The sequence below is a fragment of the Halomonas sp. BN3-1 genome, assembly GCF_003056325.1.
Classification (GTDB): Bacteria; Pseudomonadota; Gammaproteobacteria; order Pseudomonadales; family Halomonadaceae; genus Halomonas; species Halomonas litopenaei.
Window position 1 is genome coordinate 398519 of the sequence record NZ_PYVV01000001.1, and the last position, 57447, is coordinate 455965.

Genomic DNA, 57447 nt, shown 5'->3' on the forward strand with positions numbered 1-57447 from the left:
CTGGTACCATTCGCGCCGCCTGTTACCGGCGAAATGCCCAGGCGCCGTCGCGTACGGCAGTCGAGGCCGTCTCGCCAGGCACCAGGCTTGGCACGAAAAGCCGGCGAGCGCAGGTGCTTTTCCGACAAGCCTTGATTGCGCAAACCCTCTCTCGAACATAAACCTGGATTCGTCTATGAACGCTGTAATCCTTGCCGTGCTGGTGATGGTGGGACTGTCGCTGGCGCGGGTCTCCGTGGTGCTGGCCCTGGTGGTAGGGGCGCTGGTGGGCGGCCTGGCCGGTGGTCTGTCCATCGAGGACACCCTGGCGGCCTTCAACGACGGTGTCGGTGGCGGTGCCAAGGTGGCGCTGGCCTACGCCACCCTCGGTGCCTTCGCCGTGGCGATCTCTCGCTCGGGCCTGCCGGACCTGCTGGCACGCCGCCTGATCACTCTGCTGGGGCAGGAGTCCAGCGCGTCCCGTCAGGCCACGGTCAAGTACCTGCTGATCGGTAGCGTGCTGCTGGTGGCGATCTCCTCCCAGAACCTGATCCCGGTCCACATCGCCTTTATTCCGATCCTGATTCCGCCGCTGCTCAAGGTGATGAATCAGCTCAGAATGGACCGCCGCGCGGTCGCCTGTACCCTGACCTTCGGCCTGACCGCGCCCTACATGTTGCTGCCGGTAGGCTTCGGGGCGATCTTCCTCAACGACATCCTGCTGGCCAACATCAACGAGGCTGGCGCCGCACTGGGCCTCGAGATCGACCGCGCCATGGTGCCCATGGCCATGGGTGTGCCGGTCGCCGGCATGTTCCTCGGGCTTCTGGTGGCGGTGTTCCTGTCCTACCGCAAGCCTCGGGTCTATGACGAGGTGGAGCTTGGCAATACGCCGGCCCACGGCCATGGCCACGACCACAGCGAGATCGAGGAGCCTCACACCCTGGGCCTGATCATGTCGGTGATAGCGATCGTCGCTGCGCTCGGTATCCAGCTCTATACCGGCTCAATGATCCTGGGTGGCCTGGTGGGCTTTTCGCTGTTGTCCATGGGCGGCATCTTCCGCTGGCGCGAAGCCGATGATCTGTTCACCAGCGGCATGCGCATGATGGCCCTGATCGGCTTCATCATGATCTCGGCCTCCGGCTTCGCGGCCGTGATGACCGCCACCGGCGAGATCGAGACCCTGGTCAGCGCCAGCGTCGAGGTCATCGGCGACAACCGTGGCCTGGCGGCGCTCTTGATGCTGCTGGTGGGTCTGTTCATCACCCTGGGCATCGGCTCGTCGTTTTCGACCATCCCGATCATCGCCGCCATCTTCGTTCCGCTGGCGGTACAGTTCGGCTTCTCCGATCTGGCGACGGTCGCCCTGGTCGGCACCGCCGCCGCCCTGGGTGACGCCGGCTCCCCGGCGTCGGACTCCACTCTCGGGCCAACCTCCGGCCTCAACGTGGATCGTCAGCATGACCACATCTGGGACAGCGTGGTGCCGACCTTCGTGCACTACAACATCCCGTTGATCGGCTTTGGCTGGCTGGCGGCGATGACGCTGTGATCGCCCGCCGGAAAGCCCAGACGCCCGCGCTATTCGCGCGGGCGTTTTTTTGTGCGCCAGGCCCGGCCCGAACATCGACGTGTGAGCCACTGCAATAGTGAGACATGAGTGCTACGGGTTGTGCAGATCCGTCGATATGGTCCACGCTGGGGGAGACTCATCGACCGGTGGGTCGTGGCGCTCCCGGGAAGATGAAGGAGTTATCGAGCCCAGGGCGCAGCAAGACACTTGTTCACAGATGGAGAGGATCGACACATGGACAGGAGCGACAAGATGTTGAAGGCACGCGTGTTTGCCGGATCGTGCTTGCTGGGGGCAGGCCTGCTGGTAACAGGCGCCGCCCACGCCGCCACGGAGGTGGAGATGCACAGCGTCAGCACCGACGGTATTGGCGACTCCCTCGGCACCATCAGTTTCGAGGATAGTGAGCATGGTCTCAGGATCACCCCCGACCTTGAGGGTCTGGATACCGGCATCCACGGCCTTCACGTTCACGTGAACCCGAGCTGCGAGCCGGCCGAGAAGGATGGCGAGACGGTTGCGGCGGCTGGCGCCGGAGGCCACTTCGACCCGGAGGACACCGGCACCCACCAGGGCCCCTACGGTGACGGCCACCTGGGTGACCTGCCGGCGCTGGCGTTGGGACAGCAGGGCGAGGCGACACTGCCGACCCTGGCGCCGCGCATCAGCGAGGAGGACCTTGCAGGTCACGCCATCATGATTCACACCGGTGGTGACAACTACTCCGACGAGCCCAAGCTCGGCGGTGGCGGAGCCCGCGTCGCTTGTGGCGTCATCGAAGGCTGATCGACACCACCCCCGACATGGCCATCCAGGCCCCGCCCAGGCGGGGCCTTTTGCTGTAGTGACGTCAGTCCTGGCGATCGTCGCTGGAAGGGGGCAGGTGTGCCTCGAGCGACGACAGCAGGCCGCGCAGCAGCGAGAGTTCCTTGCGCGTGGGTGTAGCCCTGGCGAACAGCGCCTGGAGCTGTTCCTCGGTGCGCGCGTGGGGCTGGGTAATAAAACCGCTGTCGCGCATCACCCGGCCCAGATGTGCCTGAAAGTGGGCGACCTGCTCGCGGGTGGGCTGGCGTAGCCGAGACGGAGTCCCCGAAGTGGCGACGTTGTCGGTGTCGGTATCGGTGTCGGTATCGGTGTCGGTATCCGTGTCGGCATCGCGATCGACGGCGGCATCGACATCAGGGCAGGGGAGTCGGCGCCAGGCCCGGCGCAACTCGTAGGCCAGCACCTGCACCGCCTGGGACAGGTTCAGAATGCCGTAGTCGGGATTGGCCGGAATGCTGACCTGATGCGAGCACAGGCGGATTTCGTCGTTGGTCAGGCCGAAGCGCTCGCGGCCGAAGACCAGTGCCACCGGGTCGTGTACTGCGTCCTTCACCAGCGCCTGGGCCATCTCGTCCGGTTCGTCGTAGTGAGGCAGTGGCAGGCTTCTCAGCCTGGCGCTGGCGCCGACCACCCTGACACAGTCATCGATGGCGTCCTCGAGACGTTCGACCACGCGGGCGTTTTCGACCACATCTGCCGCACCTGCGGCCAGGCGGGTGGCCTCTTCATCGGGAAAGACGCGTGGATTGACCAGCACCAGATCGGTGAGTCCCATGGTCTTCATCGCGCGAGCGGCGGAGCCGATGTTGCCGGGATGGTAGGTCTGGACGAGAACGATGCGCAGATTGGCGAAGGGCAAGGCTTGAGTCATGGAGCACGGCAACCGTCGATGGGTAAACGAGCGACACCATACCGCCACTTTCGCCCAAAGCGAAGGGGCCGCGATGGCGGCCCCTGAGACGATGGTGGAAAGATCAGGCTGTCTGTGAACGATACCGCCTTAGGCTGCGGCTGAATGCCACCAGCATCACCAGCATCACGCCCAGCATGCCCCCCAGGATGAGGGCGAGCGCCAGCACCAGGGCCTTGCCGGGGCCTTCGGGCTGCATTGGGCGATAGGCCACATTGACTACCTCGACGACGTCGATGTCGTCGGCGGTGATGCGGTTGGCCCTCAGTAGAGTGTTTTCCTGGCGCAGCTGGTTGTAGGCATCGATAAACGGCGAGTCATTCTCGCGGGCCTTGAAGGCTTCGATACGCCGCTGGTGCTGCAACTGTTCGAGCTGCTTTTCGATCTGACGGATGGCCGGCGAGGTGATGGGCTGGTCGAGACCTTGCTTCAACACCTCGCGCTCGGCCGCCAGGGCTTCGGTACCCAGGAAGTACAGTGGCAGATCGTTGCCGATGCTGACGTTGTCGTAGACGATACGCGCGGCGTCATCGGCGTCTCCCAGCGATAGCGGAGACGTCGGCTTGGAAATGCCGAGCATGCCGGCGATCTCTTCTGCCTGTTCCAGGGTGCGAATGCGCTCCTCGCGTGAAGCGCGCTCCGCGGCGCGTTCGGCGGCGAGCTGATCCTGAAGCTCGAGTCGGCGAACCGAGTGTTCCTCGTTCATCCGCGTGACGGTGGCATCCAGTTCTGCGTCGTAGGCCTCCAGGTGGGCCTCCATCTGGGCTTCGTTGCGCGAAATGGCGCTGGCCAGGCTGCGGTCGACGCGCGCAAGCAGGTCCGTGATGTACTGCTGCTGCGACCACTGGAAGTACTGGTTCAGCAATGCAGCGCCGTCGATGTCTTCGGGATAGGAGAAGCTGACCTCCCCGGGACTGCCGGCGGCGAGGTCGCCAGGCGCTACCTTCAACTCACGGAACTGCGTGCGAAGCACCGTGCCTTCGAGTTCCGGGGCACTATCCTGCATCAGCATGTCGGCGTAGTCGGGGTGCTGATCGAGGAAGACGCGGAAGCGCTCGTAACTCCCCAGACGAATCTCCAGCTCGGAAACGGCCTGCTGGGGAGTGACGGCAACCCCCGGAATGCGGTTGATGACATTGAGGCCATCACTCGTCTCGGTGTAGGTGAGTGAAGAATGGTATGACGGTGTCGATGCCACCAGATAGATCGACGCCAGTACGAGACAGGTTGCCATGCTGACGGCGATCCAGCGCCATCCGTTGATCAGCATGATGGCAATGTCCCGCAGGTCAATCTCGTCGGTGGAATGATGCTGGGATTGATCGACGGAGTGGTGGTTGAAAGAGTTCATGCGTGAGGATTCCAGACAGCAAGCCTCGCCGTCAGAGCGAGCAGGTGAACGAGCAGGACAGACACTTCCACAAGAAGGAATTGAGAGGTGTCGACCAGACCCAGATACAGCAGGAAGATGGGAGCCAGCATCGCGGCGAGCATGATGACCGCGGAGATATAGCGGCGTTCGCTGAACGCCAGAGCGCCCGGAAGCAGCAGCATCATGGGAGATGCCACCAGGTGTTTTAATGTTGACATAGCGTTTATCAGCCCTGCGTGAGCCAAAAGGTAGTGCTTATATGCACTTTTTTCGCGGCACGAATGTAGCAGGATGAAGGCGAGTTTGTAAGCCGGCAAATAGATTATTTCGTGCATTTCCTTACATAACGCCAGCAATATCTCGATGTATCTTTACATAGATGCTTATTTGGCCAGTTATTTTTTGCTAAAACGGCTGTAGCAACCATAAGCAACCGTAAGCAGCGATATGCCTTAATGTGCACAATCGACGTGGCACCAGCGCCAAGAAAGTCACGTTCAGCCTTCCGTGCAAGAGTCGGCAGGGCATAAAAGGAGAAAGGGGAGCCAGGGAGCGAAGTAGGCGAGGTCGAGAGCCGGCACGTACACAACGACCCCGAGTCAGACCCAGGTCTGACTCGAGGCGAGTGCTAAACGGCTGGTGCTATGCAATAGCGTTGGAAAGCCTGGGGGGCGCGGCTAGGGGTGCAGCGCTGGCGCTGCAGGTCTGGATGGCGACATCAAGCGCGCTGGGCCCTGTAGCGCTTGAGGCTTCGGCCGAACGATACGCACATCACCAGCATGACGCCGAGCATGCCCCCCAGTATCACGGCGAGGGCCAGCACCAGGGCCTTGCCCGGGCCTTCTGGGCGGTTCGGACGATAGGCCAGGTTGACCACCTCGACGACGTCGATATCGTCGGCGGTGACGCGGTTGGCCCGCAGCAGGGTATTTTCCTGGCGCAGCTGGTTGTAGGCCTCGATAAACGGCGAGCCGTCATCGCGCTGCTGCAGCGCTTCGATGCGACGTTCGTGCTGAAGCTGTGCAATCTTCTTTTCGATATCTCGGATAGCGGAGGTGCTGGCGTCTTCTTCCAGGCTTTGTTCGACCACCTCTCTTTCTGCGGCCAGTGCCTGGGACCCCATGAAGTAGAGCGGCAGGCTGGCGCCGATACTGATGTCATCGTAGTCGGTCTGCGTCTGTCCCTCGTCACCCAGCTCCAGGGGCGAGGTGGGCTGGGTGATACCCAGGCGCCGTGCGATGGCTTCCGCCTGGGACAGAGTGCGAATGCGCTCGAGGCGAGACTTGCGCTCGGCGTTCTTTTCGGCCTGGAGTTGGTCTTCGAGTTCGGCCAGGTGAATGTCGTGCTGCTCGTGAAGACGGGTGATCTCGGCAGTCACGCTGTCCTGGTAGGCGTTCAGGTGTGCCTGCATCTTTTCGCTGTTGCGTGTCAACGCCGTTTCCAGCGCACGCGTTGCGCGCTGGACCAGGGCCTGGGTGTACTGCGCCTCTGTCCAGGCCAGATATTCATTGAGTAGCGCTGCCCCTCTGAGCGACTCCGGATATTCGAAACTCAACTGGTGGGGGCCTGCTCCTTCCGTGTCGGGAAGGCTGATCTCCAGCTTGTCGAAGTAGTGAAGGCGTAGATGCTCATCCAGAGTCACGCCCTGCTCGTCGGCCTCTGCCTGGGTGATGGACTGCCACTCAGGGTGGATATCGATGAACTCTCGCAGATTGCCGAAGCTGCCGAGCTTCAGTTCCAGTTCTGCCTGCGTAGAGGCCTTCGAATAGTCGATGCCGGGCATCTGGTTGAGCAGGCGAAGCCCCTCCGGGGAGGGCGTGTAGCTGGTTGACGCGCGAAAGCTCTGGGTGGAGATGGCAACATACACCAGGGCCAGTACCAGGGCGGTGGCCACGCTGCCAAGGATCCATTTCCAGCCTTCAAGCAACATCAGGGCGATATCGCGCAGGTCTACCTCATCATCTCGGCGATAGGAAAGCGCGGGGAGTTGGCTGTCGATAGCGCTCATCGCTGCGGCCTCCACAGTGCCAGATGCATGCTGAGGATCAGGCCATGGCCAACAAGAACAAAGGCTTCCAGCAGGCCGGCGACGGCCAGGCTCATCAGCCCCAGTGCTGCCGCAACCAGCGGAGCCAACCAGGCAATGAAGGCGACGGAGGCGCGCAGTGCATGCCCGCGTATCAGGGTAAAGCCCCCTGGAAGCAGCAAGGCGATGGGGCCGAGAAGTAATAGCCGAGAGGGTGACATCGAAGAGTCCTGATCGAGCGTTGAGGAATTGGCGGTCGATGAGCCATCGGTGTGCCACAGGGGCAACCTTCAAGGACGGGAAACCACCGACTCATCTGCTGGCCGAACAGCCTAGCGGCGTGGACGCGGCGCGACGCTGCCGTGGATCAGGAAGGGAGAAAGTAAAGGCCGCCACGCTGCGCCGCCCTGACGAAGATCAAGGACGTCGCAGCCGATGGTCTGGGCTCTTGGGTGTCGTGTGGCTGGCGGGTGAGGAGCGAAGAAGTGAGGCGACAGAGCGCGTTCTAGCGATGGTCGGCTTGGTACCAGTCGGCGAGTGTCTCGATATGGGCCGGATGGATGCCACAGCACCCGCCGATCAGACGCGCGCCCAGGGAGTGCCAGCGTTTGGCATAGTCCAGGTAGCCTGCCGGGGTGAGCTCCCGGTCCGTCGTCAAGGTGGTGTTGGCCCGGTGGGCATCGCCGATCGGTGAGAAGCTGTTGGCGTAGGCGCCCAGCGGGCGCGATAGCTTGAGTCGTTGCATGGCGTCGCCGGCGTCGACCAGTGCCTGCGCCATGACCTCCGGAATCGAGCAGTTGAACAGGATGGCGTCGGCGCCGCCCTGACATAGCTGTTGGGTGGCCTCGGCAACGGACTCTCCGGAGCGCAGGCGTGCGATGTCGGACACCTCGTCCTGCAGGGTGAGGGCGTACCAGCGAGGCTTCTCGGAGGCCGCCAGGACCTCCTGCATGACCGAGATCTCGGCAAGACTCGACAGCGTCTCGGCGAGCCACAGATCCACGTGTGGGTCCTGTGCATGATACAGGGCAGTGGTGATCTCCCTGGCGCGGCCGGGGTCGAACAGATCGGGACGATAGCTGCCCAGGGCGGGAGGCAGGCAGCCCGCGACGCTAACCGAGGCTTCTGGGGCATTTGCCTGCGGTGGTGGCTGGACGGATGCTTCCTGCCAGCGGCTGACCGCTTGCGCTGCCAGTCGTGCCGCGAGAGAAGCGAGTGCCGGCCCCTCTTCCCGATAGCGCCGCTCGCCAAGATGGAACGGCACGCAGGCGTAGCTGTTGGCAGTAATCACTCGGGCGCCGGCCCGAATAAAGTTGAGGTGGGCCTCGATGACCCGGTCGGGAGCTTCGATCAGCGCCTGGGCGCTCCACAAGGGCTGTGAGAAGGGGGCGCCGATACGCTTGAGCTCGCGCCCCATGCCGCCGTCCAGTAGCGTCAAATCCATGATGTTGCCTGCAAGTTGATCCAGCCGATAGTGAATCATGTCCCGGGGGCGGGAATAAATTGAAAAGTCCTCAACCTCTGGATGAGGCGGCTCAATGAATGGGGACAAACAAGAAAGCCCTGCCATCAGGCAGGGCTTTGTGCGCTTGGGGTGCGCGGGTCGGGCAGCCGGAGCTGCCCGGGGCAGGCGTTACATCATGCCGCCCATGCCGCCCATTCCACCCATGCCGCCCATGTCCGGAGCAGCGTCCTTCTCGTCCGGATCGTCGGCGATCATGGCTTCGGTGGTGATCAGCAGGCCAGCAACGGAGCCAGCGGACTGCAGCGCGCTGCGAGTCACCTTGGCCGGGTCCAGCACACCCATCTCGAACAGGTCGCCGTACTCGCCGGTCTGGGCGTTGTAGCCGAAGTTGCCTTCACCGTCCTTGATGCGGTTGACGATGACGGAGGCTTCCTGGCCGGCGTTGGTGACGATCTGACGCAGCGGTGCTTCCATGGCGCGCAGGGCGATGGCGATACCGTGGGTCTGGTCTTCGTTGTCACCCTTGAGACCAGCGATCTTGGTCAGGATGCGGATCAGGGCAGTACCGCCACCAGGCACGACACCTTCCTCGACCGCAGCGCGGGTAGAGTGCAGGGCGTCCTCGACCCGGGCCTTCTTCTCCTTCATCTCGACTTCGGTAGCGGCACCGACGCGGATGACGGCAACACCGCCGGCCAGCTTGGCGACACGCTCCTGGAGCTTCTCGCGATCGTAGTCGGAGGAAGTCTCTTCGATCTGGGCGCGGATCTGGTTGACGCGTGCTTCGATGTCACCGTCGTTGCCGGCACCATCGATGATGGTGGTGTTTTCCTTGGACATGGTCACGCGCTTGGCGGTGCCCAGGTGGTCCAGGGTGGCCTGCTCGAGGTTCAGACCCACTTCCTCGGAGATCACGGTGCCGTTGGTCAGGATCGCGATGTCCTGCAGCATGGCCTTGCGACGATCACCGAAGCCAGGCGCCTTGGCGGCGGCGACCTTGACGATGCCACGCATGGTGTTGACCACCAGGGTAGCCAGCGCTTCGCCTTCGATGTCTTCGGCGATGATCACCAGCGGCTTGCCGGCCTTGGCGACAGCTTCCAGGGTCGGCAGCAGTTCGCGGATGTTGGAGATCTTCTTGTCCACCAGCAGGATGAACGGATCTTCCAGTTCCACCGCCATGGTGTCCTGGTTGGTGACGAAGTACGGGCTCAGGTAGCCGCGGTCGAACTGCATGCCCTCGACCACGTCCAGCTCGTCTTCGAAGCCACGGCCTTCATCGACAGTGATGACGCCTTCCTTGCCGACCTTCTCCATCGCTTCGGCGATGATCTCGCCGATGCGCGAGTCGCCGTTGGCGGAGATGGTGCCGACCTGGGCGATGGCCTTGGAGTCGGTGCAGGGCACGGACAGGGCCTGGATTTCCTTGACCGCAGCGATGACGGCCTGGTCGATGCCGCGCTTGAGGTCCATCGGGTTCATGCCGGCGGTCACGCCCTTCAGGCCTTCGGCGACGATGGCCTGGGCCAGCACGGTAGCGGTGGTGGTACCGTCACCGGCGACGTCGGAAGTCTTGGAAGCCACTTCCTTGACCATCTGCGCGCCCATGTTTTCGAACCGGTCCTTCAGTTCGATTTCCTTGGCGACGCTGACGCCGTCCTTGGTCACGGTCGGCGCGCCGAAGGACTTCTCCAGCACCACGTTGCGACCTTTCGGGCCCAGGGTAGCCTTGACGGCATTGGCCAGGACATCGACGCCACGCGCCATGCGCTTGCGGGCATCATCAGAGAACTTGACTTGTTTCGCTGCCATTTTCTGTACTTCCTTAAAATCTAAGCGTCAAAAGTGAACGTTGAAACGAGTGAGTCTGCGGGGCAGGGCTTAGCCCTCGACGACCGCCAGGATGTCGGACTCGCTCATGATCAGGACTTCCTCGCCGTCGATCTTCTGCTTTTCGACGCCGAAGCCATCCTTGAAGATCACGGTGTCGCCGACCTTGACGTCCAGAGGACGCACGTCGCCGCTCTCGAGAATCCGACCGTTACCGACGGCGAGAACTTCGCCACGAGTCGGTTTTTCCTGGGCGTTGCCCGGAAGCACGATGCCGCCTGCGGTCTTCTGCTCTTCCTCAACGCGACGGATGACGACGCGATCGTGCAAGGGACGGATGTTCATTGCTCACGTTCTCCTGATGGTTTTGCAAGGCCGGGGCATCCACCCCGGCGGTTCATTGTTCACTCTCGTCGTGACGCCCTGCGACTCGGCGAGAGCTGGAGGTCAGTGCCGGGCTGCCGATGAAGTGGCAGGCCCTTGTCGGCCCTCCTGTCAATGGCGGGGGAGCGTGCTCCCTCACCGAAGCTTGGTGCTGCTCTGGTAAGTGGGGCTGGAGTGGGGGCTTTCAAGGGCTTGGATGAAAATTTTTTTGTCTTCTTGCATCCAAGGCTGACGGAGCCCATGAAACGGCATCGGCACCCCTAAGGGTGCCAATGCGAGGGACAAGACGATGATGCGACAAGGGTGGGTCCGCCGCGCAAGCCTCAGGCTTGTTCCACCACCTTGAGGAACGTAAGCATTGTTCAGGCAAGTCTTAGCGGCGTCGCTCATCCTTGCTGATAAATTCGCCTTCCAGCGGTTCTTCATCGCCGGCCGAACTTTCGCGCCAGCTGGTGTCATCCCGGCGACGGCCGGAAGCCTCGTCCCATCCATCGGCATTGGCCTTCGGGCCCGCAAAGCCCCCTTCCTGAGTACCGCCGAAATGGGTGCCGCCCATCTGGAAGCCCTTCATGCGCACCCCGACCTTGGCCAGCGCCTTGCCCAGCAGGCGGCGAGCGTTGGGAATCAGGCACATGAAGCCGAGTGCGTCAGACAGAAAACCCGGCGCCATCAGCAGGGCGCCACCGAAAATCAGCGCGGCACCGGTCATCAGCTCCGAGGAGGGGATCTCGCCGCGGGACATCCGCTCCTGGGCGCGTGCGAAGGTGGCCACGCCTTCGCGACGAATCAGGTGCAGACCGATGAAGCCGGTCGCCAGCACCAGCGCCAGGGTGGAAAGCAGACCGATTTCGCTACCCACCGAAAAGAGTACAGCGAAGTCGAGCAGGGCGAAGATGGTGAAGATAAGAAGAAAGGGCATGTCAGCTCCGCGTTGTGATCTCCGTTCAAGATGGGGGTGGCCACCTCGGAGTTCAAGCGTTGCTGTGGCTTTTGCTGTCGGCGGCTTTCATTTGCTGGCAGCGCCTTTCATCTGCTGGCGGCGCCTTGCCGACTCTGGCGCGGCCACTCGCGCGGTTGTGCTTACGGTTTCCTCCGCTCGGTGTGGCAAAGATCTTCCTTCATCGCCCGATTCGGGCGCAGGTGGTAGCGCCGGCTTGCGCTAGACGAAGGAAGAGTGGCGGGGGGTGTGAAAGGTTGTCATGATGCGGTGCACCAATGGTTAGTGGGCTCATATGTGGTGCTTTGATGTATCGCGCGGCCGCTTCGCCTGGCGGCAGGTGCGGTCTGCCGCGCCTTGGCGCTATGCCTTGGGTGCCATGACAGAAAAAACCATCTGAAAACACGCGTGTACGACGCGTCTTGCAAGGGGAAACCGCATGCAACTCGACGATGCACTGATCGCCATCACCGGCGGAGCCCGTGGACTCGGCCTGGCCATGGCGCACCATCTGGGAAGCCGTGGAGCGCGGGTCGCGCTCATCGATACCGATAACGACCAGTTGGACCAGGCCGTCAATGGTCTGTTCGATGCCGGCATCACCGCCAGAGCCTTTGTCGCCAACGTGGCGGACGAGGCCTCTGTCACTGAAGCCTTTGCGGACATCCGCGAGCACATGGGGCCGCTCGACGGTCTGGTCAACAACGCCGGTATCCTGCGTGACGGCCTGCTGGTCAAGGCGCGCGACGGCAAGGTCGAAAAGACGCTGGGGCTGGACGAGTGGCAGGCGGTCATCGATGTCAATCTGACCGGAGTGTTCCTGTGCGGGCGTGCCGCCGCCGCAGCCATGATCGAGGATGACCGCCGGGGTGTCATCGTCAATATCTCGAGCATCTCGCGCGCCGGCAACATGGGCCAGAGCAACTATGCCGCGGCCAAGGCCGGCGTTGCCGCCCTGACCGTCACCTGGGGCAAGGAGCTGGCCCGTCATGGTATTCGCGTGGGCGCGGTGGCACCTGGCTTCATCGAGACCGAGATGACCGCCTCCATGCGTGACGACATGCTCGAAAAACTGACCGCAGGCGTGCCCCTGCGCCGCCTTGGCGCACCTGCCGATATCGCCGAGAGCGTTGCCTTCATCTTTGACAATGACTACTTCACCGCCCGCGTCATGGAAGTGGACGGGGGGCTGCGGCTCTAGATCCAGGTCTAGGTCTAGCCAAGGGAAGAGGCCGGCCGCCTGGCCGGGTCAGGGCGCCATGAAAAACCAGCATGATCAAAGCTACAAGTTGTTGTTCAGCGAGCCGAGGGTGATCCGAGACCTGCTGACCGGCTTTATCGGCGAAGACTGGATCGAGAAGCTGGACCTCGACTCGCTGGAGCGGGTCAGCGGCAGCTTCGTCACTGATGACCTTCGTGATCGCGAAAACGACGTCATCTGGCGCGCGCGCTTCGGTGATGAGTGGTGCTACGTCTACCTGTTGCTGGAATTTCAGAGCACGGTGGATCGTTTCATGGCGCTTCGCACCATGACCTACGTCGGGTTGCTCTACCAGGATCTGGTCAAGCAGAAACAGCTGACTCGGTCGGGCAAGCTACCGCCGGTTTTGCCTATCGTGCTCTATAATGGAGAGCGTCGCTGGAGCGCGCCTGTCAACGTTCGGGATCTCATTCAGGCAGGACCTGGCAGCCTGGCGCACTACCGACCGGATCTGTCCTTTCTGCTATTGGATGAAGGCGCCCTCGTTGCCGACCAGCAGTTCTCCAGCGAAGCGCGCAATGTGGTGTCGGCCATCTTCCAGCTGGAGCATCACCGGAGTCCCGCAGATGCGGTTGAGCTGATCGGATTGCTGGTGAAATGGTTGCAGACACCAGAGCAGACAGATTTGCGTCGACACTTCGTCATCTGGATCAAGCGAGTACTATTGCCGAACTGGGTGTCAAATGAGGAACAGGGCGGATGGCAGGCCCTGAATGAATTGAGCGAGGTGCACAACATGCTGGCAGAACGAGCCAAGCGGTGGCCTGAGCAGTGGAAGCAGCAGGGGCTGGCGGAGGGGCGTCGGGAAGGGCGCGAGGAAGGACGCGAGGAAGGTCGCGAGGAAGGTCGCGAGGAAGGTCGCGAGGAAGGTCGCGAGGAAGGTCGTCAGGAAGGTCGTCAGGAAGGTCGCGAGGAAGGTCGTCAGGAAGGCAAGCAAGACGTAGCCCGCAATATGATTCAGCGGACCTCACTGGATGACCTGACGATCGCGCAAGTGGCCGAGATTTCGGTAGAGCTGGTCACCAAGCTGCGAGAGGAAATGGAGCGTTCCAACTGATGGTCTATCATGGCCTTTTGGTTGCCTGGAGAGCCCGTTGTCTGAGGTGTTCAGTTGTCCTCACGCCCACAAGCCCTCCGCCGCACAGCGCGGCGGAGGGCTAGGTTGCAGCCGGTGTCTAGCGCAGGCTGATTTCATCCTTCAGCCGAGCGACGGTGGCGTCACCGATGCCCTTTACTCGAGTCAGGTCCTCGATGGTGGTGAAGGGGCCGTTGGCCTGGCGGTCTTCGACGATGGCCTGGGCCTTGCCGGGGCCGATGCCGGGGAGTTCCGCCAGCAGCTCGACGCTGGCCTCGTTGACGTTGATCGGCTCGATACTCAGCCGCTCCTCGGCCATGACTGGCTGTGCCAGCAACATCCAGGTCAGTGCCAGTAGTGCGATGGTCCATAACCTGGACCGCTTGCTTGCGGAAAGGGTACTCGAGTTGTCGTTCATCGATGGATGGCGAACAGCCTGTTGTGCGTTGTGGGTCTGCATCGGACATCTCCTTGCTGTTGAAAGTCGTCTTCATGACGTAGGGGGCTTGCCCCTTCGAGTCCGTTCGACGTGATGCCGTTGGTCTCGTCTTTCACCTTAGGCGCCGAGCGACGGATCCAGTTATAAGAAATTACTTATAAAAATATCAGTGGAATTAGATATTCAGATGAAGCCAGAGGGCCGCGCGGAAGTCGCTTGGGCTGATATACTGCGGCGTTTTGGCGCTCCGGGTCCTGAGTCTCGCGACCGGGCCGGCTTGGCTCACGTCATTCAGGCCGCAGGTGCGCCCTTCGATTCCACTGTGCCGGAGGCCTCCGTGACTACCTCATCGCCCTTGATCATCGCACTCGACTATCCCTCCATGGACGCCGCGCTGTGCATGGCGGACCGACTGGACCCCGAGCGCTGTCGTCTCAAGGTTGGCAAGGAGCTGTTCACCCGCAGCGGCCCCAATGTGCTGGAAGCGCTGCATGGCCGGGGTTTCGAGGTCTTTCTCGACCTCAAGTTTCACGATATTCCGAATACAGTGGCGGCTGCCGTTCAGGCGGCGGCAGAGCAAGGCGTGTGGATGGTCAATGTTCATGCCAGCGGCGGCGCCCGCATGATGGAAGCGGCGCGAGAGCGGCTCGACAGGGAGGGCCTTGCGACCCACCTGATCGCGGTGACGGTGCTGACCAGCATGACCGCCGAGGAACTTGCAGCTACTAATGTTTCGGTTGGCCTGGACGAGCAGGTGGAGCACCTGGCACGACTGGCCAAGGCCAGCGGGATGGACGGCGTGGTGTGCTCGGCGCAGGAATCGGCGCGTCTCAAGGCCGCCTGTGGCGAAGACTTCCTCAAGGTTACCCCGGGCATTCGACCGAGCTTTGCCCAGGCCGGAGATCAGCGGCGGATCATGACCCCGCGCCAGGCCATGGACGCCGGTAGCACGCACCTGGTGGTGGGAAGACCTGTCACTCAGGCAGAAGACCCCATGGCCGCACTCGAGGCGATCGAGAAGGAGCTGAAAGAGGCGTAACCCAGTCGGAGTCGGCTGACCACGATCCTGATCAAGTCAGGCATAAGACCCGATGGCAGCGCTCGAGGCGATCGAGAAGGAGTTAGAGGCCAAGTGACCGCTACTCCCCCTCTATACCGGTGATGGGTTTGGTGGTGCCCCAATTCCTGCATCTTGGGCACTGCCAGTGCAGGTGTTCACCGGAGAAGCCGCAGCGTCGGCAGCGGTGGCGGGGTAGCGCCTTGATCAGCGGCTGGGTGTGCTGGCGCAGCAGGTCAAAACGGGGGTCGCCTTCGCTTGCCTCGCTGCGCTGGTACAGCCCCATCAGATAGTCCACCCCACCCAGGCTCGGCTCCTTCCTGAGCTGTTCGGTGATCAGCGCTATCGCCTCCTCATCACTCCCTCGCACCCGACGTAGCGTCTGCGCCAGCAGCAGCATTACGCTGGTACAGGGATTCAGCTCCAGCAGCCGGTGCAGGTGCGCGATCAGTCCCTCGGCGTCGTCAAGAAGCTGATAGGTGCGTTCCAGCGGCTCAAGCAGCGTCGGGATAAAGTCGGCGTCCTGCTGGGGAATGCGATCCAGATGCTTGAGCGCCTGGCGGTACTGGCCGGTGTCGTGGCACAGCTCGGCCTGGATCAGGTTGGCGCGGATGCAGCGTTCGTCGATGGAAAGCGCCTGCTTCAGGTGCTTTCTGGCGATGCCGTGGCTATTGGATGCTCGCGCCTCTTCGGCCAGTTCGCAGTGCCAGTGGGCAGCGGCCCGACGCAGGTCATCATGGCGTCGGGTCAACTGGGGAACGGCCTCGTCGATCGCCTGCCGCCATTCACCCTCGCGCTCGAACAGGTCCACCAGCAGCCGCTTGGCATGGTGGCGTACTTCGGCGTGGGTTTCTTCCTTGACCAGCCCCTTCAGCAGCCGTTCGGCGCGATCGTGCAGACCCAGTTGCAGAAAGTCCCGGGACAGCTCGAGCTGAACCCAGGCTCCCTGGTGGCCGTCCAGGAAAGGACGTGCGAGCAGGTTCTGGTGAATCTTGACGGCGCGGTCGGCCTCACCGCGAGAGCGAAACAGGTTCCCCAGGGTGACGTGAGTCTCGATGGTATCGCTGTTGACCTCCAACGCAGAGATGAAGGTCTCGATGGCCCGGTCCTGCTGATCGTTGAGCAGGTAGTTCAGACCGACAAAGTAGTCGCGGTGGAGACTTGGGGCGGGGCGTTCTTGCTGTCGACTCTCCCGCCGGCCGAGCGCCCAGCCAATGGCGAGGGCGACGACCAGCAGGCCCAGCAGCAGAAGATCGGGCATTCAGGGAAGTTCCTTCATCTCCTGCACGCGAAGACGATCAAGTTCCTTGCGCTGCTGCTGGTTGTGGCGTTGGGCGCGAGTCAGCAGGGCGCGCAGCCGAATGTAGACGCCGCTCATCGCCAGCATGCCAAGCAGCACGCCGACAGCCAGGGAGGCCAGCAGCCACACCGACAGGGAGGCCTCGGGTAATTCGAACCAGATGAGGTTCAGCGGCAGGGCCTGTTGGTTGTTGGTCGCGAACAGGATACCGATGACCAGTACCGCCAGCAGAATGATGGCCATGATCAGGCCTTTTAGCCAACGCATGTGTGACTTCCCATAGTGAGACAAAGAGAACGGAGAGAGCGGTTGTCAGCGAACTCAGTAGCCCAGCGCACGGCTGGCGTCGACTTGTTCGCGCAACTCCTTTCCGGGCTTGAAGTGTGGCACGAACTTGCCTTCCAGCTCCACCGCTTCACCTGTCTTGGGGTTGCGGCCGACCCGGGGCTCCCGATAGTGCAGAGAGAAACTGCCAAAACCCCGTATCTCGACCCGCCCACCATCGGCGAGGGTATCGGTGATGTCATCCAGAATGAGGCGCACCGCGGCCTCGACGTCCTTGATCGACAGCTCCGGCTGCCGCATGGAGATCTGCTCTATCAGTTCGGACTTTGTCATCGGTTGTCTCCGTGAGTCCCACCTGGGTGTTGAGCGCTGGCCAAGCCAGTGGCGAAGGCCGTATCCGTCACAGCCTCTTGTTTTTAGATAGCATACTTTTCAAGTCTTGAGAAAACAACGCACTACATTCGTGGCAATGATCTTGCGCCGGGTCACCTTCGGGATACGCCCGCGGCTGCCTGGCGGATCGTGCTGCGGTATACTGAGGCCACACATTCCATCCCTGACGAGGTTCCCCTTGGATCAACCGTCTTCCGTGGCCTCCCGCCTCGAGGCCGAGCGCAAACGTCTGCACTGGCACTCCCGCCGTGGCATGTGGGAGCTGGACCTCTTGCTGCTGCCGTTTCTCGAGCATTGCTACGATGAACTCGACGAGGCCGACCAGGCCGCCTATCGCCAGCTGATCACCGAAGAGGACCAGGATCTGTTCATGTGGTTGATGCGCCGCGAGTGGCCAGAAGAGCCCATCCGTCGCCGTATCGTGCAGATGATCGTGGACTATGCCGAGACCAGCGGTCACGGTCACAATCGGGGCCTCTGAGCAGCAGCATCTCTTCCAGGGGGCGCTGGTGGCGACCATCGCGCTGGTCGTCGCCGGCGCCACTCCCTCGCCGGTAGGAGCTGTGCTCACCGCAGCTCTCTGCAGCAGACTGATTCACGCCTACCGCCATCCGCTTCAGGGTCAGCTAAGGTGCCTGGTCGAGAATGAGCCAGCGGCGACAGCTGGGGCAACGCTGGTCGCCGTGGATGACGAGCAGACCGAAGAGGCGGGGCTTTCCGTATGGCAGCGTCGGCAGCGACGCCTTCTGCGCACCCTGAGTCAGACGCTCGTGCGCTGGTGGGGCAAGCCCAGGGCCCCGGTGCCTGGGCGTTGGCAGTGGTGTCCGTTGGCGTCATCTGCGGACAAATCCGTGAGGCTTTATTTGGATGACGCTGACTGGCGCGAGATCGAGCTGACCTGCGAAAGCGTCGGCGCCAGGCTGATCTCCCTGCGCTGGCAGGGGCATACCCACTGGCTGTGGCCCGACTCGATCACATCCGAAGAGCACCGCGTGCTGAGACGCTACCTGCTTGGCATGCCAGTGGCGTTGGGTTCTCAGACGTCAAAACGGCAATGACAGCTGTTGCCTGGCTTCCTGTGGCACCAGGCGCACGCCGACGCCGAGCAGGCGCACCGGGCGGTGGGCGCGTTGCCAGGCCTGGTCGAGCAGCTGGCGGTAGCTGGCGAGATCCGGCTCCAGGCCCTTCGACTCCAGGGTGGTGGTAGTGAAGTCGTCAAAGCGCACCTTGACGAACACACCGGCCAGGGGTGGTCGGCCATTGCGGTCGATGCGCGCCTTCAACTTCTCGCAGAGGGTGACCAGCGCCTGCTGGGCCGCGGCCAGATCCGGCAGGTCCCGGCCGTAGGTGCTTTCGACGCTGATCGACTTGCGTTCGCGCTCCACCTTGACCGGACGCTCGTCGATGCCGCGGGCGAGTTCATAGAGGCGTCGCCCGAATTTGCCGAACTCGTCCAGCAGCTTGTCGATGGGCTGTTCGCGCAGCTCCTCGCAGGTGGTGATGCCCAGTGCGTCCAGGCGGGCGGCGGTGGCGGGCCCCACGCCGTGAAGCTTGCGCACCGGCAGGGCCAGCACGAAGCTTTCTACCTGGTCGGGTGGTATCACCGTCAGCCCATCCGGCTTGTCCCAGTCGCTGGCGATCTTGGCCAGGAACTTGGACGGTGCCGCCCCCACCGACACCGTGATGCCGGTGCGCGCCAGACACTCCTCCTTCAGCCAGCGGGCCATCCAGGTGGCGCTGCCCTTGAACCCCTCGACATCGCTGACGTCCAGATAGGCCTCGTCCAGCGACAGCGGTTCGACCAGTGGCGTCAGCTCATGGAAGATCGCCTGAATCTGCCTCGACACCTCGCGATACTTGTCGAAGTCCGGCGGAACCAGCGTCAGTTCGGGGCACAGGCGAAGCGCGCGGGCTGTCGGCATCGCCGAATGGATGCCGAACTTGCGCGCCGGATAGTTGCAGGTGGTGATGACGCCACGGCCCTCGCGCGCGCCGCCCACCGCCAGTGGAATGTCCCGCAGGGCGGGGTTGTCGCGCATCTCGACCGCGGCGTAGAAACAGTCGCAGTCGGCATGCAGAATCTTGCGTACGGGTGCAGGCATGGGCGGGCAGGTGCTGGCACGACGTCGGTGAAAACGGCGACTAGCCCAGGGCTTGGCCGTTGCCACCGCGAATGACCCCAACCCCGACGCCCTCGATATCCAGGCTGTCGCGACGCAGGTCCAGGGTGATGGGCGCGAAGTCGGGGTTCTCGGCCTCCAGGGTGACCTGATGGCCGTCACGCTGGAAGCGCTTGACTGTCACCTCATCCTCCAGGCGTGCTACCACGATCTGGCCGTTGCGGATGCGCTCGGTGCGATGCACCGCCAGCAGGTCACCCTCCAGGATGCCGACGTCCTTCATCGACAGCCCGCGCACGCGCAGCAGATAGTCTGCGCGCGGGGTGAAGTAGTCCGGCGGCAGCGGGCAGTAGCGGTCGATATGCTCGGCGGCGAGGATCGGGCTGCCGGCGGCGACCTCACCGATGATCGGCAGGCCCTGCGAGGGACTGGCTTCCTGGGGCGACTCGTTGGCGGCGCCGGAGTCTGCCTCCTGGGCCGGCAGGCGGATGCCGCGAGAGGTGCCGCGAATCACGCGAATCGCACCCTTGCGCTCGAGCGCCCGCAGGTGCTCTTCGGCAGCATTGGGGGAGCGAAAGCCCAGGGCGCGTGAAATCTCCGCGCGGGTGGGCGGGTACCCCAGCTCGTTCATGGTCTTGACGATAAAGTCATAGACGTTTTGCTGGCGAGGGGTCAGGGGACGTGTCATGCGGCCTCCCACGGGCGGCGATGGAACAGGGTGGCTTGGCGGCGGCTTGCTGCCGACGCTTGCCAGTGCTGAGGGCGTCAATGCTCGCCCTTGGGGAAGTGTACAGTATGGATGTACATCCAGTAAAACCGCGAAAGCCCAGGAATAGTGTGCCAGGGCACTGGTGTAGTGGGCCGCCGCCTGATGCATTCGTTTGAAACAGGGTGGAGCCAGGGTTGATTGTGCGAGAAGGGCGGCTCCCTTACACTCAAGCCAGTATTCAAACAATTGTTTCCAACTGCCCTTGACAAGACTGGACGGAGCCCGCGAATGGCCCAGACCGATACCGTGACGCGCATCCTGGACACCGCCGAGGTGCTTTTCGCCGAACGCGGCTTCGCGGAAACGTCGCTGCGCAACATTACCGGCAAGGCCAAGGTCAACCTGGCCGCCGTCAACTACCACTTCGGCTCCAAGAAGGCGCTGATCCAGGCGGTGTTCTCCCGCTACCTTGATCCCTTCTCCGATCGCTTTCATGCCGCCATCGATGAGCTCGAGCGCGGCTACGGCGATCGCGTGATTCCGCTGGAGGTGCTGCTCGAGACCATGGCCCGCACCGTGCTCGAGGTACCGGCCGAGCGGCACAGCCTCAAGGTGTTCATGCGCCTGCTGGGGCTGGCCTACAGTCAGGCCCAGGGGCATCTGCGTCGCTATATCCAGGACCAGTACGGCACCGTGTTCACCCGTTTCGTGGCGCTGGTGCGCAAGGCCACGCCGGAGCTGCCGGACTCCGAGCGCTTCTGGCGTCTGCACTTTGCGCTGGGCACCGTGATCTTTACCCTGTCGGGGCTCGATGCCCTGCGCGACATCGCCGAGAAGGACTACGACGAGCACGTCTCGGTGCGCGATCTGGTGCGCCGCATGATGCCGGTGGTGGTATCGGCGCTGAAGGCGCCACTGCCGGAGCCGGCGCCGACGATGCCAGCGGCGACGCGCGAGCCAACTGCATAAGCCGAAAAGGGAGTCAGGGTCATGCGAACCCCGCAACTGGCAGCGCTTCCCCCCAGCGAGGGCGTGTGGGTGGAGGTCGACACCGCCCGTCAGCAGCTGACGCTGTGGCAGGGCGAAGCCCCCGCCTGGCAATGCCTGGTGTCCACCGGTGCTGCCGGTACGGGCCAGCAAGAGGGCAGCGGCCAGACCCCGCTGGGCTGGCACCAGATCCGTGCCGCTATCGGTGAGGGGCAGCCCGCGGGCTGCGTCTTTCGTGGCCGTCGGCCCACCGGTGAGGTCTACAGCGAGGCGCTAGGCCAGGCCCAGCCAGAGCGCGACTGGATCCTGACCAGAATCCTCTGGCTCAGCGGACTGGAGCCGGGCTTCAATCGAGGCGGCGACGTCGATTCCCTGCGCCGCTATATCTATTTTCACGGCACTCCGCCGGACAAGCCCATGGGGGTGGCCGACTCCCATGGCTGTATTCGGCTGCGTGACGACGACCTGTTGCGGCTGTTCGACGAAGCCACGCCCGGTACCCCGGTGTGGCTGCATGACTGATCACGTCCACTGATCAAGCCAATGCAGACGTCAGTAAAGGCGTCACTGAGCGAAGTCCTCGTCGGCTCAGGCTTCGTCGAGCCTGGACTCCTCAGGTCAGGATTCGTCATGCCTGGATTCATCAGTCCGGGGCTTGGTCAGATGACGTTGCCCAATTGGAAGATCGGTAGATACATCGCCAGCACCAGGCCACCCACCACCACGCCCAGCACCACGATGATCAGCGGCTCCAGGAGGCTTGTCAGGGTGTCGACGCGATCGTCCACCTCGCGCTCGAAGTGGTCTGCTACCCGCGTCAACATGCTGTCCAGTGCGCCGGCTTCCTCGCCGATGGCCACCATCTGCAGCGCCAGTGGCGGGAAGCGCCTGGTCGCCCGCATCGCCAGGTGGAGTCGCTGGCCACTGGCGACTTCGGTCTGCACTGCCGCCACCGCCTGGCGGTAGACGTCATTGCCGCAAGCACCGGCGGCGGTCTTCAGCGCTTCCACCAAGGGCACGCCCGCGGCGAAGGCGGTGGCCAGGGTGCGACAGAAGCGTGCCACCGAGGCCTGTTCCAGGATCGTCCCCACCACCGGTAGCCTGAGCGCCAGGCCGTGAGCGGCGAAGCGCGCCCTGGCCGAGCGCTTGATCCACCATCTCGTCGCACCGGCCATCACGCCTGCACTTCCCAGCAGCACCAGCCACCATTGCTGGGCGAACTCCGAAAGCTCGATGGTCAGGCGAGTCAGCGGGGGCAGGCTTGCCCCGACGCCCTCGAACATCTGTTCGAACTGGGGCACCACCTTGATCAGCAGGATGGCGCTGACCGCGATGCCCACCGCCACCACCGTTGAGGGATACCACAGCGCCTTGCGAACCCGCGCCTTCAATCGCTCGCGCTTTTCCAGGTGGCCGGCCAGACGCTCGAGCATGCGGTCCAGCGTACCCGACTGCTCACCGGCGGCGACCAGATTGACGTACAGCGCATCGAAGGTGAGCGGGTGGCGGGACAGTGCCTGGGCCATGCTGGCCCCGGCGCTGACGTCCATGCCCAATGCCTGAACGACTAGCCGCATGGCTGGCTTTGAAAGGCTTTCGCCCAGCACGTGAAAGGCCTGCAACAACGGCACGCCGGCGGTCAGCAGGGTCGCCAGCTGGCGCGAGAACAGGGTGAGATCCCGGGGCGATATCTGGCGCTCGAAGCGCGCAAGCGTGCCGCCCTGGCGCAGCTTGCGCGGGATCACACCAAGCTGATGCAACTGGCGTTGGGCCTCGGGACGGCCGGTTGCCAGCAGCACCCCGCTGCGCCGCTGGCCCTGGCGATCCTCGCCTTTCCAGTGCCAGCACCTCTGGCTCGGATGCTGGGGGGCGGAACGGCGTGCACTGCGCAGGTGGTCGCGTGACCCGCTTGACCCGTTTGACCCGGCTGAAAGGTGGCTGTGGCCAGCGTGGGAACCCGATCCGCCGGAGGCAGAAGAGGTTGGCTCCCCCGTCGTTGCATCAGGGGTGTAGCCACCTACCTGCCCGGGGGGCCCAGGAGGAGGGGCTGGCGAAGAAGACGACAGGGACGAAGAGGCAGGCGGAGCCGTCGAAGGCGAACGATGACGAAAGGGCACGTGTCGGTGGACTCAAATGGTGGAGGGAAGGGCGGCGGTCTCATGCGGCGGTGATGCGGCAGACCTCGGCCAGGCTGGTCACGCCTTCGAGCACCCGATCAAGGCCGCTGCGACGAAGGTTCGGATAGCCCTGGGCGCGGGCCAGGGCGTCGAAGTCATCGGCGCTGCCCCCTTCCAGTATCAGCCGGCGCATGCGTTGGTCCACGGGCACCACCTCAAATAGCCCGACCCGCCCCTTGTAGCCCTGGGTGCAGTGACGACAGCCCACGGCCTCGTACAGCTGGGCGCTATCGGTCTCGGCCTGGGTCAGTCCACGTTGCACCAGCACCTCGGCAGGCAGGGTGACCGGGGACCGACACTGGCTGCACAGGCGCCTCGCCAGGCGTTGGGCCACGATCAAGCTGACCGCGCTGGCGATATTGAAGGCTTCGATGCCCATGTTCGACAGTCGCGACAGGGTATCGGCGGCGGAATTGGTGTGCAGCGTGGACAGCACCAGGTGGCCGGTCTGGGCGGCCTTGATCGCGATCTCGGCGGTTTCCCGGTCGCGCACCTCGCCGACCATCACCACGTCCGGGTCCTGGCGCAGAAAGGCGCGCAGTGCGTTGGCGAAGTCCAGGCCAATGCGGGGCGCCACATTGACCTGATTGATCCCGGACAGCTTGATCTCCACCGGGTCCTCGGCGGTACAGATATTGCGCTCGACGGCGTTGAGCTGGTGGATGCCGGTGTACAGCGTCACTGTCTTGCCGCTGCCGGTGGGACCGGTGACCAGAATCATCCCCTGGGGACTTGCCAGGGCAGCCTCGAACAGCCGGCGCTGGTCCGGTGAAAAGCCGAGCTGCTCGATACCCAGGCGTGCCGACCTGGAGCCCAGCAGTCTAAGCACGATCTTCTCGCCATAGACGGTAGGCAGCGAGTTGACCCTGAAGTCGATGTCCTCGCCATCGTCGAGCTGGACCTTGATGGTGCCATCCTGGGGCAGGCGGCGTTCCGAGATGTCCATCCGCGCCATCACCTTGAGGCGCGAGGCGATGCGCCCGCGAAGGTTAAGCGGCGGCTGGGCCACTTCGTGGAGCAGGCCATCGATGCGAAAGCGCACCCGAAAGGACTCCTCGAAGGGCTCGAAGTGGATGTCCGAGGCACGCTTTCTCACCGCGTCACGCAGGATGGTGTTGACGAACTTCACCACCGGCGCGTCATCGGCCTGGTCGTTCAGGCTGGAGCTGAGCCCGGAACCCAGCCCGGCATGGAGCTCCTCGTCCAGATCGGCATCCTGTTCAGTGTCGAAAGCCACGCCCTGGCCAGAAGCCAGATCCGACTGCAGACCCGGCTGCCGCGACTGAGACATCTTGCCCCTACGCTCGTCGACGCCCGTACTGTTCCCGCTTGAGGCGCCTAGCGCCCCCAGGGCGACGGCGATGGCGCCATCATCGGGGCGATCGGCGCCCAGGTAGGCGTCAAGCAGCGCGCGGATCTGATCCAGCGGTGCCAGCGCCGGCTTCAAGCTCTTGCCGGTGACGAACTGAAGCTCACCGAGGCGAGCAAGAGTAGAAGGGTAGGGCACCGCGACGTGCAATTGATGATCATCGAGGCTAAGCGGCAGTACCGAATGCTCGCGCAACAGGGCTTCGGGGAAGTGAGAGAGCGCCGGCAGTTCGCTCGGCTCCAGCTCCTGTAGATCGACAAATGGCAGGTCGTATTCTTCTGCCGCAGCTCGGGTCGCTGGCCCTATGCTCACCAGTTCATGCTCCACCAGGTAGCGCAACAGCGTGCTGTGGCTGTCCTGGGCCTCCCGCTCGGCCCGCAGCGCCGCCGGAGGACTCAGTAACCCCTGTGACACCAGCCGTTGGGCCAATCCACTGTTTGGCCCCTGCGGCGAGCCGTTGCCGAACCCCTGGTCAAATGGCACTGCACCCTCCCTGGAAGTGGACCCACGATGGGCCCGATAGCTCCCGTCGGCGACATCCTGAATCTAGCCGTCAGTCTACCCCGCTACAGAGCGCCCATAGAGGCCGCACAAGCGGTTTTGTTATCCGGACCCGAATCAGCGTCAAGGTTTGGTCGTATAGCCCTCAGAGGCGCCCGCAGCGCCAAGTAAGATGCTCCGAACCCGGTAGGGCGGCGTTATGGAGCTTGATGGCCTGGCTCAGCGCCATTTTCTCCAAGCCGCACCACCGGTCAGGAAGTGCACCACCGTGAAACGGCAAAAAGCCAACAGGGAGCATCAGACATGGAAGACAGTAAAAGCAGTACCAGTACCAATATCAGTAATTCTGAGCAGAGCGGAACCGTGATACCGGCAGGGCAGGGCGGCTTTACCCTGATAGAGCTGTTGGTGGTGGTGGCCATCATCGGGCTGCTATCAGCCATCGCCATACCGCAGTACACCAATTTCCAGAAGCGCGCCGCGGTAAATGCCTGCAAGGAAGAGCTGGCAGCTGCGAGGACGGCGTTGTCGGTCAGTGGAACGCTAGGAACGGCGGACAAGACAGCGCCAGCGCTGGATGCTGAATATGCCTGGAGTGCATGCGACGGTACTAAGGTCTCGTACACTGCACCGACAACTGACGCAGAGGGTTCGCTAGAAGCGGCGCCGGCCAATGCGGACTATGCCGATGCTGATGACCCAATTTCGCTCGATATTCCGGAGCTTGTCGATGCCTCGACATTGTAGTCAGTCAAGCCTCTTGGACTTGACACGCGCTATTGGGTCGAGTCGATCTCGAGACTGAAAAGTTGGTACCTGCCGAGTAAAGGGGGATATCACTTTGAATGGCCCTAGTATTATCCACCATGGTGGCGCCGATGGCGTCACCGGAAGCTGTCACCGTCTCCAGATATCACCTGACCACGCCATCTTGATCGATTGCGGCCTGTTTCAGGGAGAAGACCTCAATGGCCAGTCTAGCTTTGAACGTCACCAGATCGAATTTTCGGTGGACGACGTCATCGCTCTGGTGGTGACCCATGTCCATATCGATCACATCGGCCGCCTGCCCTACCTGATGGCAGCAGGGTTCAAAGGCCCCATCATCTGCACCCCGCCGAGTGCGCGGCTGCTGCCGCTGGTGATCGAGGATGCCCTCAAGATTGGCTTTACCCGTGACCGCAGGCTAATCGAGCGTTTTCTTGATACCGTTGAGATGCATCTTGATCCAAGTCCCTATGGCGCTTGGAAAACCCTGTTAAACGATGAGCGTTACAAGGTCAAGGTGCGTCTACAGAACGCGGGGCATATACTCGGTTCAGCATACGTCGAAATTGATGTTGAGGACGAGCGCGCGAGTCTGGATAATCGCTACGTCTTCTCGGGGGACCTCGGGCCACCCGACACCCCGCTGTTGCCGGATCCCACACCGCTGGAGCGGGCGGACGTCCTGGTGCTTGAGAGCACCTATGGCGATAGAAGGCATGAAGGCCGCAGGACGCGGCGCGCACAGCTCAAGGAAATGATTTATCGTGCACAGCGCGAGGGCGGTAGCGTGGTCATTCCAGCCTTCAGCATAGGCCGCACCCAGGAGCTGCTCTACGAAATCGAGACCCTTCTGCACGAGCGACAGACAGAAGAGAAAGGCGATCGCCCCCTGATCATCGTCGACTCACCACTGGCCGCACGCTTCACCGAAGTATACCGAGACCTCAAGCCCTGGTGGGACAGCGAAGCCAAGGAGCGACTCGACCAGGGCCGCCACCCCCTCAGCTTCGATGGCCTCGTCACCGTAGATAGCCACGACGACCACCTCGCCATGGTCGAGCACCTCGCCATGGTCGAGCACCTCGCCACCACCAACACCTGGGCCATCGTCATTGCCGCTAGCGGCATGGTCACCGGGGGCAGGGTCGTCAACTATTTGAAGCGACTCCTTCCTGACTTTCGCCACACCGTATTGTTTGTTGGATATCAGGCTGAGGGGACGCCTGGCAGGCAGATTCAGCGAGCGAAACGTGGGAGCGAAGTTGTTCTTGACCGAGAGAGCGTGCCGGTGAATGCTCACATCAAGAGTATTTCGGGCTTTTCAGCGCATGCGGATCAAAAGAACTTGATCGATTTTGTCTCAGAGCATGGTAGGAAAGTCGACAACGTTCGACTAGTTCATGGAACTTGTAAAAGCCAGCGTAAGTTGGCGGGTGCTCTTAAAACGCATGCTGCAGCTGTAAATGTAGTGTCTCGGATGTTCAATTGACCAAAAGGAGCTATCCTTTGATAGCCGCCCGAGGGCTTCTCCGTCAATTCATCCAGGAGCATTGCCGTGGACATCAAGCTTCATAAGCAAGCCACTACAACCCCGAAGATCCGCGCTGAGATCCAGGCGGCTCCCGCTCACGTTACCGATACGGCGCTGGCGGAGCGCTTTGGTGTCAGTGACATGACGATACGTCGGTGGCGGCACCGCGATGATGTCTATGATCGTCCCCACACCCGTCACAACCTCAAGGCAACGCTCTACCACGAGCAGGAAGAGGTGCTGATTGCGGCACGCGAATTCCTTCGTCTCGGGCTCGACGACCTGCTCGTCGTCGCCCGGGAGTTCTTGCACCCCACGTTATCCAGAGCGGCGCTCCACCGGATGTTGAAACGTCGCCAGGTGCCCACCTTGGCCCAATTGGCTAAGAGGGACCAGGAGGGCAAGAAGGAAGCGCCCAAGCCCTTTCGAGACTACGAACCGGGCTACCTCCATATCGATATCAAGTATCTGCCGCAGATGCCTGATGAGACGCAGCGCCGCTATCTGTACGTTGCCATCGACCGAGCTACGCGCTGGGTCTATCTGGAGGTGCGCTCCAGCCAGGCGGCAAGCGATGCTGAAGCGTTTTTCCATCGGGTCGTTGAGAAGGCCCCGTTCAAGATCCAAAAGGTGCTGACGGACAATGGCAAGAGCTTCACGGATCGCTTCACCTCTGGTGGAGAGCGCAAGCCCACCGGACAGCATCCGTTTGACCAGGCATGTGCAGAGCACCACGTGGAGCACCGCCTGATTCGACCGGGCCACCCTCAAACCAACGGAATAGTCGAACGCTTCAATGGCCGTATCAGTGACGTCTTGGCGACGCGTCGCTATGTCTCCGGAGAAGACCTGGAGCAAACGCTAAAACGATACTGCTGGCTGTACAATCATCACATCCCGCAGAAGGCATTGAAGCACCAGGCCCCCATTTCTGCGATGAAAGACTGGCAGAATAGGCGTCCTGAACTATTCACCAAGCGTGTAATTAATCATCCGGGACCTGACACCTAGGCCAAGGTCTCATGATCAGTAAATTCCGAGTTGTTGTGTCGACGCCTGAGCCATGAGTCAGACCAGATTTAAAGATAAGGTTATATTTATGTGTGGTGTTTTCTTTGCATATGATAAAAATTTGGACATCGAGAAAGCAAAAAAGAGTCTTGATTTGATGTATCATCGCGGGCCTGACGGATACCGATCTATACAAGGGAGTAATTATTTTTTAGGACATCGTCGACTGTCTATCATAGATACTAGTGATAGAGGTTTTCAGCCGTTTGTGTCAGAAGATGAGAAAACGGAAGTTGCCGTTAATGGCGAGATTTATAACTACAAAGAAATCCGAGGGGAGCTGGAAGAATGTGGTGCAAAATTCTCAAGTCAATCTGATAGCGAGGTGATTCTTCACGCCTATTGTCATTGGGGTGTGGATAGAATGCTAGAGAAAATAGATGGTATGTATGGTGTCGTGATTCATGACAGAGAGTCAGGAAAAATTGTATTCTTTATTGATAGGTATGGGGTTAAGCCATTATTTTATCAAGTGGATGGTGCCTGTAGTAAGGTTATTGTATCTAGTGAGATCGCGAGTTTAAAAAACTACAGCTCGGATCTGGTTGTTGATGAGACAGCTATATTCGATTATCTAGTGTATCGGTATGTACCGTATCCAAAGTCAATCTATGTTAATGTTTTCAAGGCGTCACCAGGACAAGTGGTTGAGATTAATCTGAGTACCTTTGATGTTAATAAAAGATTTTACTGGGAAATGAGCAATGAGAAAGCTAGTATCAACGTAGATGAGAATAAAAGTACGATTGAAAGACTTATTAGAGATTCAATGGAGTTGCAGGTGGTCTCTGATGTGCCACTGGGATTCTATCTAAGCGGAGGTGTTGATTCTTCTTGTTTGTTATGCAGTGCAAGAGAATTAAATTTGGATCCTCGAGCAATTTCGTTAGACTTCGTAGGGTCCGAAAAATCAGAGAGAGACTTTGTTGATGAGTTCTGTGATAAGTTAGATCACAATAATCTTGATATTATGACAATTGAACCACAAGATACGAATCATGTCCTTGGGGAAATTGTCAAAAAAATGGGCGAGCCAATAGGTGATGATTCTGTAATTCCGACCTACTTGTTGAATAAAAAAGCGAAAGATAAAGTTACAGTGGCTATCGGTGGTGATGGAGGCGACGAGTTGTTCTGTGGTTATTCTAGATATAAAATTTTGGCGCCTGGAGTGACTGCGGGTAAATTGCTTTTTTTAGCCAAGCATTATATTAAACACTTTAGAAGTAAGTTTTTATGCGCGTTTAGGTACGACGAAAGATGGGAAAGGTATACTCACTTGTTGGGGGGCATGCCTGCTTCCAAAGTTTATAGGGACTACCGCAATTTATTTCCAAATCTTGAAAGTAATTATGATCCTTATTGGCATTACAAGAGGCACTATGAAAAAAGTGATGGTGTGAAAGACTATATGAGGTTGGATTTTAAAACCTTTCTACCAGGGTTGATATTTTGTAAAGTAGACTTTGCATCTATGTTGAACTCAGTAGAGGTGAGGGTGCCGTTCATGGATAGAACTATCGTAGAGTACGCCTTTTCTCGATATGACGAAAAATCAAAGCGAGATTACGGGACGAAGACCCTATTAGTAGAGTATCTTTATAGAAAGACCGGTTTAGACTTTACAAAGAGAAAGAAACGAGGATTTGGGTTGCCTGGGCCCAAATATTATCAAGATGGAAATAGCGAGAATGTTTTTCACGTAAGGGTGCTGAAAGATTGGCTGGAATACAACGTTTAAAATGCTGAAGTACAAACGGTTTCTTTTAAATTCTGCCAACTTTCTAGCAGGTAGCACTGTCTCCTCTGGCGCTACCTTTGCATCCGTATTGATCTTGGCATCAATATTAACCCTTGCTGATTTTGGTGAATTCTCGCTGGTTCTGGCAATAGTTGCCGTAATAGAAGGCTTATGTTGTTCACAGAGTTGGCAAGCTGTCGTAAAGTTCTACCCTAGAAAAAATAGTGATTTTAAAGAATGTTATCTTAGGATTGTCAGAGCAAGTCTTAGTACTGATGTTTTAAATGCTTTTTTAGGCATAGTGGTATTGGTAGTAGTTTTATTGAACTCTAGTTGGTTTGGCATATCAGATCCACAAGCTCTAGCAGCGTATGGGATCGTCATTCCATTTAGAATGATCGGGACGTGGCAAGGAGTTGCTAGAGCGGAAGAGAAACTAAAATATATTAATGCGCAGTTGCTAGTTGTAGGGATGGGAAAACTTGGTTTAGCGCTATACGTAACGCAAAAACCAGAGATGGATATTGTTTTTATTCTTCTGGGTTTTGCCTTTTTCGAGATAGTTGGATCTCTTCTTCTAGTGATTTTAACAGTTGGCATAGTGAATAAAAACTGTAGAGAATGGCTTTTTACTAAAATCAGTAATCAACATGAAGGTCATGAGCTTGCAGATATAAAGAGGTTTATAACAGTCAATCATTTCAACGTTACCACGGTGCTTTCTATTCGAAATGTTGATGAAGTCATTGTGGGAAAGATTATCAGTCTTGAAGCTGTAGGGGTCTATAAATTAATTAAATTATTTGCAGCTATTTTGTCAAAGCTTATCGAGCCGATGTATATTGTGATATACCCAGAAATAAATAAAATTCTTTTTGAAAAAGGAAAGGGTGAGGTGCTTTTCTTCCTTAAAAAGATAACCTTTATTTCGTTTGCTGGTGCTCTGTTTTTTGTCTTGGTGAGTGTTGGTTTTGGTGGGCTAGTGTTGGACGAGTTTTCTGATGGGAGTGTGCAGAACGCATACTATGCATTACAAATTTATGTTGCGGGGGTGGCAATAAATATGTTGTTCTTTTACGCTCACCCATTGTCGATCTCATTAAGGCTGGAAAAATATGTCCTAAAGATTAATATAGTAACAGGTATTGTGTATTTGGTTTGTTTATATGCACTTAGTACGTACGTAGGTGTTCTTGGCGTAGCACTTTCAAACTTTCTGTATAATGTTGCTTCCGCTTTTCTGCGTCTACTTCCGTCTTTGAAAAAATTGAGAATCGAAGGTGAATAAATTTTATTATATTTCAAATTCAGTAATCCCTAGTAAAACGGCAAATTCAGTTCATGCAATGAAAATGTGTGCCGCGTTAGCAAGGAATGGAGTCCGGGTGGAGCTGTTAGGGAAGAAAATGCGGAGGACCGCCTATGGGGGTGAGGACATTTTGTTGCGTTATGGTGTGAAAGATAAATTTAAACTTAATCTATATAGTTTATACGGCAAATCATTTTTATCTCCTATAATTAATTTTATTTTTTTTCCCTTTTTTATTTTTTTTAAAGCTAAGGACGCCTTGATATATTCGAGAAATGTACATTGCTCTTTTGTGCTTTCATTTATATTGAGAGTACCGCACGTCTACGAATCACACGGAGTGTCCTCGAAACTAATTAACTCGTGGGTGGAAAAAAGAGTATTAAGGTCTTCGAGCATAACAAAAGTAGTTGCTATTTCAGAAGTTTTAAAGCAAGATTTGTTGGTGCGATACAAAGTTGCGAAGGAAAAAGTTGTAGTTGTGCATGATGCAGCTGACGAGGTTGATGACTTACCATCTATACCAGAGTTTAAACTTTGTGGGGAATACGACTTCAATGTCGGCTATGCAGGGAGTCTTTTGCAGGGGAAAGGAGTGGAGTTGCTTTGCGAGGCTGCCCTTCGTCTTCCTCGTTACGCATTTCATATTGCAGGGGGAGATGGCGATACTTTAAATAAGCTAAAAAAAAGATATAAAAACGCTAGCAATTTGTTTTTTTACGGCCATCTCTCGCAACCAGACGTTATGGGTTTTTTGAATGAAATTGATGTTGCTGTTTTGCCAAATATGGCGAAGGTATTGACTGCAGATGGGGAGGATATTGGTAAATATACTTCGCCCCTAAAGCTTTTTGAATATATGTCGTTTAGAAAGAAGATTGTTATATCCGATATTGCGGTGTTCAGGGAAATAGTTTCTCCGGCTCAGGTATATTTTTTTAAAAATAGTGATGTTGCTTCTTTGGCACAAACAATCGATGAGTCGGTTAATGTGGAAAAAGATATTGATTCGCTTTTTGATCTTTTTGTCGATAAGTATACATGGAGTAAAAGGGCAAGAAGAGTTATTAGGATATGCGAAAGATGCCGTAAAGAGTAGCCCTCCGACGTTAGGTATCCTTTCTACCTCCTGAATCCGTGAGACCGACTCCCTGAAATGCTTCTAACCTACTAATCTGCATGGCAATATAGCGAATATCGCCATTCACCCAGACAGTCTCATGCCCAACGTCAAGTTCCGCGCCTGTCGCCGCACCCTCACCAGCCACGCCGGGCTGTCCATCATCGGGCAGTGCTTCGAGATCGCTGGCGTCGACAGCATCGACAGCCGCTTCCCCACCACGCTGGGCATGCGCACCAGCGACGTGATCAAGAGCTACCTGGGCCTGCTGTGTCTGGGCATGAGCGACTATGACGCCATCGAGAACTTCCGCCGCGACAAGCCCTTCCAACAACTGCTGACACTGCAGAATGATCTTACCCAGTAGCGGTGGACACCCCGTTAAGGAACTACGCTGAACGAGGTGACCCATGACAAAGCCAGCTACCCCCATGAAGAAACAGCAACGTGCCCACTACACCGATGCCTACCGCGAGGAAGCTCTATTGCTCGCTGAACGGGTAGGTGTCACCACTGCCGCCCGTGACCTCGGCCTCCAGCCTAGTCAGATCTATCAATGGCGCACCAAAGCCCAGCAGCGCAAAACGGTGACGGAACGCGAACAGGCTCTTGCTGACGAGAATGCCCGGCTCAAGCGCCAGATGGCTGATATGGCGGAGGATCTGGCCATCGCAAAAAAGGCAGCGGTGTACTTCGCAAAAAGCCTGAAGTGAAGTACGCCTTCATCCAGCAACACCACAAGGTCCACCGCATCCGGCGGATGTGCGCGTTTCTCTGCGTCGCCCGAGGCTACTACGTTTGGCGCAAACGTGTCGATGAGGCGTCTCCACGGCGACGCCAGCAGGCCGAGACGGACCAGCGTGCGGCAGAGTGCCATCAATACCGATCTGACAGCACGGGTGAAGCTGGCCGGGGAACGGTTCCCTACCAATTCTTTCGTCGACTGGCATGCGTCCTGGGGGAGAAGCGCAAGCCAATTCAGCGCATTAAAGGCTGGCAAGTGCGCAAGCGGCCTCAGCGCTTCCGCCATCGTGCCATGAGTCTGCCGTTCGTCGCATCGAGGCCTGATGAATGCTGGGCAACAGACCTCGTTTGTGTGTGGTGCGGTAAGGATCGGCGGGCTAGCTTAGCGATCCTCATTGACTGCGGCACGCGTGAGATCCTTGGCTGGCGGTTAACGGGCAATGGCAGCAACAAGACCGTGGAGGCGGCGTTGGAAGAAGCGCTGATCTATCTGCTCGGTGCGCTGGGGCGCGTGCAGCCGTCATGGGCCTTTCGCTCCGATAACGGGCTTATTTTCCGCAGCCGCCAGTACACGGGCCCGGTGAAGGCCTATGGCATGACTCAAGAGTTCGCAACGCCTCATATACTTCGGAACAGAGCGGGCTCAAGGAGCGCTTCTTTCGGTCCTTGAAGGACGATTGCATCTGGCTCCATCGCTTTGAATGGCTGAGTCAGGCCAAGGTCGTCATCAATCGATGGATTAGCTACTACAACGAATAGCGGCTACATCAATCCTCGGCTACGTGGCACGCCGAGTACACCCGGATTTAGCCGCGGAGGGTGGGCAAAATCCAAAGGGGTGTTACAAGGGAGTGTTTGCATGCTGGGGAGCTTTGTTGGGCTTTGGCTCGCCATTTGTAGAACTGGCTGGGCTGGAGGTCAAACTCTCGGCAGGCTTAGAGCCAAGGCCTGATCCTTGTACGCTTGAGAACAAACGGGTATGGGACTTATCCATCAAAGTTGCTTGCCTTTATATGGGGCCACCTCGTTCAAAGTAGCTCCTTAAAGGGGGGGCGACTGGTCATGGGTAAGATTATGTCTAGACCGTCGATTACGAGTGGACTTTTTCTCAAAATCTAGCGATGACGAACGCGATGTTATTCGGGAAGTGAAATGAAATTAATAAAGCAAACGACAATTTTATGCATCGTGTTCTTTTCCATAGTAGGGATTAAGTTTGATAGTGGGTTTGACACTGTATATTTTTTATCATTGTTTTTTTCTTTTTATTTGATAGCCAGGGGGGGGCAACACGGAGTTTTACTCATATTATTTACAGCAATATTTTTGCTTTTTTTGTCGCTTATTAATTATGTCGTATACGGATACGTTGGTTCTATCGAGTTTTCGCTAAGATACCTTCTTTTAGTTATGCTTGGTGGAGGTCTTTGTAGTTTTCTTATCCAGCATCGAATAAAATTAGAAGATTTTAGAAAAATTTTCGTTGTTTGTGTTTTCATAAATTCGATCTTTGTTATTCTGCAAAAAATGGTACCCGGGTTTGCAGATTTTATATATGGTTTTTCATCAGTATCGAGCCAGACAACTGGTTATTTCTATGGGGTCCGATTCCCGGGGTTGTTGTATGCGGGAAATGCAGTTAACGGAACTTTGCATGGAATAGGTTTAGTATGGGCTAGCTACTATTACTTTAACAATTATAAATTGAATTTAATGTGGCTGGTTGTGTCTTTGGTTATATTCGTAAGTCTTTTTTTGATGGCTAGGACTGGTGTGTTTATATTTTTGATATGTTTGATGCTATCCTTTGTTTTTTACTCTAGAAAAAGAAGGATAGTCTTCTTGCTGCCATTTTTCGTGATTTCTATTATTGTTTTGTCTCCTTATATTAAAGAGTCCTTAATTTGGTTTTTAAGCGATTTCTCTTCAGGTGACTCAGAAACATTTTCGAGACTATCAAAAATGGTTGTTGTAAGCCAAGCTGAAGATACGTTCGCATCTTATCTTTTTGGAAGTGGTAGTAGTGGAAGAGATTCTTTTTATCTAGAGTCTGATATTGGATATACACGATATTCGCTAATGTTTGGCTTTGTGGGAACGTGTGTGCTATTGTTTCCATACTTTGTTTTTTTGATCACTTTACTAAAAGCATTTTTGAGATCTTGCGATCCTGCTTTTTTAGTTGTTTTATGTTTGACATTTTTTGTGGTGTTTGTCGGTGCCGGAAAGGAAATTTTTATAGGGTTAAAAGGTATTACGATCTATTTTACAATAGAGTATGGATACCACTTCTGTTCGAGGAATAAAAATTGGCTTTTGATCAATCAGCGTGAAGTCAGTTTGAGTAGATTCAGGAAATAGGTGAATTGATCATGCCTTATTTATAAGTCATGTTTAGTGTGTGGGATTTCCAGTTTACTAGAAGGAGCTTTTATTTTTTAGAAGCCCGAGGATTTCTTAGTCAGTTCATCCATGAACATGTAAAGAGCCCCCCCGAGTTCGACACTTTCAGCCCGATTTTGGCCTGAAACCGGCCCCTGTGGTCTGAGAATTCAGTGACTTATCGAATCGTGGCCAACATTCTTGTAGTGACACGTTTTTCTCGTGGCACCTTGCCAATAGCTGAGTAGGCTGTCTATGGTGGTGACATGTTCGTCAAAGTCACCAAATCCGGGCCGCGCCGCTACGTGAAGCTCGTCGAGTCTTACCGCGACGAAGCTGGCAAGTCGCGGCAACGCGTGATCGCGACGCTGGGACGCCTGGAAGCCGTCACGGCGGGGGAATCCAGCGCGCTGATCAATGGCCTGCTGCGCGTCTCCGGCCAGCCGACGCTTGAAGAAGGCACCGGCGAGACCGACTTTGCGCCGGCGCGATCCGTTGGCGATACCTGGCTGCTGACGTCGCTCTGGAAAGAGCTTGGATTGGATGACGCCTTCCGGCGGGTGCTACGCACCAAGCGGCAGTTCGATGCCGAGCGGCTACTGCGGGTCATGGTATTCAATCGGCTATGCGATCCCGAATCGAAGCTCGGTGTGCTGCGCTGGCTGGAAGATGTGCTGGTGCCCGATGTCGACACAGCCTCGATCAGCCATCAGCACCTGCTGCGCACCATGGACACGCTGTCGAACTGCAGCGAAGCCCTCAATGACGTGCTGGCACAGCAGCTCAAGCCGCTGATCGATCAAGAGCTGTCGATCGTCTTCTATGACCTCACCACGATCCGGGCAGAAGGCAGTACCTCACTCGATGGTGATGTTCGCCATTATGGTCCCTCGAAGGAGGGCGGGATCGCCCGACAGTTCATGCTGGGCGTCGTGCAGACGGCGGAAGGCCTGCCCATCCACCATGAGGTATTCGATGGCAACGTCGCGGAAACCAAGACGCTGCTGCCGACCATCGAGACCGTGGTCAAGCGCTTCAACGTCCGCCGTGTCGTGCTGGTGGCCGACCGTGGGCTGCTCTCCCTCGATAACCTGGAGGCCTTGTCAGCCGTGCGTGTCGAGGGACGCCCCCTCGAGTTCATCCTGGCGGTTCCGGGTCGCCGCTACAGCGAGTTTGATGATCTGCTGAAGGTGTTTCATCAGACCCACTGCCAGGACGCCGACACCGAAGCCTATGGCGAGATGGCATGGCAGGATCACCGGTTGATCGTGGCGCACCGGCCGGAAGTCGCCAAGGTGCAGACGGCGGCGCGCGATCAAAAGCTCGAGGCACTGCAAGCTGATGCTCGCCAGTGGTTCGAGAAGCTGGATAACCAGGATGCCGGGCGTCGCTATCGCGGCAGAAAGCTCTCTGATGCCGGCGTGACGGCCAGGTTCTACAAGGCCGTCACTGATGCTCACCTCGGGCATATCCTGAAGGTCGACCTGACGGCCGAGACGTTTAACTACGTGCTGGATCAGCGAGCGCTCGATCGCGCCAGGATGCTGGATGGCAAGCTGCTGCTGGTCACCAATATGGCTGATCATGAGCCACAACAGATCGTGGAGCGCTACCGGGCGCTGGCTGACATCGAGCGCGGCTTCCGAGTGCTGAAGAGCGACATCGAGATCGCGCCGGTCTACCACCGGCTACCGGATCGCATCCGCGCTCATGCGCTGATCTGCTTCCTCGCCTTGGTGCTCTACCGGGTGCTCAGGATGCGACTGAAGGCGAGCAGTCATCCGCTGTCGCCGACGCGGGCACTGGAGATTGCCCGCAAGATCCAGTTCCACCAGGTCCTGCTCCACCGTCGCGAGACGGCGAGCGGCCTGACCAAATTGAAGCCTGAACAGCGCGACCTTTTCGAGGCGATTGGCCTGCCGGCACCTGCTGCATCACGCTTGTAGTGCCAATTTTGAAAACGCGTTTCCAGGCTAATCAGTAGTTTACGCTTCTAACTGTCGAACTCGGGGGCGGCTATCAAAGGATAGCTCCTTTTGGGCAATTGAACATCCGAGACACTACACTTAGACCGGTTTATATATTTTTTTGGTCAAGATCGTTCGTCACTATGCGACAGAAATAAACTGGTAAAAGCCCTAAGATGGCTATTGTACGTTGAATAGTTTTTGAGACGGACATGCCGGTAAGTTTTAGCAAATATAACAGATCCATTGATAGTATAAAAATAGAGTTTCATCCTCTCAAGTTATTTAGGTCAAAAATGATTAGGAAAAAATCCGAAGTTGAAGGAGAGGGGTTATGAAAGTGCTGCTAGTAGCAAGAAGCTTTAAAAAAGGAGGCGCCGCTAGCGGAGCAAAAAATCTAAAGCTGGCTTTGGAGAGTGCGGGCGCTGAAGTTGTTGAAATAGAGGCTTCCAAAGAGCAGGTGGGTAAGGTAAAAACGGCGGCGAGAGTGGTTGAACGTTGCTTTGAAAGAGTTTTGTTTGATGCAGAGACGCATTTCTTTAAGTTCTATCCTGCATCTCTAAATATATTGAGGTTGATTGAAAATCATAAACCAGATGTAGTTCAGCTATGTGATGTTTCCGCTAATACAATTTCTTTCAAGGATATTCGAAAAGCGCCATGTCCGGTAATACATCGGATGAGTGACTTTTGGCCTTATCATGGGGCAAAACACTATGCAGAAAAGAATAGTCAGAATTTGCTATCAAATTCAATTTTTAAGTTAATTATTTTTAATGAAAATAATGTTCCTTGCTGCCGTGTGGCGCCATCGATTTGGCTCGCCGGAAAAATAAATGAAAATAAAGAAGTTAGATCCAAAGTTAGACATATTAAAAATGCCGTTGTATGTTCTTCTCAGAAACGTAAATCTCTCTCAGGAAAAAGAGTGTTAAGGTTTGGTTTTATATCAGGAAATATCGATGATCCAAGAAAAGGGTTTTCTGATATATTTAAAGGTCTAGAGTATTTGCAAGCGCAAGGTCAAAAAGTCGAGTTGCATGCTTTTGGTAATCCTAGTAATGTTAAAGCAGTTAGATCAACAAACGTATATGTGAAATTTCATGGCCCTTTTAGCAAAGATTCATTGCATTGGGTTTTTGATGAATTTGACATTTTGCTTTGTCCATCCAAACTGGATAATTCTCCAAATGTAGTGTGTGAGTCGTTTTCATATGGCTGTCCTGTGATAGCTCAATCTGGCACGGGGATCGACACATATGTTAACGGGCAAAATGGGAAACTTTTTGATTTTCAGAATGCCTCTGATGCTAATTTAGAAAGATTTCGGATTCTGAGTTTGGAAATAACTGAATGCTATGAAGATTATTCTGAATGTGCTTTCCTATTTGCGAAGAATGAGCTTTCTCCTGAAAAAATAGGAAGTGAATACATGTCTTTGTACCGCGAATTATTGAAGTAAATGGATAGAAATATTTAAAGTTAAAGAAAGATATATTCTTTGTTTCAGATGTTAAAAGGGTTGCCATGAAAGCTCTAATTACGGGTGTTACTGGGCAAGATGGTTCGTATCTTGCTGAATTTTTGCTGGAAAAAGGATATGAAGTTCACGGTATTAAACGCCGTGCCTCTTCGTTTAATACTCAGAGGGTAGATCATATCTATCAGGATCCTCATGTTGAGAACCAAAGCTTTGTTCTGCATTATGGGGATTTATCAGATTCAACTAATTTGACGCGCATTATACAGGAAGTTCAACCAGACGAGATTTACAATTTGGCGGCACAGTCGCATGTGGCAGTGAGTTTCGAGTCCCCCGAGTACACCGCCGATGTAGATGCACTGGGTACATTGCGTATTCTTGAGGCAATTCGATTGCTTGGTCTCGAGAAGAAGACCAAATTCTATCAAGCATCGACCTCTGAATTGTTCGGCGACGTACAGGAGACACCTCAGCGCGAGACTACACCTTTTTATCCTCGCTCACCATATGCAGCTGCTAAATTGTATGCTTACTGGATTACAGTAAACTACCGCGAGTCATACGGTATGTATGCCTGCAACGGCATTCTATTTAATCACGAGTCGCCGCGCCGTGGTGAGACTTTTGTAACGCGTAAGATAACTCGAGGTTTGTCCAATATCGCCCAAGGGCTGGAGGAATGTCTTTATATGGGCAATATGGCTGCGCTACGCGACTGGGGGCACGCGAAGGACTACGTGCGAATGCAGTGGTTAATGCTGCAGCAGGATGAGGCCGAAGATTTTGTCATCGCTACCGGCAAGCAGATTTCTGTCCGCGACTTCATTTGTATGAGTGCTAAGGAGTTGGGTATTGCATTGCGTTTCGAAGGCGAGGGGCTGGCTGAGGTTGCCATCATTGATCGTATCGAAGGCGACAACGCGCCAGCGCGAAAAGTTGGGGATGTAGTCGTGCGAGTCGATCCGCGCTATTTCCGCCCAGCAGAAGTCGAGACACTGCTGGGTGACCCCGCCAAGGCCAAGACAAAACTGGGCTGGGAGCCAGAGATCACCGTGCAAGAGATGTGTGCGGAGATGATTGCCGAGGATCTCAAAGTGGCTAAGCGCCATGCGTTGCTCAAGGACCACGGATACGAGATTCCTGTCTCGGTGGAGGGTTAAGTATGACACGCGACCTCGACCAGGCGATATTTGTGGCCGGGCACCGTGGCATGGTGGGGTCAGCCATCGTGCGTCGGCTAGAAGCGCTTGGCTACCGTAACATCCTTACCGCCAGCCGGGATGAGCTGGATCTCACCAATCAGAACCAAGTGCAAGCCTTTTTCGAACATCATTCTGTCGATCAGGTCTATCTGGCGGCGGCAAAGGTAGGGGGAATACAGGCTAACAGCATCTATCCGGCCGAGTTTATCTATCAGAACCTGATGATCGAAGCGAATCTCATCCATAGTGCTCATCAGGCGGGGGTTAACAAACTGTTATTCTTGGGATCGTCGTGCATCTACCCCAAACTGGCCAAACAACCTATGCAGGAGGAGGCTCTCCTTACCGGCTCTTTAGAACCAACTAACGAACCCTATGCCGTTGCCAAGATCGCCGGAATCAAGCTCTGTGAGAGCTACAATCGCCAATATGGCCGTGACTATCGTAGCGTGATGCCAACTAACTTGTATGGACCTAACGACAACTTCCATCCAGAGAACTCTCATGTAATCCCGGCGCTGCTGCGCCGCTTTCACGAAGCCAAGCTGAATGGGGCCAGTGAGGTAAGCGTGTGGGGGAGTGGAGAGCCGATGCGTGAGTTTCTGCACGTTGATGACATGGCTGCTGCTAGCGTACATGTGATGGAACTCGACAGCGCTATCTATGAAGCTAATACCTCATCAATGCTCTCGCATATCAACGTTGGCTCCGGAAAAGATTGCACGATCCGCGAGCTGGCCGAGACAGTTAAGCGAGTCACCGGGTTTGAAGGGAACGTGACTTTCGACGCCAGCAAGCCCGATGGAGCTCCGCGAAAGCTTATGGATGTCTCTCGACTCAGGGCGCTGGGTTGGCAGTCCAGCATAACCCTGGAGGATGGTCTGGCGGATGCCTTCCGCTGGTTCCTTGAAAACCAAGATCGTTCTCGCGGCTGATTGAGATGAAGGAGTCACGGCAGAACGGCGATGGATGGCTAAGTGATGATGCTTTCCATCAAACGGTGGCGAATACCCCGTTGGTTTCTCTGGACTTCGTAGTGACCAATACCCAGGGTGAGTGGCTGTTGGGTCGGCGTGTAAATCGGCCGGCTCAGGGCAGTTGGTTCGTGCCTGGTGGGCGAGTGCGCAAGGGCGAGACCCTAGAAAATGCCGCCCACAGGTTGACCCAAGAGGAGTTGGGACACCCAGGTGACTTGAAGGACATGGATTTCTTAGGTGTCTACCAGCACTTCTATGCCGACAGCATGCTTGCTCCTGACCTGTCGACTCACTACGTGGTGCTGGCCTACCAGTTCGTAGCGGAGCTAGATATCGAGACGCTGCCAAGACAGCAGCACAGGTGTTATCGATGGTGGATGCCACAGGCCGTCGCTTGCGATGAGGCCGTGCACGTAAATACTCGAGCCTACCTACCGGCGGTTGCCTTTCAAAAAACCGAATAAGGAGATTTTCATGATCACGCCTGTCATCATGGCCGGGGGCAGTGGCTCGCGGCTTTGGCCGCTGTCGCGTCAGTTGCGGCCCAAGCAGTTTTTGCCCCTGACGGGTGAAGGCAGCATGCTGCAGGAGACTCTCAAGCGTATCGCGTCCCTCGAGCATCGGTCACCAATACTTATTTGCAACGAAGAACATCGTTTCTTGGTTGCGGAGCAGGTGCGGCAGTTGGGCATCGCTGACGCGCGCATTCTGCTCGAGCCAGAGGGACGCAATACCGCTCCGGCAATTGCTTTGGCGGCATTGCAGGTGTCAGAGAATGATCCCGACGCGTTGCTTTTGGTTCTGGCCGCCGATCATTTGATTCGAGACGTGGCCCAGTTTCACGAGAGCGTGGATAGTGCCCGAGAGCTTGCCGAGCAGGGGCAATTAGTTACCTTTGGGGTAGTGCCTACCCATGCTGAGACCGGGTACGGCTACATCCAGCGAGGCGCAGTGATGGGTGACTGCGGCTTCCAAGTCCAGCGTTTCTTCGAAAAACCTGACAAGGCCACTGCTGAGGATTACCTAGCGACCGGAGGCTTCTATTGGAATAGTGGGATGTTCCTTTTCTCGGCCAAGCGCTACCTTGAGGAACTGGAACGCTTCGAGCCAGATATAGTCGGGGCCTGCCGGGCTGCGCTGGCCGGCGCCAGTGAGGATTTAGATTTCACACGACTGGATGCCGAAGCGTTCAAGGCTTGCCCGGCCGATTCCATCGACTTCGCCGTCATGGAGCGAACTAACTGTGCCAGTGTAGTACCCTTGGATGCCGGTTGGAGTGATATCGGCTCGTGGTCAGCACTATGGGAGGTCAGCCATCGTGACGTGCAGGGCAATGCCTGCAGTGGTGACGTTATGCTACACGATAGCCACAACTTGCTGGTGCATGCCGATCATCGATTGGTGGCAACGGTGGGTGTAAAGGACTTGGTGGTAGTTGAAACTAAAGATGCGGTGCTGGTGGCTCATAAGGATCGAGTGCAGGAGGTCAAGCAGATCGTTGAGCGCCTCAAGGCAGAGGGGCGCAACGAACAGATAAGCCATCGTGAGGTCTATCGTCCTTGGGGGGTCTACGATAGCATCGATAGTGGTAGCCGATATCAGGTCAAGTGCATCACCGTGAAGCCAGGTGCCAAGCTCTCGGTGCAGATGCATCACCACCGCGCCGAACATTGGGTGGTGGTTTCTGGCACAGCTAAGGTTACCATTGGCGAGACAACTCACATTGTTAGCGAGAATGAATCAACCTACATCCCTATTGGTCAGGTTCATGCCTTGGAAAATCCTGGAAAGATCCCGCTTGAGTTGATCGAGGTCCAGTCGGGTTCTTACCTTGGAGAAGACGATATCGTACGTTTCAACGACCGCTATGGGCGCTGCTGATGGGAGAGCCGCTGACGATTTCTGTGATCACCGCCTGCTTCAATAGCCAGGCGACCATAGGCGAGGCCATTGCAACGCTCAAGTGTCAGGGCTGGCCACACATCGAGCATGTGGTGATTGATGGAGCCTCAACGGATGCCACTGTAGCCGTTGCCAAGCAGACTCTGGGGCAGGGAGATGTGTTAATCTCAGAGCCGGATCGGGGCATCTACGATGCTTTGAATAAAGGCATTGACCGCGCTAGTGGGAGCGTGGTGGGGTTCCTGCACTCCGATGACCTCTATGCCCATGAAAATGTACTGGCCAATGTAGCCGCCTGTTTTAAGGACCCTTCGGTGGGAGCCGTCTATGGAGATCTGCAATATGTGGATGCGGCAGATACCGAACGAGTGATTCGGCATTGGACGTCTGGCAACTTCAGCCAAAAAAAGCTCAGGCGTGGCTGGATGCCGCCGCATCCCACTTTTTTTATGCGGCGTGAGCTCTATCGAGAGTTGGGTGGCTTCAATCTCGGCTATCGGATTGCCGGTGACTACGAAGCGCTGCTACGTTATCTCGCCAGCGGGAAGGTCAAGGTTGTGTATCTCCATGAGGTACTAGTCAAGATGCGCGTGGGTGGGGCTAGCAACGGTAGCGTGAAGCAGATCCTGCGTAAGTCCCGGGAAGATTACACTGCAATGCGGAACAACGGCATTAATCCTCTGGTCGCGCTGCCTTACAAGAACCTCTCGAAGTTGCCGCAGTTTCTGAACAAGAGGAAACGTAAAATCAATGAGGTCGGATAAATAGTTTGGCCACAGGTCTTGCTCGCTATACGACATGATATACACAGTAAGATTTAGCCCCTTGGAATTGTGATGTTTGACGCCCCGAATGATTCTTGGCTGGACAGGAGGAGTCAAGGCGATTTTCTTGTTTTCCGGTCATCATTGAAGCATCGTTCTGTACTAGCGTCACAAAATCGACGTTGCTAGGAAACTGGAGAAACAGGTTAGATCAGAAACTGCTCCAGAGTGTATACGACAAAGTCACTTCGCCTAGCTGGACAGGACCACAGCGGTAATCAGATCACAGACAGTGCCGTGTCTAGGGAGCATCGGTCTCATCTGGCTCTTAGCTGATTGGTGACAAAGGTATCTCTTTATCCTTGCGCTGCCGCTGCGGATACAGTAATCATGACAGTAGTGCCATCGTGCACTCAGTTCTGGCAGGGCGCTATAACCAGAAATCTTCGTTTGGTCCTTCTTCGTTAACTAGTAGGGCTGAGAATAAGCTCAAAATACAACTTGGGTCGTGTTTGTGAATTATACTTATGAGCGTCGCCACTCGAGGTGGTATGAAAAGTTCCTTTTAGGAGTTTATTTTCAACTTTTAGTTGGACTTCCTTTAGTGATATTCGTTCCTTCATTGGAAAGGTGGGGGTGGGGGTTTTGGAACGCGCTAACTGATAATCGCATAAACAGTATTTTAGCTATCGGTCTGGCATTTTGCGCTATAGTTTTTTTTCTGCGTCGGTTTACGCGCTTTCCTGGTGTGCGAGTGGCAGCCTATGTTGCACCAACGGTAACCCTGGCATTTCTTGTTGTCGTTGCTGTTTTGCTGTTCACTAGAGAGGCCTACACTCGCCAAGTCATATTTATGGGTTATCTAACATGCCTAGCCTGGTTTTTTTCTGGTTATTTTGTAGGGCGGCGTTATAGGCAGCTAAAAATAGGTGTTGTTCCTGTTGGTAATGCCGTGGAAATGAAGTCACACTCAAGAATAGAGTTGCGTAAGTTGAGCTCTCCTGAGCCCGACGGTGTGCGCTACGATGCGATAGTTGCGGATTTGAGAAGCGATAACTTGGGTGCAAAGTGGGAAAGGTTTTTGGCTGAATGCACCCTTTGTAGAATCCCTGTATATCATGTAAGGCAAATTCAAGAGTCAATGACTGGCAAGGTTAGGGTCGACCATCTTTCCGAAAATGAATTTGGTTCTTTGATGCCGTCTGCCATTTATTCAAATGTAAAGCGTGTCATTGATTTGGTTGCTGCTTTATTGCTGCTTCCTCTTTTTCTTCCTATTATGCTGATAACAGCTGTATTGATCCGAAAAGAAAGTGAAGGTCCTGCTATTTTTCGGCAGAAAAGGATGGGGTACAGAGGGGAGGCGTTCGAGGTTTACAAGTTTCGTAGTATGTATGTGGGTAAGGCGGGGAAGGGATTTACTGACGGGGAACACGATCCACGTATAACACGAGTCGGAAAAGTGATTAGGAAGTTCAGGATAGACGAACTGCCCCAGATTTTTAATGTAATTAAGGGTGAGATGAGTTTTATTGGACCTCGTCCGGAGTCGATGGAACTCTCCGAATGGTATGAAAGAGATGTGCCTTTTTTTAGGTATCGCCATGTCGTCCGTCCAGGTATTTCAGGGTGGGCACAAGTAGAGCAGGGGTATGCTGCAGAAGTTGAAGGCATGATTGAAAAGCTTCAATATGACTTTTATTACATAAAGCATTTCTCCCTTTGGTTGGATGTCCTTGTGTTGTTCAAGACCGTGAAGACGGTGTTTACCGGTGACGGCGCAAGATAAAGTTAATTTGGTCGATAATAAATGTTTCAAGAAAAAAATTGTGCTGTTGCTTTCTCCTCCATTTTTACACCGAAGTGGATGTATGTTTTTTGTCTTGGGCTGACGTTCATCTATGGGGGGCTACGTATATGGTTTCCTGATGTTGGCCAAAAGGCAGGAACCGTAATAGCCTTGCTGGCATTGGTTCTGATTCTATGGAAGGGGAAGACGCTTCGAACCAGTATGGTTTTCTGGTGTCTGCTAGGAGTCCTGATTGCCCAACTGTTAAGCTGGGGGGCAGGGTATTATCACCATCCGGACTGGTTACCAGACAACCCCGAGTTGGATCGGCTTGGTAAGTGGTTTTTGTTCGTAGGTGTCGCATTCTGGCTTGGTGGTATGCGTAAGCATGTGTGGACAGTTTTGCTGCTTTCATTAATCGGCTTTATGGCAACATGCTTTCTTTTTGAAGGTTCGATTGAACAGTGGTTGCGAGGCCTCCAGGGGAAGAGAATTGACCTTGATATAAGAAATGCCCAACATACCGCCATGTTTTTTGGCGTGGCTGTTATTGGCTTATTGTGCTTTTCTCGCCGTTGTTTTTCACCTGGCCGATTATCAGCGTTGACGGTTCCTTTTTGGGTCATTTCATTCGCTGTTTGCCTGCTCGGCGTCTTCGTGACTCAGACTCGTGCGGTGTGGCTTTCGCTGACGGTAACCACATTTCTCGCGATTCTTGTGTTTTTAATAGTGATCTTCAAAGGGACTGTCTCCAGAAGTATCAAAAGGCAGGGAGTCGTAGCACTCGTGTGTATTCTGGCCCTTCTTGGAACAGGAGGTTTTGTCTTCAAGGATACGCTCGAAAAACGTCTTTCGGCCGAAAATTCGGTTATGGTCAATGCCTGGCAAGGTAACTGGGAAGAAGTACCTTATAGTAGTATCGGCAACCGTCTTCACACTTGGCGCGCTGGCCTCGAGTGGTTTGCGGAACGTCCAATCGTAGGCTGGGGTGGTGAAGGCCGAGGGCTGGTAATCGACCACACGGATTGGCTGCCCCAATCGGTCAAGGAAAGGTATGGTCATCTGCACAATACGTTATTGGATTTTCTCGTAAGCTATGGATTGCTGGGGCTGACCGTCATTATTGTTCTTGTTATATGGACTGGCTTAGGAAGTTGGAAGGCTTGGCGAGCAGGAGTGATGCCGACAGAAGTCTTTGCGTTTGGTTGGGCATTTTTTGTCTACTACTTTATCGTCAGCCTATTTGAATCCTATAGCTTCTTTTGGACGGGGTCCTACATCCAAAATGTCGTGATGGGAGTAGTCGTCACCTTTATCTGGCGGTGGCAGCTGGAGACCGGGAAATCGGTTTTCTCATGTCGAAAGAGACTGACTTCTTCATAGTGACTCTGGACTGTTAGCGCTGGCCCAGGCGCTGTCGCACGAAGTTTTCATGTGTCTTGATATGGGTCTGGAAGAAATCGTGACCGCTGTAGTCACTCCAGTCTGCGGAGGGGATTCCGCTCAGTAACCTCTTAAGCTTTCGTTTCAGTTGTCGCTCAAGCCCTGGCGTGCCTCCAAGATCGTGCATGGAGTGCAGTGCCAGGGCTTTTAGTTTCTGGACTTCGATGCTTAGCGGGAAGCTGGCGATTCTATCGTTTCGAGGTGATGGTGTGGTGACGTGAGTTGGCCATACGCCCGCAGCGGCGTGAGCGGGCCCCCTAGGGAAGCCGCGTGTGCTCTTCAAATGGTTGGCGTATAGCAAAAGGTGGTCAGGGACATGTCCGCTTTGCTCGATGGCTGCCTGCAGGTGTCGGGTGCTGGCGATATGGTCGGCGTGAGGGTCGATGTCGGGGTGGGGCGTAATGATGGATGTCGGTTTGATTTTGTTCAGTAGCGATGCGAGGTCGCGCTGGAGATTATCCCCAGTATTTTGCGCCAGCCCGTCAGTTGGGAGAGACAGTTTGTTCCACTGGCGATAGGTGTCGGGCGTGAGCGTTGGTGCAGACTGTGAGGGCACGACAGTGTCTGGCTTCTCAAACAGCTCTGCAAGGGTGTCGTTGAAGTAGCCTAGCATGATCAGTTGCTCTGCCGGCACACCGGCGAGCAGGGGGGTGGTGGCGCTATTCCAGGCGCGAATAAAACCCTTTCGCTGTGAGGCCTCATCTAGTGAATCATCGAGTCCTGGCCAATATTGCTTGTTGAGGCGTTTGAGGCGCTCGCCCGCGGTGATGGTGACGATCCAGGTGTTTTTGGGGTGCTGGCTATAGATACCGAAGGCAGCGAGTTCCGCGTCATCAGGGTGGGGCGCGATGATAAGGATTGGTCCGTTCGCCAGGTCCGGATTGCGAAAACCCAGAAGGGTGGCATCGCGCTCTAGCGTCAGATGTTTCAGCGTTAGCTGGAGTTGGTCGAGGGTCTCTATGCCTGTGAGGTTGATTAGGCGCTTGCCGGTCTCGTTGGGCTCGAGATACTGGGTAAAGAGTTCCGTAGCTTGGCTTTTACTTCGGTCCAAGGTTGTGACGGCTGGCAACTTCAAGTGTGACGTCGCCCGGTAGCGTACCTCCAGCATCCAGGTGTTGGGTCGAACGTCGCCCGCGCTCAGTGCGGCAATGGCTGGGTCAGCCAACTGAATGATGCCATTGTCGTTGATGGTGGCCTTGCACTCCCAATCGGGTGCAAGGGGTAAGTGGTGGTCACGCTGGATGGGCATAGAGGCGTTCCGAAGGGGCTTCTGTCAGTGCCATAAGTTGCGCGATAACGCTTTGCGGTTCAAATACTTTGATCATTTTCTCGTCGATGCTGACAGGTTCTTGAACGGCTTCCAGAAGCTTTTCGGCAAGGCCTGCATCGCTGGGCTCGGCCAGCAGCCTGCCTTGTGGGCCCGCCAACACCTCGCTGATGCCGCCTGGTACCTTGCAGGCGACGCACTGGGTGCCGAGGGCCAGGGCTTCGACCAAGACGATACCGAGCCCTTCGAAGTTGGAGCTGAGCACCAGGGCGGTTGCGTCTTTCATCCAGGGGTAGGGGTTGTCCCGTTGGCCCAGAAAGTGGACACGGGCGGCAAGGCCGAGCTCCAGGGTCATCTCTTCCAGATGGCGACGTTCGGAGCCATCGCCAATGATCACCAGATCGTGGTCCAGACCTTGATTCACCGCCAAATGGTAGGCCTTGAGCAGCCGCTGCTGGTTCTTTACTGGAACCAGTCGTGCAACGTGTACCAGGTAGGGGCAGGTGATGGCCGGTTCTGCCGGTTCTGTTGCCTTACAGCGTATGTCTTCGATCGGTACCGCGTTGTAGAGAAGTTCGCTTCTGCTGGGCTCGACCCCTTGGCGCTCCAGATAGTCGCCGACTTCCTGCTGTACCCCTCTGGAGACGTGAAGTAGTTTCTTGCCCTGGTACAAAGTTCTCGTCAGCCAGCGGCCTTTGGCGGTGTTTGGAAATCGCCCTGTCACGGCTTCGACGACGCGCCAGGTGCGTTCGTCATCGAACGCCCAGAGGTTCTCGAAGGCGCCCTGGCCTCGAATCAGGATAAGGTCGAAACGCCCATGCTGAGCTTCCAGTGTTGCCACATAGTGCTTGAAGGCATTTGAGCAGCGCCTGCCGCGCCAGACGAACCCCGACTGCTTGATAAGAGGAGACAACAGCGCCTTGTCGGCAAGATGGGTGAAGCGACCTATGCCCTGGCGGCTCTCACGATCAACATCGTATTGGTGGAGCCAGCAGGTTTCTCTATCGGCTGATGGGGCTGTGCCCTTGAGGACCAGCAGGTGAGCCTCGTGGCCGGCGCTTTGCAGCTCCCTTGCCAGGTTTCGTGTGGCCTGCTCTATCCCGCCCATGCCCATTCTTCTCAGTACGAGCAGAACGCGCTTTTTGTCCTTCATATTCCCAGTCCCAGCTTTTTCTTCGATTTTTCGTTAGTTTAGCAGGTGATTGGTCGGTGCGAATGGGCGAAATAGCGCAGTTTATGATCCAGCACAGTCGTCTTACAGGGCACGGATGGCCCGTGGTGAGGAGGGTAGAGGAAGTGAGGAAGCATCGTCGTTGATGCTTCGCGAGTAGCCGGCTCGAACCTGCATAGCATTGTATGGTCTCATTGAGCACTTTTGCGATGCCAGGATACAAGGGCGCCTATCATGAGAACGCTAGTGGTGGTGAGATCCCTCAAGATGGGCGGGATGGAGCGGGTGGCGGTGAATCTTGCAGATGCCTTTCATGAGGCGGGCTATGAAAGCCATCTGGTGTATTTTCGTAAGGTGAAGCGTCCCCTAAGGCCAGAGCATTCAGGAGTCAAGGTGCATCACTTGCCGCTTCAACAGCGCAATCGACTGACGCTGGTCGGCTATGGCCTTGAGGTGTTGGCCCGCCTGTTACTCAACCCGCTAATGGGCAGGGCGCTGTTCCTGGGGCTTGGCGTGATGGGCGGTGTCGTGTTTCGGCACTGGTTGAAGGGCTTCGAGCAAGAGCATGGCAAGGTAGACCGCATGGTTTTCCGGGGTATCGGCACCTTCGAACTGGTCTGGAGCTTTCGCGACAAGCGTGCCCGCTACGTGCTCGAAAATATCTTCCACGTCAATGGCGCCAGCCGCCGCAAGGCGCTGTTTGCTCGCTGCCTCTATCATCGCAGGGATCTGGTGGCAGTGTCTCAGGGGGTGGCCGAGAGCTTGCGCAAGGCGCAGACACTCTGGAAGTTTCGCCCACGCTCTCTCACTGTGATTCCCAACCCTTGCCCGCTGCGCTCGATCCGCGAGGCGATGCTGGAGGCCAATGACGCCATACCGTCCCAGCCATACCTTTTGAACGTGGCGCGTCTGGTGCCGGCCAAGGGGCACGACCTGCTGCTGCGTGCCTACGCGCGATCCGGTACTAGCTTGCCGCTTGTCCTGGTGGGGGATGGTCAGGAAAGAGACAGCTTGGAGGCCTTGGCGAATGAATTAGGCATCGCTGACAAGGTCATCTTCGTCGGCAATCAACACAATCCGTACCCCTGGATGCGCCACGCTCGGCTGTTTGTGCTCAGCTCGCGTTTTGAGGGCATGGGCATTGTGCTGTTCGAGGCGCTCGCCTGCGGAACGCCGGTCTTGTCGGTGGACTGCCTGGGGGGAGTACGCGAGATTCTCAAGGGTGAACTTGAAACCTGCCTGGTCGAGCGTAGCGAGGAAGCCCTCGCTGCCGGAATCACTGCTGCGCTCAAAGTGCCCAAGCCTGAGGTGCGAGAGCGATGGCTAGACGACTTCAGACCTGAGCGGGTGGCACAGGCCTTCATCGCCCGTTAATAAAGGCCCGTTGATAAAGGGCCGTGGATTTAGGCTGACTGATGTAGGCATCGTGCGCCCATGTTTGTGGGTCTGTCGATGCGGTGCCAGGCTCTCTTGAGGAGACAGATGTCATGAAGGTATTGGTCACCGGTGGAGCCGGCTATATCGGGACCCACACCCAGGTCGAGCTGATCTCCGCCGGGCACGAGGTCGTTGTTTACGATAACTTCCGCAACAGCTCACCCAGGGCTATCGCTAGAGTCGAAGAGTTGGTCGGGCAGGAGGTGCCGGTGGTGCGTGGTGACATTCGTGATCGTGCCTGTCTGGACAGGGCCTTTGCCGAGTACTCGGTGGAAGCGGTGATCCATTTTGCGGGCCTGAAGGCGGTCGGCGAAAGCTATCGGCAGCCGCTTTCCTACTATGACAATAACGTCACCGGCACCCAGCGCTTGCTCGAGTCCATGGAGGCGGCTGGGGTCCGATCGATCGTGTTCAGTTCCTCCGCCACGGTCTACGGTGAGGACGCACCGGTACCTTACGCCGAAGCCATGGGACGAGGCCGACCTTCCAACCCCTATGGCGCAACCAAGGCCGTGGTGGAGCAGATGATCGAGGATCTGGCCCGGGCCGACGATCGCTGGTCTGCGTCCTTACTTCGCTACTTCAATCCCATCGGCGCGCATCCCTCCGGGCGCATCGGTGAGGATCCCCAGGGTATCCCCAACAACTTGCTGCCGTTTATCTCCCAGGTGGCGGTGGGGCGTCTGCCGGAGCTGTCCATCTTCGGGGATGACTATCCGACCCGAGACGGCACCTGTGAGCGCGACTATCTGCACGTGGTGGATCTGGCCGTGGGCCACGTCAAGGCGCTGGAGGCGATGAAGGAAATGACGTCATCAGGTGTAGCAACCTATAACTTGGGCACCGGCAGGGGTACGACGGTCCTTGAGATGGTCCGATCCTTCGAGCAGGTGACGGGGCAAGGTGTGCCGTATCGCATTGCTTCGCGCCGTGAAGGGGATCTTCCGGCCTTCTGGGCAGATGCTTCTAAGGCGAGGTCTGAGCTTGGCTGGAGCGCCGAGAAAACGCTGGAAGACATGATGCGTGATAGCTGGCGTTGGCAGTCGGCTAACCCCGAAGGATATTCGGGGGCTTGAGGTCGGTGGTAAGAGTATGGCCTGGACAATGGGTTTGGATTGGCTGTCCCGGTGCTATGATAGCGCCTGGTTTTTTCAGGGATGGCGATGACGTGAGTAGCAGGACACAGGGGCAAAACGCAAGGTGGGAGGGTAGTGGAAGCACAAGGCGTGTGCTTTTTGTTATCGACCATCTGGACTCGGGGGGCGCACCTGTCGTGGCACGAGACCTGATCGTCGGTATGGTCGATGCCGGTGTCGAGGTTACCCTGGTGATACTGAGTGATCGTCAGCGTCATGTCCTTCCGTCCAGTGCCGAGGTCGTCAAGCTGCCCTATGTCGCCAAAGGCGTACTGGCGAGGCAGTGCCGCTATCGCCGCCATGCGCAGCTGCTTGATCGCTGGCTGGTACAGCACGGTAGGCGCTTTGATCTGGTCTATGCTCACCTTCACCACGCCCACCAAGTAGTATCGCGGTCGCGTCTTGCGGCGAGCGCCTGGTACTGCCTGCACGCCGATCCGGTCACTGGCTTTCTCGGCAACAAGCGTGGTCTGGGGCGCTGGATGAAGCGGCGCAAGGTACGCGCACTCTATCAAGGGCGGCGGATTGTCACCGTCTCCCACGGAATGCTGGAACGACTCAAGACGCACTTCAGTATTGAACCCGAGCGTGGCGTGGGCATTCACAATCCGCTGGATATTGAACGGATACAAAAGCTGGCTTCGGATGAGGTTATCGACGTACCCGACAATTTTCTGCTCTATGTGGGCCGTATGGATCTACGCCAAAAGCGTTTCGATCGTTTGCTGGATGCCTATCATCAAAGTGGTGTGGCACTGCCGCTATTGCTAGTCGGCGGCGGTGACGGAGCGCAGAAGGTAAGCGCGATGATTCGCGAGCGTAAGCTTGACGATAGGGTATGGCTGCTGGGGCCCCGTGATAATCCTTACGCCTACATGGCCAGGGCGAGGGCGTTGTTGCTTAGCTCCGACTATGAAGGCTTCCCACTGGTGTTGCCGGAAACCCTGGCGTGTGGCACGCCTGTGGTCAGTGTGGACTGCCCGACAGGGCCCGCCGAGTTGCTCGTCGGGGAACTGGCGCCCTATCTGGCTCCACTCGATGACATGTGCGCTTTCGCTGACGCCATCAGCAGGGTGGTGGAAGCGCCTCCGGTGATTGGTCCGGCGCTCACTGAGTCTTTCCGGCTGGATCACGTGGTCAAACGTTACCTGGCGCTTGAGGATGGCTGAAGCGCTTGTCTGGGGAGGCGTTGGTGGGCTAGGCGCCGGCCTCCCAGCGCCGTGTCAGGTAGTCGGCGAGCCAAGTTCGGTACCGTTCACCCTGCAGCTTGCGTGAGGACAGGGTGCTCAGCAGGGCACCGAGGTGACGTCTGGGGTTGCTGGGCATGGGGCGCAGGTGCGCATCGATCCAGATCAGTGCCCCTGTGGGTGTCACCAGTAGGTTGTTGAGGTGAAGGTCTCGGTGAAGGTAGCCCGCCCGGGCGAGCCTTAGTACATCCTTGCCGATGGTCTCCAGCAGGGCGATGCGCGCGGCTTCGTCTTGCTCCAGAAATAGCGCTTCACCCGCGGTGGCGTTGTCGACCCGCTCCATCAATAAAAGTGATGCGTTTCTGTTCAGCGGATTCAGGCTCAAACCCCAGCCGTGGAAACGTGGCGTGCGTAGCCCCGCCCGCTTGAGGATGCGCATGCTGAGGTATTCCTTGCGCGCATCCGACTGGCCCAGACAGCGTTTTTCGAGGTAGTCCCGGGTCAGCCACTTGAAGGGATCAAGCGTCTTCGAGAATTTGTCCGGCACCACCTTGGCCAGAATCCTGCCGTCCTGGGAGACAAAAAAGCGGCTGGAGCCCACCGCCTCGAAGGCGGCAGTGGTCGTGGTCTGAGACAGCGCAAGGCGCTCCGGCAGCTCCCGGGTGTGGAACATCAGGTAGCGCCGGCGCCGGTCGTTGAAGGGAATATCCAGAAGCTGCATAGTTCAGGCTGACCCTGACTGCAGGGCTTCGAACTTCGGCAGCACGTTCTGTGTGAGAAACTGCTGATAGTGGCGCGGTTCGATGATTACGGGCGCCTCGGCCATATGCGCCATGGCGCTGGCAAGCCCTGCCTCGTCGTCGCGTGCGACCAGGAAGTCCTTAAGCTCCTGGGTCAGGATCTCCTTCGGGCCACTGGGGCAGTCGACGCTAATCACCGGGGTGTGCAGAAGTAATGACTCGATCAGCACCCGTGGGAGGCCTTCGGCGTCCGAGGTCAGTACCATGGCCAGGGCGTTTTGAATGTAGGGGTAGGGGTTGGCGGTATAGCCTAACCAGTGGACGTGGTCATCGAGCCCCAGCTCGCCGATCATGGCCTTCAGTCGTTGTTCATTCTCTGGCTTGCCTTTGCCCAGCAGCACCAGGGGGGCATCGAGGCCATGCTCGTCTCGGGTCTGGCGATAGGCCCGCAGCAGGCGGTCCTGGCGTTTGCGCGGCTCGATGGCGGCAACCGACAACAGGTAGCGGCCTTTTTCGATCCCTGGAGGCAGGCTCAGGGGCTCGTCTGCCATTGCGACGAAGGGCTCCCGCTCGTAGGGGTTGTAGATCGGGATGATCGTCTCGGCCTTGAGTCCTACCACCTGCTCGAGGTTCTCCTTGACGCCCTCGGACACCGCGATCACCTTGCGCCCGCCGTAGAAGCGACGCACCTTGGCAAAGGCCTTGTCCCGGGCGGCCGGGTCACTGAACTTGGCGCTGACGTCCGACTTGATCCAGAAGTAGAGATTGGGCCAGTGCAGGTGCCGGGTGATCTTGTCGCAGGAGCAGGAGATCACCACCTCCGGCCGCCAGGCCTCAAGGGCCTTCTGGACCTTGCGGGCCTGCCACTTTTCGGTCAGCACCGTGGAGGTCGCCTTGGTCAGGCGCGTGACCACCGCCAGGTTCTCGATATCGAGGCCGTCAGGAAGGCGGTGCTCCACCTTGTCGCGCAGGGTGAAGACCTTGACGGCGTGACCACGCTGGCGCAACTGGTCCGCCGTGTACAAAAGCGACTTCTGGGCGCCGCCTCCGTAGAGGTCTTCGATGACAAAGGCGATTCGCTGATGGTTCACGGCGGCTCCGGTTGAGTTTCAGTGGCGGCTGCGGACGCCAGAGTTTACCACAGAGCCTTGGTTGGTCTCGTTGCACCTAGAACCTGTTTATTGCTCAAGAGGGCGGCGCTTACGCTGCGAAGGTTCGTTACGTGGGCTTTCCTAATTTCAGTGGTATCGCGTTACAATTGGCCCAGGTTTGGAACAGGTGTACATATGAAGATTCTGATTACCGGGATGGCGGGTTTTATCGGTCACGCGGTTGCCAAGCGGTTGAGTGGTCAGGGACACGAACTGGTCGGTGTCGACAACTTGAACGACTACTACGATGTATCCTTGAAGGAGGCGCGCCTTGCCGATCTCAAGGGGTGTGAGGATGTCCGCTTCGAGCGTCTGGATATCGCTGATCGAGAGAATGTAGAACGCCTGTTCGAAGAGGAAGGTTTTGACAGGGTTATCCATCTGGCGGCGCAGGCTGGTGTGCGTTATTCGCTCGAGAATCCTCACGCCTACGCGGACGCCAATCTGGTGGGGCACCTCAATATTCTTGAGGGCTGCCGTCACGGTCGGGTGGAGCACCTGGTCTATGCCTCATCGAGTTCGGTCTACGGGGCCAATGACAAGGTGCCCTTTGCCACCGACGACGATGTCGACCACCCCATCAGCCTCTATGCGGCCACCAAGAAGGCCAACGAGCTGATGGCCCACACCTACTCCCACCTGTATGACCTGCCCACCACCGGGCTCAGGTTCTTTACCGTCTATGGCCCCTGGGGGCGTCCTGACATGGCGCTGTTCAAGTTTACCCGAGCAGTGCTGGAAGGCCGGCCCATGGACGTCTACAACCATGGCGACATGTCCCGGGACTTCACCTACATCGACGATATCGTCGAGGGCGTCGTGCGCGTGCTGGACGTAGTACCGACCCCTCGGGGCAGTACCGAGGTCACCACCGATACTGCCTCTGCCCCTTACGCGCTCTACAACATTGGCTGTGGTAGCCCGGTGTCGCTGATGGACTTCGTTCGCGCCATTGAGAAGGCGGTAGGACGAGAGGCGATCTGCCACTACAAGGACATGCAGCCGGGAGATGTGCCGCGCACCTGGGCAGACACCGAGGCGCTGTATCAGGCAACCGGGTATCGCCCGCAGATGCCGGTGGAAGAAGGCGTCAAGCGCTTTGTCGACTGGTATCGCCGGTTCTACGCGGTGTAAGCCATGTGCCAGCCAAGGGGCGACAAAAGGCGAAAGGTTGTGCCTGCGGGCTTCTCTCGCTATCCCATTTGACCCAGGTGGAGAAACGGCTGTGCCATTTGTAGGGCGGGATTGCTATCCTTTGCCGATCAAAAATTTCAGTGAGTGAGTGACAAGGGATGAAGATCACCATTTTTGGCACCGGCTACGTGGGGCTGGTCACCGGGACCTGTCTGGCGGACGTCGGTCACGACGTCATCTGCATGGACGTGGATGAGAACAAGATTGCACGCCTCGAGGCCGGGGAGATCCCCATCTTCGAGCCGGGCCTTGAGCCCATGGTCAAGGCCAATGTGTCGGCGGGGCGGCTCAAGTTCACCACCGATGCCGCCAAGGCGGTTAACCATGGTGTGCTGCAGTTTATCGCCGTGGGCACCCCGCCGGATGAAGACGGCAGCGCGGATCTGCAGTACGTGCTGGCGGTGGCCAAGGCCATCGGTGAGCACATGCAGGACGACAAGGTGGTGGTCGACAAGTCCACCGTGCCGGTGGGCACGGCCGATCGGGTCAAGGCGATGGTGGAGTCCCAGCTCGAGCAGCGCGGTGTCAGCCTGAACGTTGACGTCTGCTCCAACCCTGAGTTTCTCAAGGAAGGCGCGGCCATCGAGGACTTTGCCCATGGTGCGCGCATCGTCGTCGGCACCGACTCCGACAAGGTCAAGCAACTGATGCGGGAGTGCTACGCGCCCTACATCCGTCTGCAGGAAAAGCTGATGTTCATGGACGTGCGGGCGGCGGAGCTGACCAAGTACGCCGCCAACGCCATGCTGGCCACCAAGATCAGCTTCATGAACGAGATCGCTAACCTGGCCGAGCGCCTCGGCGCCGACGTGGAGCAGGTGCGTCGCGGCATCGGCAGTGACCCGCGTATCGGTTACCACTTCATCTACCCGGGCTGTGGCTACGGCGGTTCCTGCTTCCCCAAGGATGTCCAGGCGCTGGCGCGCACCGCCCGAGAGGTGGACTACGAGGCCGAATTGCTGGGGGCGGTGGAAGCGGTAAACCAGCGCCAGAA

At 57.1% G+C, this 57447-nt stretch carries 54 protein-coding genes (1 of these 54 running past the window's edge); 33 read left to right on the top strand and 21 right to left on the bottom strand.

What is annotated here, in order from left to right; translation table 11 throughout:
* The first annotated feature begins 175 nt into the window (after positions 1–175).
* Both C9F12_RS01720 and sodC read left to right on the top strand, forming a co-directional pair.
* Positions 176–1534 carry a Na+/H+ antiporter family protein gene (locus C9F12_RS01720; protein WP_045994850.1) on the top strand — a complete coding sequence of 453 codons (1359 nt, stop codon included), beginning with the start codon at positions 176–178 and terminating at the stop codon, positions 1532–1534.
* A gap of 273 nt (positions 1535–1807) precedes the next feature.
* On the top strand, positions 1808–2341 hold the full coding sequence (gene sodC / locus C9F12_RS01725) for a superoxide dismutase family protein (protein ID WP_108447974.1): 534 nt from the start codon (positions 1808–1810) through the stop codon (positions 2339–2341).
* Positions 2342–2405: 64 nt separating this feature from the next.
* Here the strand turns inward: sodC and C9F12_RS01730 are convergent, their stop codons facing one another.
* From C9F12_RS01730 to C9F12_RS01770, 9 genes are all read right to left on the bottom strand, one after another.
* Positions 2406–3251, bottom strand: a complete 846-nt coding sequence (locus tag C9F12_RS01730) for an RNA methyltransferase (protein WP_108447757.1) — start codon at positions 3249–3251, stop codon at positions 2406–2408.
* Between the two features lie 103 nt (positions 3252–3354).
* The gene (locus C9F12_RS01735) at positions 3355–4641 is read right to left on the bottom strand and encodes a GNVR domain-containing protein (RefSeq protein ID WP_108447758.1); all 1287 of its coding nucleotides are present in this window, start codon (positions 4639–4641) and stop codon (positions 3355–3357) included.
* A complete protein-coding gene (locus C9F12_RS22435) occupies positions 4638–4847 on the bottom strand; it encodes a hypothetical protein (RefSeq protein WP_162816361.1) in 210 nt (69 codons plus the stop codon). Before C9F12_RS22435 ends, C9F12_RS01735 begins: the two co-directional genes overlap by 4 nt.
* Before the next feature lie 533 nt (positions 4848–5380).
* Entirely contained in the window at positions 5381–6670 is a 1290-nt protein-coding gene (locus tag C9F12_RS01745) for a GNVR domain-containing protein (protein ID WP_108447760.1), read from the bottom strand.
* On the bottom strand, positions 6667–6909 hold the full coding sequence (locus tag C9F12_RS01750; RefSeq protein ID WP_108447761.1) for a hypothetical protein: 243 nt from the start codon (positions 6907–6909) through the stop codon (positions 6667–6669). Before C9F12_RS01750 ends, C9F12_RS01745 begins: the two co-directional genes overlap by 4 nt.
* 284 nt (positions 6910–7193) lie before the next feature.
* Positions 7194–8132, bottom strand: a complete 939-nt coding sequence (locus C9F12_RS01755) for a homocysteine S-methyltransferase family protein (protein WP_240184130.1) — start codon at positions 8130–8132, stop codon at positions 7194–7196.
* Between the two features lie 189 nt (positions 8133–8321).
* The gene (gene groL, locus C9F12_RS01760) at positions 8322–9965 is read right to left on the bottom strand and encodes a chaperonin GroEL (RefSeq protein ID WP_045994578.1); all 1644 of its coding nucleotides are present in this window, start codon (positions 9963–9965) and stop codon (positions 8322–8324) included.
* 69 nt (positions 9966–10034) lie between these two features.
* Positions 10035–10328, bottom strand: a complete 294-nt coding sequence (locus tag C9F12_RS01765) for a co-chaperone GroES (protein WP_045994577.1) — start codon at positions 10326–10328, stop codon at positions 10035–10037.
* Positions 10329–10740: 412 nt separating this feature from the next.
* On the bottom strand, positions 10741–11286 hold the full coding sequence (locus C9F12_RS01770; RefSeq protein WP_108447762.1) for an FxsA family protein: 546 nt from the start codon (positions 11284–11286) through the stop codon (positions 10741–10743).
* A gap of 457 nt (positions 11287–11743) precedes the next feature.
* On the opposite strand from C9F12_RS01770, the gene C9F12_RS01775 reads away from it, so the two are divergent.
* Both C9F12_RS01775 and C9F12_RS01780 read left to right on the top strand, forming a co-directional pair.
* Positions 11744–12505 carry an SDR family NAD(P)-dependent oxidoreductase gene (locus tag C9F12_RS01775; protein WP_108447763.1) on the top strand — a complete coding sequence of 254 codons (762 nt, stop codon included), beginning with the start codon at positions 11744–11746 and terminating at the stop codon, positions 12503–12505.
* A 58-nt stretch (positions 12506–12563) separates the two neighbouring features.
* A complete protein-coding gene (locus C9F12_RS01780) occupies positions 12564–13622 on the top strand; it encodes an Rpn family recombination-promoting nuclease/putative transposase (RefSeq protein WP_108447764.1) in 1059 nt (352 codons plus the stop codon).
* A gap of 118 nt (positions 13623–13740) precedes the next feature.
* On the opposite strand, the gene C9F12_RS01785 is transcribed toward C9F12_RS01780, so the two are convergent.
* Positions 13741–14100, bottom strand: a complete 360-nt coding sequence (locus C9F12_RS01785) for a ComEA family DNA-binding protein (RefSeq protein ID WP_345840253.1) — start codon at positions 14098–14100, stop codon at positions 13741–13743.
* A 316-nt stretch (positions 14101–14416) separates the two neighbouring features.
* On the opposite strand from C9F12_RS01785, the gene pyrF reads away from it, so the two are divergent.
* Positions 14417–15118 carry an orotidine-5'-phosphate decarboxylase gene (gene pyrF / locus C9F12_RS01790; RefSeq protein WP_114447129.1) on the top strand — a complete coding sequence of 234 codons (702 nt, stop codon included), beginning with the start codon at positions 14417–14419 and terminating at the stop codon, positions 15116–15118.
* Between the two features lie 100 nt (positions 15119–15218).
* Here the strand turns inward: pyrF and lapB are convergent, their stop codons facing one another.
* Genes lapB through C9F12_RS01805 form a run of 3 tightly spaced genes read right to left on the bottom strand, consistent with a single transcriptional unit; the run spans position 15219 to position 17054 of the window.
* The gene (lapB, locus tag C9F12_RS01795; protein WP_108447766.1) at positions 15219–16397 is read right to left on the bottom strand and encodes a lipopolysaccharide assembly protein LapB; all 1179 of its coding nucleotides are present in this window, start codon (positions 16395–16397) and stop codon (positions 15219–15221) included.
* Positions 16398–16703 carry a LapA family protein gene (locus C9F12_RS01800; RefSeq protein ID WP_045994572.1) on the bottom strand — a complete coding sequence of 102 codons (306 nt, stop codon included), beginning with the start codon at positions 16701–16703 and terminating at the stop codon, positions 16398–16400.
* A gap of 54 nt (positions 16704–16757) precedes the next feature.
* Positions 16758–17054 (bottom strand): integration host factor subunit beta, encoded by a 297-nt coding sequence (locus C9F12_RS01805; protein WP_045994571.1) that lies wholly within the window; start codon positions 17052–17054, stop codon positions 16758–16760.
* A gap of 238 nt (positions 17055–17292) precedes the next feature.
* On the opposite strand from C9F12_RS01805, the gene C9F12_RS01810 reads away from it, so the two are divergent.
* Entirely contained in the window at positions 17293–17595 is a 303-nt protein-coding gene (locus tag C9F12_RS01810; protein ID WP_108447767.1) for a succinate dehydrogenase assembly factor 2, read from the top strand.
* A 28-nt stretch (positions 17596–17623) separates the two neighbouring features.
* Entirely contained in the window at positions 17624–18172 is a 549-nt protein-coding gene (locus tag C9F12_RS01815; protein ID WP_162816362.1) for a hypothetical protein, read from the top strand.
* On the opposite strand, the gene dinB is transcribed toward C9F12_RS01815, so the two are convergent.
* Positions 18158–19216: a DNA polymerase IV gene (gene dinB, locus C9F12_RS01820; RefSeq protein WP_108447769.1), complete on the bottom strand. Its 1059-nt coding sequence runs from the start codon at positions 19214–19216 to the stop codon at positions 18158–18160. The two genes, C9F12_RS01815 and dinB, sit on opposite strands and share 15 nt — an antisense overlap.
* 40 nt (positions 19217–19256) lie before the next feature.
* On the bottom strand, positions 19257–19922 hold the full coding sequence (lexA, locus tag C9F12_RS01825; RefSeq protein ID WP_108132779.1) for a transcriptional repressor LexA: 666 nt from the start codon (positions 19920–19922) through the stop codon (positions 19257–19259).
* 309 nt (positions 19923–20231) lie between these two features.
* Here lexA and C9F12_RS01830 point away from each other — a divergent pair, with 309 nt between their 5' ends.
* Positions 20232–20912, top strand: coding sequence for a TetR/AcrR family transcriptional regulator (locus C9F12_RS01830; protein WP_108447770.1), 681 nt, complete (start codon positions 20232–20234; stop codon positions 20910–20912).
* Positions 20913–20933: 21 nt separating this feature from the next.
* Complete coding sequence (locus C9F12_RS01835; RefSeq protein ID WP_108447771.1) at positions 20934–21452, top strand: L,D-transpeptidase; 519 nt, start codon at positions 20934–20936, stop codon at positions 21450–21452.
* 137 nt (positions 21453–21589) lie between these two features.
* Here C9F12_RS01835 and C9F12_RS01840 read toward each other — a convergent pair whose 3' ends face one another.
* Together C9F12_RS01840 and pilB are read right to left on the bottom strand one after the other, a co-directional pair.
* Positions 21590–22729, bottom strand: a complete 1140-nt coding sequence (locus C9F12_RS01840) for a type II secretion system F family protein (RefSeq protein WP_240184131.1) — start codon at positions 22727–22729, stop codon at positions 21590–21592.
* Between the two features lie 358 nt (positions 22730–23087).
* Positions 23088–24959 (bottom strand): type IV-A pilus assembly ATPase PilB, encoded by a 1872-nt coding sequence (gene pilB / locus C9F12_RS01845; protein WP_240184132.1) that lies wholly within the window; start codon positions 24957–24959, stop codon positions 23088–23090.
* A 321-nt stretch (positions 24960–25280) separates the two neighbouring features.
* Between pilB and C9F12_RS23010 the strand changes: the two genes are divergently transcribed.
* The 19 genes from C9F12_RS23010 (at position 25281) to C9F12_RS01935 (ending at position 47110) form a co-directional block, all read left to right on the top strand.
* Positions 25281–25724: a prepilin-type N-terminal cleavage/methylation domain-containing protein gene (locus C9F12_RS23010; protein WP_108447772.1), complete on the top strand. Its 444-nt coding sequence runs from the start codon at positions 25281–25283 to the stop codon at positions 25722–25724.
* 94 nt (positions 25725–25818) lie between these two features.
* Complete coding sequence (locus C9F12_RS01855) at positions 25819–27234, top strand: MBL fold metallo-hydrolase (RefSeq protein ID WP_108447773.1); 1416 nt, start codon at positions 25819–25821, stop codon at positions 27232–27234.
* Between the two features lie 66 nt (positions 27235–27300).
* Entirely contained in the window at positions 27301–28287 is a 987-nt protein-coding gene (locus tag C9F12_RS01860) for an IS481 family transposase (RefSeq protein ID WP_108447774.1), read from the top strand.
* A gap of 52 nt (positions 28288–28339) precedes the next feature.
* Positions 28340–30088, top strand: coding sequence for an asparagine synthase (glutamine-hydrolyzing) (gene asnB / locus C9F12_RS01865; RefSeq protein WP_108447775.1), 1749 nt, complete (start codon positions 28340–28342; stop codon positions 30086–30088).
* Between the two features lies 1 nt (position 30089).
* A complete protein-coding gene (locus C9F12_RS22440; RefSeq protein WP_162816363.1) occupies positions 30090–31376 on the top strand; it encodes a hypothetical protein in 1287 nt (428 codons plus the stop codon).
* Entirely contained in the window at positions 31369–32496 is a 1128-nt protein-coding gene (locus C9F12_RS01870) for a glycosyltransferase family 4 protein (protein ID WP_162816364.1), read from the top strand. The genes C9F12_RS22440 and C9F12_RS01870 overlap by 8 nt, the downstream gene beginning before the upstream one ends.
* Positions 32497–32617: 121 nt before the next feature.
* The gene (locus C9F12_RS01875; RefSeq protein WP_240184133.1) at positions 32618–32884 is read left to right on the top strand and encodes a hypothetical protein; all 267 of its coding nucleotides are present in this window, start codon (positions 32618–32620) and stop codon (positions 32882–32884) included.
* Positions 32885–32927: 43 nt separating this feature from the next.
* Entirely contained in the window at positions 32928–33230 is a 303-nt protein-coding gene (locus C9F12_RS01880; protein WP_108447777.1) for a transposase, read from the top strand.
* Positions 33227–33931, top strand: coding sequence for a DDE-type integrase/transposase/recombinase (locus C9F12_RS01885; protein WP_108447778.1), 705 nt, complete (start codon positions 33227–33229; stop codon positions 33929–33931). The genes C9F12_RS01880 and C9F12_RS01885 overlap by 4 nt, the downstream gene beginning before the upstream one ends.
* 482 nt (positions 33932–34413) lie before the next feature.
* Positions 34414–35622 carry a hypothetical protein gene (locus C9F12_RS22445; RefSeq protein ID WP_162816365.1) on the top strand — a complete coding sequence of 403 codons (1209 nt, stop codon included), beginning with the start codon at positions 34414–34416 and terminating at the stop codon, positions 35620–35622.
* A 287-nt stretch (positions 35623–35909) separates the two neighbouring features.
* Positions 35910–37589 (top strand): IS1634 family transposase, encoded by a 1680-nt coding sequence (locus C9F12_RS01895; protein WP_108447780.1) that lies wholly within the window; start codon positions 35910–35912, stop codon positions 37587–37589.
* Positions 37590–37944: 355 nt separating this feature from the next.
* Positions 37945–39072 carry a glycosyltransferase gene (locus C9F12_RS01900; protein ID WP_108447781.1) on the top strand — a complete coding sequence of 376 codons (1128 nt, stop codon included), beginning with the start codon at positions 37945–37947 and terminating at the stop codon, positions 39070–39072.
* A 65-nt stretch (positions 39073–39137) separates the two neighbouring features.
* A complete protein-coding gene (gmd, locus tag C9F12_RS01905; protein ID WP_108447782.1) occupies positions 39138–40253 on the top strand; it encodes a GDP-mannose 4,6-dehydratase in 1116 nt (371 codons plus the stop codon).
* 2 nt (positions 40254–40255) lie between these two features.
* Positions 40256–41230 (top strand): GDP-L-fucose synthase, encoded by a 975-nt coding sequence (locus tag C9F12_RS01910; protein ID WP_108447783.1) that lies wholly within the window; start codon positions 40256–40258, stop codon positions 41228–41230.
* Positions 41231–41235: 5 nt separating this feature from the next.
* Entirely contained in the window at positions 41236–41736 is a 501-nt protein-coding gene (locus C9F12_RS01915; RefSeq protein WP_108447784.1) for a GDP-mannose mannosyl hydrolase, read from the top strand.
* A 10-nt stretch (positions 41737–41746) separates the two neighbouring features.
* Positions 41747–43153, top strand: coding sequence for a mannose-1-phosphate guanylyltransferase/mannose-6-phosphate isomerase (locus C9F12_RS01920; protein ID WP_108447785.1), 1407 nt, complete (start codon positions 41747–41749; stop codon positions 43151–43153).
* Positions 43153–43938, top strand: a complete 786-nt coding sequence (locus C9F12_RS01925) for a glycosyltransferase family 2 protein (protein ID WP_205254608.1) — start codon at positions 43153–43155, stop codon at positions 43936–43938. Before C9F12_RS01920 ends, C9F12_RS01925 begins: the two co-directional genes overlap by 1 nt.
* Before the next feature lie 514 nt (positions 43939–44452).
* Complete coding sequence (locus C9F12_RS01930) at positions 44453–45727, top strand: exopolysaccharide biosynthesis polyprenyl glycosylphosphotransferase (protein WP_108447980.1); 1275 nt, start codon at positions 44453–44455, stop codon at positions 45725–45727.
* 21 nt (positions 45728–45748) lie between these two features.
* Positions 45749–47110 carry an O-antigen ligase family protein gene (locus C9F12_RS01935; RefSeq protein ID WP_108447786.1) on the top strand — a complete coding sequence of 454 codons (1362 nt, stop codon included), beginning with the start codon at positions 45749–45751 and terminating at the stop codon, positions 47108–47110.
* A 13-nt stretch (positions 47111–47123) separates the two neighbouring features.
* On the opposite strand, the gene C9F12_RS01940 is transcribed toward C9F12_RS01935, so the two are convergent.
* The gene (locus tag C9F12_RS01940) at positions 47124–48419 is read right to left on the bottom strand and encodes a PIG-L family deacetylase (protein WP_108447787.1); all 1296 of its coding nucleotides are present in this window, start codon (positions 48417–48419) and stop codon (positions 47124–47126) included.
* Positions 48403–49590: a glycosyltransferase gene (locus C9F12_RS01945; protein WP_108447788.1), complete on the bottom strand. Its 1188-nt coding sequence runs from the start codon at positions 49588–49590 to the stop codon at positions 48403–48405. The genes C9F12_RS01940 and C9F12_RS01945 overlap by 17 nt, the downstream gene beginning before the upstream one ends.
* A 264-nt stretch (positions 49591–49854) precedes the next feature.
* Between C9F12_RS01945 and C9F12_RS01950 the strand changes: the two genes are divergently transcribed.
* The 3 genes from C9F12_RS01950 to C9F12_RS01960 all read left to right on the top strand — a co-directional run bounded on the left by C9F12_RS01950 (position 49855) and on the right by C9F12_RS01960 (position 53350).
* On the top strand, positions 49855–50982 hold the full coding sequence (locus C9F12_RS01950; RefSeq protein WP_240184134.1) for a glycosyltransferase: 1128 nt from the start codon (positions 49855–49857) through the stop codon (positions 50980–50982).
* Positions 50983–51095: 113 nt separating this feature from the next.
* Positions 51096–52121 (top strand): UDP-glucose 4-epimerase GalE, encoded by a 1026-nt coding sequence (gene galE, locus C9F12_RS01955; protein ID WP_108447789.1) that lies wholly within the window; start codon positions 51096–51098, stop codon positions 52119–52121.
* 56 nt (positions 52122–52177) lie between these two features.
* Entirely contained in the window at positions 52178–53350 is a 1173-nt protein-coding gene (locus C9F12_RS01960; protein WP_108447790.1) for a glycosyltransferase, read from the top strand.
* Between the two features lie 28 nt (positions 53351–53378).
* Here C9F12_RS01960 and C9F12_RS01965 read toward each other — a convergent pair whose 3' ends face one another.
* Complete coding sequence (locus C9F12_RS01965; RefSeq protein ID WP_108447791.1) at positions 53379–54089, bottom strand: lipopolysaccharide kinase InaA family protein; 711 nt, start codon at positions 54087–54089, stop codon at positions 53379–53381.
* 3 nt (positions 54090–54092) lie between these two features.
* Positions 54093–55199 (bottom strand): glycosyltransferase, encoded by a 1107-nt coding sequence (locus C9F12_RS01970; protein WP_108447792.1) that lies wholly within the window; start codon positions 55197–55199, stop codon positions 54093–54095.
* A 195-nt stretch (positions 55200–55394) separates the two neighbouring features.
* On the opposite strand from C9F12_RS01970, the gene C9F12_RS01975 reads away from it, so the two are divergent.
* Entirely contained in the window at positions 55395–56393 is a 999-nt protein-coding gene (locus C9F12_RS01975) for an NAD-dependent epimerase (RefSeq protein WP_108447793.1), read from the top strand.
* 158 nt (positions 56394–56551) lie between these two features.
* Positions 56552–57447, top strand: the 5' portion of a protein-coding gene (locus C9F12_RS01980; protein ID WP_108447794.1) for a UDP-glucose/GDP-mannose dehydrogenase family protein. It continues 448 nt past the right edge of the window; only the first 896 of its 1344 coding nucleotides appear in the window; its start codon is at positions 56552–56554; its stop codon lies off the right edge, out of view.

Excerpts from the sequence above, each read along its gene's own strand:
- C9F12_RS22435 (WP_162816361.1), bottom strand. The coding sequence starts at position 4,847 with ATGATGCTGCTGCTTCCGGGCGCTCTGGCGTTCAGCGAACGCCGCTAT.
- C9F12_RS01900 (WP_108447781.1), top strand. The coding sequence starts at position 37,945 with ATGAAAGTGCTGCTAGTAGCAAGAAGCTTTAAAAAAGGAGGCGCCGCT.
- C9F12_RS01750 (WP_108447761.1), bottom strand. The coding sequence starts at position 6,909 with ATGTCACCCTCTCGGCTATTACTTCTCGGCCCCATCGCCTTGCTGCTT.
- C9F12_RS01785 (WP_345840253.1), bottom strand. The coding sequence starts at position 14,100 with ATGCAGACCCACAACGCACAACAGGCTGTTCGCCATCCATCGATGAAC.
- C9F12_RS01755 (WP_240184130.1), bottom strand. The coding sequence starts at position 8,132 with ATGGATTTGACGCTACTGGACGGCGGCATGGGGCGCGAGCTCAAGCGT.
- C9F12_RS01770 (WP_108447762.1), bottom strand. The coding sequence starts at position 11,286 with ATGCCCTTTCTTCTTATCTTCACCATCTTCGCCCTGCTCGACTTCGCT.
- C9F12_RS01720 (WP_045994850.1), top strand. The coding sequence starts at position 176 with ATGAACGCTGTAATCCTTGCCGTGCTGGTGATGGTGGGACTGTCGCTG.
- dinB (WP_108447769.1), bottom strand. The coding sequence starts at position 19,216 with ATGCCTGCACCCGTACGCAAGATTCTGCATGCCGACTGCGACTGTTTC.
- C9F12_RS01775 (WP_108447763.1), top strand. The coding sequence starts at position 11,744 with ATGCAACTCGACGATGCACTGATCGCCATCACCGGCGGAGCCCGTGGA.
- C9F12_RS01895 (WP_108447780.1), top strand. The coding sequence starts at position 35,910 with ATGTTCGTCAAAGTCACCAAATCCGGGCCGCGCCGCTACGTGAAGCTC.
- sodC (WP_108447974.1), top strand. The coding sequence starts at position 1,808 with ATGTTGAAGGCACGCGTGTTTGCCGGATCGTGCTTGCTGGGGGCAGGC.
- C9F12_RS01735 (WP_108447758.1), bottom strand. The coding sequence starts at position 4,641 with ATGAACTCTTTCAACCACCACTCCGTCGATCAATCCCAGCATCATTCC.
- C9F12_RS01960 (WP_108447790.1), top strand. The coding sequence starts at position 52,178 with ATGATAGCGCCTGGTTTTTTCAGGGATGGCGATGACGTGAGTAGCAGG.
- C9F12_RS01730 (WP_108447757.1), bottom strand. The coding sequence starts at position 3,251 with ATGACTCAAGCCTTGCCCTTCGCCAATCTGCGCATCGTTCTCGTCCAG.
- lapB (WP_108447766.1), bottom strand. The coding sequence starts at position 16,397 with ATGCCCGATCTTCTGCTGCTGGGCCTGCTGGTCGTCGCCCTCGCCATT.
- C9F12_RS01880 (WP_108447777.1), top strand. The coding sequence starts at position 32,928 with ATGACAAAGCCAGCTACCCCCATGAAGAAACAGCAACGTGCCCACTAC.
- C9F12_RS01925 (WP_205254608.1), top strand. The coding sequence starts at position 43,153 with ATGGGAGAGCCGCTGACGATTTCTGTGATCACCGCCTGCTTCAATAGC.
- asnB (WP_108447775.1), top strand. The coding sequence starts at position 28,340 with ATGAGTCAGACCAGATTTAAAGATAAGGTTATATTTATGTGTGGTGTT.
- C9F12_RS01835 (WP_108447771.1), top strand. The coding sequence starts at position 20,934 with ATGCGAACCCCGCAACTGGCAGCGCTTCCCCCCAGCGAGGGCGTGTGG.
- C9F12_RS01935 (WP_108447786.1), top strand. The coding sequence starts at position 45,749 with ATGTTTCAAGAAAAAAATTGTGCTGTTGCTTTCTCCTCCATTTTTACA.
- lexA (WP_108132779.1), bottom strand. The coding sequence starts at position 19,922 with ATGACACGTCCCCTGACCCCTCGCCAGCAAAACGTCTATGACTTTATC.
- C9F12_RS01830 (WP_108447770.1), top strand. The coding sequence starts at position 20,232 with ATGGCCCAGACCGATACCGTGACGCGCATCCTGGACACCGCCGAGGTG.
- C9F12_RS22445 (WP_162816365.1), top strand. The coding sequence starts at position 34,414 with ATGAAATTAATAAAGCAAACGACAATTTTATGCATCGTGTTCTTTTCC.
- C9F12_RS01765 (WP_045994577.1), bottom strand. The coding sequence starts at position 10,328 with ATGAACATCCGTCCCTTGCACGATCGCGTCGTCATCCGTCGCGTTGAG.
- C9F12_RS01915 (WP_108447784.1), top strand. The coding sequence starts at position 41,236 with ATGAAGGAGTCACGGCAGAACGGCGATGGATGGCTAAGTGATGATGCT.
- C9F12_RS01780 (WP_108447764.1), top strand. The coding sequence starts at position 12,564 with ATGAAAAACCAGCATGATCAAAGCTACAAGTTGTTGTTCAGCGAGCCG.
- groL (WP_045994578.1), bottom strand. The coding sequence starts at position 9,965 with ATGGCAGCGAAACAAGTCAAGTTCTCTGATGATGCCCGCAAGCGCATG.
- C9F12_RS01910 (WP_108447783.1), top strand. The coding sequence starts at position 40,256 with ATGACACGCGACCTCGACCAGGCGATATTTGTGGCCGGGCACCGTGGC.
- C9F12_RS23010 (WP_108447772.1), top strand. The coding sequence starts at position 25,281 with ATGGAAGACAGTAAAAGCAGTACCAGTACCAATATCAGTAATTCTGAG.
- C9F12_RS01975 (WP_108447793.1), top strand. The coding sequence starts at position 55,395 with ATGAAGATTCTGATTACCGGGATGGCGGGTTTTATCGGTCACGCGGTT.
- galE (WP_108447789.1), top strand. The coding sequence starts at position 51,096 with ATGAAGGTATTGGTCACCGGTGGAGCCGGCTATATCGGGACCCACACC.
- C9F12_RS01800 (WP_045994572.1), bottom strand. The coding sequence starts at position 16,703 with ATGCGTTGGCTAAAAGGCCTGATCATGGCCATCATTCTGCTGGCGGTA.
- gmd (WP_108447782.1), top strand. The coding sequence starts at position 39,138 with ATGAAAGCTCTAATTACGGGTGTTACTGGGCAAGATGGTTCGTATCTT.
- C9F12_RS01965 (WP_108447791.1), bottom strand. The coding sequence starts at position 54,089 with ATGCAGCTTCTGGATATTCCCTTCAACGACCGGCGCCGGCGCTACCTG.
- C9F12_RS01920 (WP_108447785.1), top strand. The coding sequence starts at position 41,747 with ATGATCACGCCTGTCATCATGGCCGGGGGCAGTGGCTCGCGGCTTTGG.
- C9F12_RS01875 (WP_240184133.1), top strand. The coding sequence starts at position 32,618 with ATGCCCAACGTCAAGTTCCGCGCCTGTCGCCGCACCCTCACCAGCCAC.
- C9F12_RS01805 (WP_045994571.1), bottom strand. The coding sequence starts at position 17,054 with ATGACAAAGTCCGAACTGATAGAGCAGATCTCCATGCGGCAGCCGGAG.
- C9F12_RS01745 (WP_108447760.1), bottom strand. The coding sequence starts at position 6,670 with ATGAGCGCTATCGACAGCCAACTCCCCGCGCTTTCCTATCGCCGAGAT.
- C9F12_RS22440 (WP_162816363.1), top strand. The coding sequence starts at position 30,090 with ATGCTGAAGTACAAACGGTTTCTTTTAAATTCTGCCAACTTTCTAGCA.
- C9F12_RS01945 (WP_108447788.1), bottom strand. The coding sequence starts at position 49,590 with ATGAAGGACAAAAAGCGCGTTCTGCTCGTACTGAGAAGAATGGGCATG.
- C9F12_RS01940 (WP_108447787.1), bottom strand. The coding sequence starts at position 48,419 with ATGCCCATCCAGCGTGACCACCACTTACCCCTTGCACCCGATTGGGAG.